Raw genomic sequence first — 57,671 nt, forward strand, 5'->3', positions numbered from 1 at the left:
AGTCGCGGCGGTGCCCGCGCTCGTCCGGGGGCCGGGGGCCTGGGGTCGGAGCGGCTCCGGCGCGAGGTGCGTGAGCGCCCGGGCGGCCAGGCGGTAGCCGAAGGCCCCGAGGCCGACCACGACACCGCTGGCCAGCGGCGCGATCACCGACTCGTGCCGGAACTGCTCCCGGGCCCACACATTGCTCAGGTGCACCTCGATCCACGGGGGCGGATAACTGGCGAGCGCGTCCCGCAGGCTCCAGCCGGCGATCATCAGGGCGCCGGGATTGACGATGGCGCCCACGGTGCTGTCGCTGTGCCGGTGCACGGCGCCGACGAGGTCGCCCTCCGAGTCGTGCTGGACGGACACCACCTTCCAGCCCCGGTCGCTCAGTTCGTCGGCGACCGCCGCCTCGATGTCGGCGAGGGTGTCCGTGCCGTAGATCTCCGGTTCCCGGCGGCCCAGGATGCCCAGGTTGGGCCCGTTCAGGAGGAGCACGGTACTCAAGGAGGCCACCTCTGTTTCCCGATCGCCCGCTGGACGCGGCCGCGAAGTCCGAATTGCCTCCATGCTGTCGCCGCCCGGCGCGGGGCACCACTCCCAGAGCTGATAGTCCCTCGGCCGCTCCCTCTCGCACCGCCGCCGGGTCGGGCCGCTCGAGGACCGCTAGTGCGCGCGTCGAGGCCCTCTGCACACCGCGTCGGCTCGCGCCGTCGCCACCGCGCCACCGCCCTAACGTGGTCCGTGCACGGATCCCCCTCGCACGGCACGGATCCCATGACTGGAGATGTGATGCTCGATTCTCCGTTCCGCCTGCGCATGCCCCCCGTCCTCTCCGTCCCGCGCGTCTGCCGGAACGCCTCCTGTGCGGCCGCGGGCCTGCCCGAGTCCTCGTTCTCCGCCTGGTCCCGGGGGGAGCTGGAGGAAGGCGTCCGGCTGGCGGAGGCGGCCGGCCGGGCGGCCGCCGGCTGCACCGGGAACTGCGCGGCCCTGGTGAAGACATGGCACGCGGCGCTGCTGGTCAGGGTGCGCCAACTGCCCTCCGCGGCGCGGGTCCTGGCCGAGGTGGAGGGGCTGACGGCCGGCCGGGAGGAGGCCGACGGGGCTCTGGTCGCCGCCTCCCTGCTCTGCGCCGCGGACCTCGCGTTCGCGCGCGGTGACGTGGGGGCCGCCGTCGACCTCGCCGCCCGGGGAGCCGACCGGGCGCAGCGGGCGGGCCTGTACCGGTTCCTGCCCGACGCGCACACCGTGGCGGCTCTGGGCGCTCTGCGGCAGGGCGACATGAGCGTGAGCGCCGACTTCGCCAATCAGCTGCGGGACTGCGCGCTGCTCGGCCAGACCGCGCACGGCCCGAGCCAGTGCGCCTGGACGGCGGCGCAGCTGCTGGAGGTGCAGGGCGGCCCGGCGAGCGCGGCGCAGCTCATCGTGGGCATCGTCACGGACGACCAACTGCTGCTGGAGCTGCTGACGTCGCAGCCCACCGCCGCCGCCTGGCTCGTCAGGGCGACCCGCAAGCTGGGCGACGAGGTGCTCGCGCGCCGGGTCGTCTCGAACTCCCGCGATCTCGCGGTGCGCAACCCCGGGCTGCGTTCCGTGGGCGCCGCCGCCTCGCACGCCGCCGGGCTGCTGGAGGGCGACGCGTCCGCGGTGCTCGCCGCGGCCGCCGCGCATCCGGATCCGTGGGCGGCCGCGTCCGCCGCGGAGGACGCGGGGAAGCTCCTCGCCGCGCGTTCCGCCGAACGGCGGCCGGCGGTCCAGGCCTTCGAGTCGGCGGCGGACGGCTACGCGAACGCCGCGGCGCCGCGCGACGCCCGCAGGGTCGTGAGCCGGCTGCGGTCACTCGGTGTGCGGCGGGGCCGCTACCCGCAGTACGCCGGCCGCAACGGCGGAACGTCGGGCGCCCTCACCAACACCGAGGCCGCGGTGGCCGAGCTGGTCAGCCAGGGGTTCACCAACTCCCAGGTCGGGGAGCGCCTGTTCATCTCCGGTCACACGGTGGCCTTCCACCTGAAGAAGATATTCCGGAAGATGAACGTGGCCTCGCGCGTGGAGCTGACGCGGGCCTGGAGCCAGGTGGCGGGCGCGGCCGCGGAGGGCGCGAGGGCCTCGTGAGGGGGCCGGTGCGCGGGGCGACGACCGGGCGCGCGGCGGGTCACAGGATCCTGCGGAGCCGGGCCGGCGGGCCCTGCCGCCTGCGCCACTCGCGGGGGTAGCCCACGGACACCTCCTCGAAGCGGACGCCGTCGCGGTGGGTGGTGCGCGGGATGTGGAGGTGGCCGTAGACCACGGCGGCCGTGCGGAACCTGCGGTGCCAGTCGTCGGTCAGCTCGGTGCCGCACCACATGGCGAACTCCGGGTACCACAGCACCTCCGTGGGGTGCCGGTGCAGCGGGTAGTGGTTGACCAGGACGGCGGGTGTGCCGGCGGGCAGTTCGGTGAGCCGCCGCTCGGTCTCGGCGACCCGGGCCCGGCACCACGCCTCGCGGCTGGGGTACGGGTCGGGGTGCAGCAGGCTCTCGTCGTTGCACAGGACGCCGGTGCCGCGCGCGTAGGCGAGGCCTTCGTCCTTGGAGGCGCATCCTTCGGGCAGGAACGAGTAGTCGTAGAGCAGGAACAGCGGCGCGACCGCCACCGGGCCGTCGGGGCCGTGCCAGAGGGGGTAGGGGTCCTCGGGCGTCGTGACGCCCAGGTCGCGGCAGAGCCCGACCAGATGTTCGTAGCGTGCGACGCCGCGCAGGGTGAGGGTGTCGCTCGGGTGGGTCCACAGCTCGTGGTTGCCGGGCACCCAGACGACCCTGCGGAAGCGGCCTGCCAAGGTCTTCAGGCACCAGTGGATGTCCGTGACGGTCTCCGCCACGTCGCCGGCCACCAGCAGCCAGTCGTCGTCCGTCTCCGGTGTCATCGACTCGACCAGGGCGCGGTTGTCGGCGTGGCCGACGTGCAGGTCGCTGATGGCCAGCAGTCGTCCACCGCGGTACGCCGTCATGTGCCGCCCCCTTCCCTCTTGTTCCCGTTTCACCTTCGGCCCGGTGACATTCCGGTTCCGTGCCGCGGATGTCCGCAGAAGGCTAGGAACGTTTTTACCGGGCCCGGTATCCCTCAGTCTGATAGGCCTGCTCCCGTACGGTGTTCCGATGGCGAATTCCTCGGGCATCATGGCCGACGCTGCCGTTTCACGTTTCAGGAGGCGATCGCTGTGAAGATAGTCGCGGACACGGACAGGTGCGTCGGCGCGGGCCAGTGCGCCCGCATCGCGCCGGAACTCTTCGACCAGGGTGAGGACGACGGCCTGGTGGTCGTGTTGAACGCCGAGCCCGACGAGTCGCTGCTGGCGGCGGCCGACGAGGCCGTCGACCTGTGTCCGGCCGGGGCACTCGACACGGAGGCCTGAGCGGCGGGCACCGCGCCCCGGCGGGGCGGTCCGGAACGCGCTCCAGCGCGACTCCGGGAGGAATCCACGGGCCCGCTGCGACAATTGCCCACACCACGCCGGAGCGGCGGGGCGCACCCTGCGGAATCCACCTGGCCACGGAATTAACTGATCCTCGCCCGGCCGATTCCGCGCGCCTGCTTTTCCGCCAGTCGAATTCAACGCGCTGGTTCCGCGCCCTGCCATGCCCTCGCGCCTTCTTTCTCCGACCTTTGCGAGTAGGGATGACGATGCCCACCATGCGTCCGCACGACCGGTACGAATCCCCGACGGACGCGGACGTGGCCGTCGTCGGCAACGGGCCGGTCGGCGCCGCCCTGTCGGTGCTGCTCGCCCAGCGGGGACTGCGGGTGACCGTCCTCGAGCGCCGTCCGCGGCCGTACACGCTGCCGCGGGCGACCAGCTTCGACGGGGAGACCGCACGGCTGCTGGCGGGGACGGGCATCGGGGACCTCATCGGCCGCATCACGGAGCCGGCCACCGGCTACCAGTGGCACACCGCGGCGGGCGAGACCCTGCTGGACATCGCCTTCTCGCCCGGCGGGCGTTACGGCTGGCCGGACGCCAACACCATGCACCAGCCCGCCCTGGAGCGGCTGCTCGCGGACCGGGCGGCGGCGCTGCCCGGCGTCACGGTGCTGCGCGGGCACCGCGTCGTGGACATCAGCGAACGGGACGAGCGTGTCACGCTGACCGTCGAGACCGACGACGGCACGGACCGCGAGGTGACCGCGCGCTGGGTCGTGGGCTGCGACGGCGCCAACAGCTTCGTGCGCGAGTACCTCGGCGTCCCCGTGACCGACCTCGGCTTCTCCTACGAGTGGCTGCTGTGCGACGTCGAGCTGCGCGAGCCGCGCGAGTTCACGCCCACCAACGTCCAGGTCTGCGACCCGGCGCGGCCCACCACGCTGGTGGGCAGCGGGCCGGGGCACCGGCGCTGGGAGTTCATGCGGCTGCCGGGCGAGAGCAGCGCGGAGCTGAACCGGGAGGAGACGGCCTGGCGGCTGCTCAAGCCGTACGGCGTCACCCCGGAGACCGCGCGGCTGCTGCGCAGCACCACCTACATCTTCCGGGCCACCTGGGCCGACGAGTGGAGGTCGGGGCGGGTGCTGCTGGCCGGGGACGCGGCCCACCTGATGCCGCCCTTCGCCGGGCAGGGCATGTGCTCCGGTCTCCGGGACGCGGCCAATCTGGCGTGGAAACTGGACCTGACACTGCGCGGCCTCGCCGACGCGTCGCTCCTGGACACCTACGCCGAGGAGCGCGGTCAGCACGTGAAGGAGTCGATCCTGTCGTCCGTGCAGCTCGGCCGGGTGATCTGCGTGACGGACCCGGCGGCCGCCGCGGACCGGGACGCCACGGTCCTCGCGGGCCGGCGCGGCCGTACGGAGCCGGGCGCGCCGGAAGCCGCGAAGCCGCTGACGGCCGGGCTGCTGCGGGGACCGGCGGGCGGGGGGCCGGCCGGTGCGGTGGTGCCCCAGGCACGGGTGAGCGGGGAGGGCGGCACGGGCCTGTTCGACGAGGTCGTGGGCCGTGGCTTCGTCCTGCTCAGCACCGAGGACCCGCGGCCCGCGCTCGGGGAGGACCGGTGTGCCTTCCTCGCGGCCCTCGACACCCGCGTGGTCCGCCTGTCTCCTCCCGGAGCGGCCCGGCCGGCCGGGGCGAGCGGGGCCGAGGGCCTGACGGACGTCGTCGACACCGACGGCGTCTACGGCGGCTGGCTGGCCGAGCACGGCGCGACCGCGCTCCTGGTCCGCCCGGACTACCACGTCTTCGGCGCCGCGAACGGCGCGGAGGAGACCGCGGCTCTCGTCGACGACCTGCGCGAGCGGCTGGCGGCGCCGGTGCCGGCCGGGGCGGCGCCCCGAGCGGCCTGAGCGGCCCTCCGCCACGCAGACGGCCGCGGGCTCCCGGCCCGGCGGCCGCTCAGGGAGCGGTCAGCCGGGCCAGTTCCACCGCGCCGTGCAGGGACGACAGCCCGCCCAGTGCGGCGGGGCGGACCGGCAGCGGCGGTTGGCCCGGGCGGGCCAGGTCGGCGATCTGCTCGGCGAGGAGGGTGTGCAGGCCCGGCAGTCCGCTCGCGAAGCCGCCGCCGAGGAGCAGCAGCCGCGGGTGGACCAGTTCCTGGACGCCGACCGCGGCCGCGGCCAGCGCGCGGCAGGTACGGCGCAGGGTGGTGACCGCCCAGGGGAGTTCGTCGTGCCAGGCCTGCCGCAGCGCGTCGTAGCCGACGTCACCGCCTCGCAGCCGGGCCGCCCGACGCAGCGTGGCCGGGCCCGAGGCCGCCGCCTGGAGGCATCCCCGGCGCCCGCACACGCACCTGGGGCCGTCCAGCTCGACGACCGTGTGCCCGATCTCGAAGGACCCGCGGCCCAGCCCCGGGCACAGCGCGCCCCGCAGGACGAGGCCGCCGCCGACGCCCGTGCCGACCCCGATGTAGAGGAGGTCGGCACAGTCGGCGGCCCGGGACTCGGCGAGCGCGCCGAGGTCGCCGTCGTCGGCCCAGGCGACGGGGGCGCCGGGCACCAGCGTGCGCAGGGCCGCGCTCAGGTCCGTGCCGGTCCACTCGGGGCGGCTGGGCCAGGCGGTGACCCGCTCGTCGGGTCCGACGGTCGCCGGCATCGCGACGCCCACCGCGCTCGGGGGCGCGTCCAGCCGTGCGCAGATCTCCCCGACGTGCCGGGCGAGTTGTGCGAGGTCGCGCCCGGCGTCGTGCCGCGGCCGCCAGGCGAAGACGGTCTCGGCCACGCACCGCGCGCCGGCCTCCACCCGCAGCGCCACCTTGGTGCCCCCGATGTCGACGCCGAGGTGCGAGGAGCCCTCAGTCACCGGGCACGGACGGGCACAGGGCGAGCAGGTCGGCGGGGCGGGCCAGGACGATGTCCGGCCGCGCGTCCAGCAGTTCGTCGGTCTCGGACAGTGCCCACAGGGCGCCGGCCGAGGTCACACCGGCGCCGTGGGCGCTGGCGATGTCGGTGGGTGCGTCACCGACCATGACGGCCTCCTCGGGCGCGAAGCCCATCAGGTGCAGCGCGTGCTCCACGATGTCCGGGGCGGGCTTGGGGCGGGCGACCTCGTCCGAGCCGATCACGTGGTCGAAGAAGGGCAGCAGCCCCAGCTGCCCGAGCAGGGAACGCGCCCGCTCCCCGCTCTTGCCGGTGGCCACGGCGAGCCTGAACCCGCGCACCCGCAGGGTGGTGAGCAGTTCGACGACACCGTCGAAGACCGGCACCTGGGAGGCGAGCCGGTAGCTCTCGCGGACGAAGGGCTCCTCCATCTCCAGCGGCAGGCCCATGATCCGCATGATGTCCGGGAAGAAGCGCCCCAGATGGCGCCGGTACTCGTCGAACGGCGCGGGGCCGTCGCCGACGACCTCCTTGTACGCGACGGCGAACGCCTCGTACATGACGGCGAAGCTGTCGACGAGGACCCCGTCCAGGTCGAAGACCACGGCGCGTCTGACCGGCGGTTGCGTGAAGGGCGTCGTCTCCGGCCGGGCGGTGCCCGGGACGACGGGCCGTTCCGCGAGCCCGGCCGGGGCTGTCGAACTCGGTGATCTCATCGGCTTCCTAGCCTTCTAGTGGTGGGCGGGCACGGCGGTCTGCTCGTGCGCTCGGCGGGCCGAGGCGTAGAAGTCCTCGATGACGCCGACGGTCGTACGGGCCTCGGCGACGGCCCTGCCGCGCCGGCCCGGGTCGGTCAGGACGCCGGCGAGGACGTCCAGCTGCCGCAGGTACTCCGTGCCGATGGGTTCCTGCGGCACCGGCAGGGTGGTCGTGGCGCCTTCCCGCGTCAGGGTCAGTTCGGCGTGCGGGTGGCGGTTGGGGCTGAAGCCGAACGTGCAGCGCAGTTCGGCGGTGGCGGCGCTGCCCGTCACCCGGATGCGGGTGACGTCCCGCGCCTGGTGCGAGGCCCAGCCGGCGCGGAGGCCGACCGAGACGCCGTCCTCGCGGACGAGGAAGCCCCAGGCGGTGTCCTCCACGTCCCCGGCGGGAAGGGCGGGAGCCTCGTCCTGCCGCCAGGCGGCGCTCCAGGCGCCGGTGCCGAGGAAGTCGTTGGAGGTGACACCGAGGACCTGGGTGAAACCGGCCGGTCCGAGCAGCGCGGCGAGCGTGTCGAGCAGGTGCCAGCCGAGGTCGAAGAGGACGCCGCCGCCGGCCTTGCTGCGCTGGGTGAACCAGCCGCCGGCCTGTGGGATGCCACGCGCCCGGACCCAGGACAGGTCGACGTGGCGGACCCGGCCCAGTTCCGGCAGGAGGCGGGCGAGGGCGCCCACGTCGGCGCGGTGCGGGGCGGCGCTGCCGGCCAGCAGGGTGGCTCCGCCGTCCCGTTCGGCGGCGGCCAGGACGTCGGCCTCGCCGGAGGTCAGGCAGACGGGTTTCTCCAGGAAGACGGAGATGCCCCTGCCGAGCAGTCCGGCCGCGACCTCGGCGTGCAGGTGGTTGGGCACGGCGACCACGGCGAGGTCGACCTCGCGGGCCGTCAGCGCGCCCGGCGTCCGGTGCACGGGGACGCCCGGTGCCGCGTCGAGCGCGGTCGGCGCCGTCGGCGCCGGGTCCACGGCGCCGACCACATCGAAGCCCGGGTGCTCGGCCAGGCGGGGCAGCCACAGTTCCCGCCCCGCCCAGCCGAGCCCGACGACGGCCGTCCTGACGCTCATACGGCGGCCACGGCAGCCGCGACGATCTCCGCCGTACGGTGCATGTCCTGCTCGCCGGCGAGCAGGACGCGGTGGTGCAGCCAGACGCAGTCCCGGCTGATGGCCTCCGTGTTGGGGCAGCGCTCGGCGACCTGCTCGGGGGTCTCGTCCGGGGCGCCGATCTCCCAGAAGGCGTCGGTGCGGTAGATGGCGCGGAACGCGGCGAACGCGGGCACGCCGGCCGCCACGAGCCGGTCGACCAGGGCGTTGCGGTCGTCCTCGGAGATGCCGGGCACCCGGAACATCGCCATGTAGTGCGAAGGGTTGTCGGTGCGGTCGTCGCCGCGCTGCGGGACGACGCCGTCGATGGCGGCGAGCAGCGGGGAGAGCACGGCCCAGCGCTTACCGCGCGTGGCGATCTGCGCCTCCAGGCGGCTGAGCTGGGCGCGCAGCACCGCCGCGGAGAACTCGTTGAGCCGCAGGTTGGTGCCGGCGACCTGGTGCAGGTAGCGGCGGTCGGTACGGGGGCGTCCGCAGCTGTGCCGCAGGAACGCCGCCTCGTACCGCTCCGTGTCGGGGAAGATCACGGCGCCGCCCTCGCCCGCCGTCATGAGCTTGCCGTTCTGGAAGCTGAACGCGGCGACGGAGCCGAGTTCACCGACGCGCTTGCCGCGCCAGCGGGCGGCGTGGGCGTGCGCGGCGTCCTGGAGCAGCGGGACGCCGGTGTCGGCGGACAGCTCCGCGAGCGCGTCCATGTCGGCGAGGAAGCCCGCCATGTGCACGGGCATGATGGCCCGGGTGCGGGACGTCACGGCGGCCCGGGCGGCGGCCACGTCGATGTTGTAGGTGTGCGGGTCGACGTCGACGGGCACCGCGACGGCGCCGAGCCGCTGCGCCGCCTGCGACGAGGATATGAAGGTGAAGGCCGGGACGACGACCTCGCTGCCCGGGCCCACTCCCATGACCTGGAGGGCCAGTTCCAGGGCGTGGGTGCCGTTGGTGACGGCCAGGGCGTGGGGTGCGCCGTGGAGTTCGGCGAACTCCCGCTCGAAGGAGTCGACTTCGCTTCCGCCCATGCGCCACCACTGGCCCTGCTCCAGTGCGCGGACGAGACCTTCGCGCTCCTTTTCGTCGTACTGCGGCCACTCGGGGTAGTCCGGCGCCTGTCGCACGTTCATGATTCTCCAAGTCGGTCAATTCAGCGGAAGTCGAAGAACTCCCGGTAGGAATTCAGTTGTCCCTCGAGCATGTGAATGCCGTGGTGGATGCGGTGTCCGCGGGCCGCGGCCTCGCGCAGCAGCCGGGTCTCGCGGGGTTTCATGACGATGTCGGCCACGACGCAGTCCGGAGCCAGTGATTCGAGCGGGAAGGGCAGCGGGTCGTGGGCGCGCAGTCCGAGCGGGGTGGCGTTGACGGCGAGGTCGGGGTCGCACGGCAGCGGTCCGTCCAGCGCGCGCACCCGACCCGGCCAGTGGGCGTCGAGCCGGGCGGTCAGCGCGGCGAGCCTCGCGGGGTCCGTGTCGTACAGGTGGAGCCGCTCGGTGCCCGCGGTGAGGAGTGCGGCGGCGATGGCGCTGCCCGCGCCGCCCGTGCCGACGAGCGCCGCCGTGCCGCCCTTCGGGTCGTGGCCGGCTCCGACGAGGCCCGTCACGAAGCCCGAGCCGTCGAAGTTCTCCGCGAGCCAGCCTCCGTCGGCCTCGCGGCGCAGCACGTTGGCGGTGCCGACGATGTCGACGGTCGTACCGCACCGGTCGGCGAGGTGGCGGACGGCCGCCTTGTGGGGGACGGTGACGAACATGCCGTCGAGGTTCTCCACGCGTTGCAGACCGCGCACGACCGTTTCCAGGTGCGCGGGCCGGACGTGCACCGGGACGACGACCGCGTCGCGGTGCAGCGCGGCGAGGAGGGGGTTGACCAGCGAGGGTGCCTGGACCTGGGCGACGGGATCGCCCAGGACGGCGTACAGGCGGGTGGTGCCCTGGATGGGCGGGGCGGGGGGCGGCTGGGTCGGCTGCGTCATGAGCGTGCCGTCTCCGGGGTGTCCGTGGCGGGGGCGGCGCTGCCCACGAGGTCGGCCAGGGGCGCGCGGGGCATCCCGTCGAGGACGTGTGCGACCACCTCGGCCGGCACGTCGTCCACGAGTTCCACACCCCGGGGTCCGTCGAGGACGAAGGTGAGGCCGCTGACCGCCTTCTTGTCGTGCCGCATCAGCCGCACCAGGGTGTCGGGCCCGGTCCCGGCGGGCAGCGCGGCGGGCAGCCCGTAGGAGCGGACGACGTCCCGGTGCTCGGTCACCCGTGCCTGGCCGATCCGGCCGAGGGCACCGGCGAGGCGGCCGGCGAAGACCGTGCCGACGGCCACCGCCTCGCCGTGCCGCAGGGCGAAGCCGGTCGCCTTCTCCAGCGCGTGGCCCAGTGTGTGGCCGTAGTTGAGGATGTGCCGCAGGCCGGTGTCCCGCTCGTCGGCCTCCACGATCCGCGCCTTGAGGGCCACGCTCGCGGCGATCTGGTCGGCGGGCGGCAGGGCGCGCAGGTTCGGGGCGCCGATGAAGTGGCAGCGGGCGATCTCGCCGTAGCCGTTGAGCATCTCCCGCGGCGGCAGGGTGGACAGGTAGTCGGTGTCGCACAGGACCGCGCTGGGCTGCCAGTAGGCGCCGACGAGGTTCTTGCCCGCGGGGAGGTTCACCGCCGTCTTCCCGCCGATGCTCGCGTCGACCTGCGCCAGCAGTGAGGTGGGCAGGTGCACGACCGCGACGCCGCGGTGGTAGAGGGCGGCGGCGAGCCCGACCGTGTCGGTGGTCGTTCCGCCGCCGCAGGAGACGACGACGTCGGACCGGGTGAGTCCGAAGCGTGTGAACTCCCCGCACAGCCTCTCCACCGTGGCGAGGTTCTTGGCCCGCTCCCCGTCGCGGGCCGGCAGCAGCAGGGTCTCCACGCCGGTGTCGGGCACCCATTCCGGTGGGCGGGCCGAGACGACGACCGCCCGTGCGGCGCCGAGCCGCCCGACGACCTCGGGGAGCGAATGACGCACCCCGGGGCCGATGCGGACGTCGTACGCGTGGTCTCTCAGGCGCAGCGGAACGGTTGCCATGACGTCCTACCGGCCCGCCGTCACCCGGCGGACGCGGGCCTCGGACCGCTCCTTGCGGTCGACTTCGTCCAGGTGCGGGTAGGACGGGCAGCCGTAGACCCGCTGGAACGGCTCGAAGGTGTCCCACTCCTTGCGGCGGCGCATCTCCTGGGCCACCGAGTTGTGCTCGCTCCAGAAGTCGCCGCCGATCAGCCTGACGAGGTACTTCTCCAGGGTTTCGCGGTCGGTGGAGCGGGCGGCGTCGGCGGCCATGGCGACCAGTTCGCCGTCGTAGTAGGCGTGGATGAGCCGGATGTAGGTGTCGTAGCCGGTCTTGAAGTAGTTGGAGTACCGCTCCATCACGCGGTCCTCGGCCGACGGGTCGGCCAGCACCTCGCCGAGCGTCTCGGCGGCGCGCACGGCGGTGGCGGTGGCGACCAGGACGCCGCCGGAGAACATGGGGTCGCCGAAGCAGCCGGCGTCGCCCACCATCAGCCAGCCGGGGCCGGTGACGGTGTCGGTGTGGTAGCAGTAGTCGGTCTCGACCTTGAGGTCCATGGAGGGGCGGGTGCCGGTCAGGCGGGACACGATCCTCGGCACCCGGGCGAGGTGCTCCTCGAACCGCTCGTTCGCCGTCGAGCCGCGCAGCACGTCACGCGGCATGACCGTGCCGACGCTGATGGTGTCCTTGGTCAGCGGGATCGCCCAGACCCAGCCGTCGTCGTGGGCGCCGACCTGGATGTCGCCCTCGACACCGAGGTTGTGGCTCTCGTCGAGGCCGCTGTAGTGGCGGAAGACGGCCACCATGCGCAGCTTCTCCAGGGTCTTGCGCAGCCCGAAGCGGTTGGCGATGCGTCCGGAGCGGCCGCTGGCGTCGACGACGTATGCGGCGTGCACCTCGTGCGTCTCGCCGTCGCGCTGGTAGCGGGCGCCGACCATCCGGTCGCCCTCCATGAGCAGCTCGTCGACGTTGGCGCCGAACAGGACGCGGGCGCCGGCGGCCTCGGCCTGCTCGGCGAGCATCCGGTCGAACCTGGCGCGCTCGACCTGGAAGGCGTTGTCGTGCCGGCCGGCGCCCTGCTTGGTGAAGTCGGCCCGGAAGACGCCCTCGAAGAACTTCTTCTCGGTCGGGTCGATGAACTCGCCGCCGAACTTGGGCACGTAGCCCTGCGACGCGACCGTCTCCCGCAGTCCGATCCGCTCGAACAGGCCCATCATGTACGGCAGCAGTGACTCACCGATGTGGAACCGGGAGCTCAGCTCCTTCTCCAGGAGCACCACGGAGTGCCCCTGTTTGGCGAGCATGTAGGCACAGACCGAGCCGGCCGGCCCTCCGCCGATCACGACCACATCGGCTGTTTCCTTCGCCATCTTCTTCCCTTTCTGGTGCCAGTTCGTTTGACGGACGCGTTGGGTGACAGGAATGGGTCAGTGGAATTCGTCGGACAGCAGGTGCGAGACCAGCCGTTCGTGCTCGCCGTCCTCCGTGATCGTGCGCGCCTCTTCACGGCCGTCGCGGACCGTCAGGTAGCGGCGTCCCTTCAGGACGGCCTGACCGTTCCCGAAAGTCCGGCCGCACAGGATCTTCATGCCGTCCTGCGGTCCGGTGTCCGCGGCGATCTCCCGGGCGAGGAACTCCTCCATCTCCGTCCAGTCGCTCCACTGCCGGGCCTGTGGCGTGAAGGTGTAGACGACGCTCCACCGCGTGATCCTTCCCCGCCGCTGTAGAGCGGTCCTGGATCCCCGGTCGATCAGGCGGTACTGGCAGCCGTACTGGCTCTGCACCTGGTCGGAGACGCGCAGCGGCTCCACGTAGGAGGGACCGGGGTAGCCGACGTCCACGAGCCACTCGGCGCCGTCCAGGGCAACGCGGTTGAACATGTGCTCCACGTCGAGCCCGGACGCCTCCCACCCCTCCGCGGTGCTGGCTGCCAGCAGCGTGACGTCGTAGCCCAGTTCGGTCAGCAGCCGGCGGAACAGGCGGTTGAGCTGGAAGCAGGTGCCGCCGCGCCCCTGGACGACGCACGTCTCGAACGTGGCGTCCTCGTCGACGTCGACGAGCCGCACCCCGTCCCGGAAGTCCTGGGTGGCGCCGTTGTACGGGATCGCCATGAGGTGGTGCCTGTGCAGCTTCCGCAGCGTCGCGATGTCCACACCGGTGTCGCCGGCGCAGCCGATCCGCGCCAGGTACCTCTCCACGTCGAACACTCTCGTCACCTTTCTCATGGGAGATCGCCGCGTCACACGGAGACCGCTGCGGGCTGAGCCGCCTGTTCGCCGCACATCAGCCCGTGCAGGTGGGCGGCGAGCAGGCCCGCCGTCGGGCAGTCGAAGACCAGGTTGGGCGGCAGCCTGCGCTCGGTCAGGTCGCGCAGCCGGTTGCGCAGCTCGATGGAGGTGAGGGAGTCGAAACCGACCTCGAACAGCCCCTGGTCGGCGTCGATCCGGTACGTGGCGCCGTGGCCGAGCACCGCGGCCACCTGGTCCCGGACCAGGTCGAGCAGCATCCGCGCCTGCTCGGCGGAGGTGAGGCCGGCCAGCCGCTCGGACAGTGCCTTGCCCTGGACCGAGGCGCTCGCGGTGTGGGCCGCCTGGCGGCCGGGGCGGACCAGGCCGCGCAGCATGTGCGGGACTCCGCCGTCCCCGGTGCGGGCGCGCAGCGACGTCAGGTCCAGCTTCGCGGGCACGAGCTGTGCCTGCCCGGAGCCCAGCGCCGCGTCGAACAGTTCCATGCCCTCGGCCGGGGTGATCGCCCGCAGTCCGCCGCGCCGGTTCATCCGCGCCTTGGTGAGGTCGTCGGTGCCGGCCGCCATGCCGCCGCCGGTCTGCTCCCACAGGCCCCAGGCCAGCGAGAGCCCCGGCAGGCCGGCCGCGTGACGGTTGGCCATCAGTCCGTCCAGGTAGGCGTTGGCCGCCGCGTAACTGCCGCTGCCCGCACCCATGAAGACCGCCGAGACGGACGAGTAGACGACGAAGGCGTCGAGCGCCAGGCCACGGGTCAGCTCGTCCAGGTGCCGTACGGCGTCCACCTTCGGCGCGAACACCCGCGCCAGCCGCTCCGGCGTCAGCGCCCCGATCACACCGTCGTCGGTCACGCCCGCGGTGTGGACGATTCCGCGCAGCGGATACTCCTGCGGCACACCGGCGAGCAGCTCCTCGACCTGCGCCCGGTCGGACACATCACAGGCCACGACCTCCACGGCCGCACCCCGCCCCGCCAGCTCCGCCACCAGCTCCGCCGCACCCTCGGCCTCCGGACCACGACGACTGGCCAGCACCAGACGCCGCACCCCGTGCCGCGCGACCAGATGCCGGGCCACCACACCACCCAGCGAACCCGCACCCGAAACCAGAACCGTCCCCTCGTCCCCGAACACCGCGTCCGCATCCACGACACGCTCCGCGGCGCGGACGAGGCGCGGCACCGAAAGGGTGCCGCCACGTACGGCGACCTGCGGTTCTCCGGCGGCCAGCGCCAGACCCAGCGCGGGCAGCGCGGCCTCGACGGACTCCGTGTCGTCCGGATCGGCGTCGACGAGGACGATGCGGTCCGGGTTCTCGGCCTGCGCGGCCCGCACCAGACCCCACACCGCCGACGCGGCCGGGTCGGACACCGTCCCGGAGCCACCGGCGGGTACCGCGCCCCGGGTCACCACGGCCAGCCGCGTCTCGTCCAGTGCCGGCCCGTCCAGCCAGCACTGCACGGCCTCCAGCACCCGGGTGGCCAGATCCAGGGCCGCGGACTCGTCCTGGCCGCCGACGGCTTCCAGTACCGCGAGGGCCGGTGCGGCGGCGCCCGACTCGATGTCGTCGGCGAGCGTCGCCACCTCCTCGGCGGTGGCCACCGGCGACCAGGTCGGCGCGGTCTCCGTGCCCTGGAGCGGCAGCAGTTCGGTCCACTCCACTCGGAACAGGGAGTCGGCACGCGTGGTGTCCGCCGCCGTGTCGAGCTGTTCGGCGGAGACCACCCGGGACACCAGGGAGTCCATCGTCACGACCAGGGCACCGGCCTCGTCCGCCGCCGCCAGCGACAGCGCGTCCTGCTCGGTCAGCGCCAGGCGCACCCGCAGGACGGAGGCCCCGGCGGCGTGCAGCACCAGGCCGTTCCACGCGAACGGCAGCCGCAGCTCCGCTTCACCGGGCCCGCCGTCAGCGCCCTCGGCCGGTGCCGGCCCCGCGATCTGGAGCAGCGGCGAGTGCAGGGCGGCGTCGAGCAGCGCGGGGTGGATGCCGAACCGTCCGGCTCCCTCGCGGTGTCCCTCGGGCAGGGCGACCTCGGCGAAGATCTCGTCGTCACGGCGCCACAGGGCACGTACGCCCTGGAACGCCGGGCCGTAGCCGTATCCCACCTCGGTGAGGAGGTCGTAGCCGCCGTCGACGGCCACCGGCTGCGCGCCGGGAGGCGGCCAGGCGGCGAAGTCGAACCCACCTGCTACGGCGCCGGGTTGGGGAGCGAGGGCCAGCATGCCGGTGGCGTGCCGGGTCCACGCGTCCGCGCCGGTGCGCAGGGTGGCGTCGTCGCGCCGCGAGTACACGTCGACGGTGCGCGACCCGTTCTCGCCGGCCGCGCCGACGGCCACCTGGACCCGCACCCCGCCCTGCTCCGGCACCACCAACGGCGCCTCGATCACCAGCTCTTCGAGCACCCCGCAGCCGGCCTCGTCACCGGCACGCACGGCCAGTTCGACCAGCCCCGTGCCGGGCACCAGCACCACACCGCCGACCCGGTGGTCGGCGAGCCAGGGCTGCGCCTTCAGCGACAGGCGGGAGGTGAACACCAGCCCGTCGGAGTGCGGAAGCTCCACCATCGCGCCGAGCAGCGGGTGATCGGTACCGGCCAGCCCGAGCGAGGTGGCGTCGGTGGGGGCGTCGGTGGCCTGGAGCCAGTAGTGCTGGTGGTCGAAGGCGTACGTGGGCAGTTCCACGCGGGCCGATGTGGCCCCGTCGGGAAGGATGCCGTTCCAGTCGACGGGGACGCCGCGCACGAACAACTCGGCCATCGACGTGAGCAGACGACGCAGGCCGCCGTCCTCGCGACGCAGGGAACCGGTGACCGTGGTGCCGGTGTCGTCGAGGATCTCGGTGATCGGCTGGACGAGTACCGGGTGGGCGCTGACTTCCACGAAGATGCCGTGGCCCTGCTTCAGGAGGGCGGCCACCGCGGGGCCGAAGCCGACCTGACTGCGGAGGTTGCGGTACCAGTAGCCGCCGTCCAGGACGCCTTCGTTCTCGATCCATTCGCCCGTCACGGTCGAGTAGAACGGGATCGACGGGCCCTGGGCTGTGACTCCGGCGAGGGTCTCGGCGAGGGTGTCGCGGATGTCCTCCACGTGCCGGGTGTGGGAGGCGTAGTCCACCGCGACCCTGCGCACCCGGATTCCGTCGGCGGCCAGCGCCTCCAGTGCTTCGTCCAGCGCTTCGGCGTCACCGGCGATCACCACGGAGGACGGCCCGTTGACGGCGGCGACCTCCACGCGGTCCGCCCAGCGCTCCAAGCGCCCGGCCGCCTCGCTCTCGCTCAGCGCGACCGAGGCCATACCGCCCCGCCCGGCGAGCTGTCCGGCAATGGCCTGACTGCGCAGCGCCACCACCCGCGCCGCATCCTCCAACGACAAAGCACCACTGACCGCAGCCGCCGCGATCTCACCCTGCGAATGCCCCAGCACCACATCGGGCTCGACACCCACCGACTGCCAGACGGCCGCCAGACCCACCATCACCGCGAAACTCGCCGGCTGAAGGACATCGACCCGCTCCATCAGACCCGGGTCGGCATCCCCACGCAGTACGTCGATCAACGACCAGTCGATGAACGGCTCCAGGGCCGCCGCACACGCGGTGATCCGCTCGGCGAACACCGGCGACGCGTCGAGGAGTTCCCGGCCCATGCCCGCCCACTGCGAGCCCTGACCCGGGAACACCCACACCACCTTGCCCGGCGTGCCCGAACCGCTCACCTTCCCGGTGATCAGACCGGCCGGGTTCTCACCGCGTTCCAGGGAGCGCAGGCCCTCCAGGGCCTCCCCCTCGGAGTCGGCCACCACGACGGCGCGCTCGGTCAGCAGCGCCCTCCTGGTGATCAGTGACCTGGCGACGCCGGTCAGAGAGCCCTCGCCGGACTGTTCGACGAAGTTCGCGAGCCGCCCGGCCTGCCCGGCCAGCGACGCCGTGCTGCGCGCCGACAGGACCAGCGGCACCACACCACCGGAGGACGGAGCCGGGACCGTGTCCTCCTTGTCGGCAGGGGCCTCCTCGAGGATCAGGTGCGCGTTCGTGCCGCTGATGCCGAACGAGGACACTCCCGCGCGACGGGGACGGCCCTCACGCGGCCACTCCCGCGCCTCGGTCAGCAGCTCCACCGCACCCGCCGACCAGTCCACCTGCGTCGTGGGCGCGTCCACGTGGAGGGTGGGCGGCATGACGCCGTGCCGCAGCGCCTGCACCATCTTGATCACACTGCCCACACCGGCGGCCGCCTGCGTGTGACCGATGTTCGACTTCAGCGAACCGAGCCACAGCGGGCGGTCGGCGTCACGGCCCTTGCCGTAGGTCGCCAGCAGGGCCTGCGCCTCGATCGGGTCGCCCAGCGCCGTGCCCGTTCCGTGGCCCTCCACAACGTCGACGTCGGTGGCGGAGAGGCCGGCGCCGGCGAGCGCCTTGCGGATCACGCGCTGCTGCGAGGGACCGTTGGGAGCCGTAAGACCGTTGGACGCGCCGTCCTGGTTCACCGCACTGCCCCGCAGCACGGCCAGGACCTCGTGCCCGCGCTCCCGTGCCACCGACAGGCGTTCCAGGACGACCAGGCCGACGCCCTCGGCCCAGCCGGTGCCGTCCGCGCCGTCGGCGTAGGCCTTGCAGCGGCCGTCTCCGGCCAGGCCCCGCTGGCGGGAGAACTCCACGAAGCTGACCGGAGTCGCCATCACCGTCACGCCGCCGGCGAGCGCCATCGAGCACTCGCCCTGGCGCAGGGCCTGCGCGGCCAGGTGCATCGCCACCAGCGACGAGGAGCACGCCGTGTCGACGGTGACCGCCGGGCCCTCGAAGCCGAAGACGTACGACACCCGGCCCGACGCGACACTCGACGCCGTGCCCGTGCTCGCGAAGCCTTCCAGTTCCGGTGCGCTCACACCGGCCCCGTAGCCCTGGCTGGACACACCGGAGAACATGCCGACATCCGTGCCCTTCAGCGAGAGCGGGTCGATCCCGGCGCTCTCGAACGCCTCCCACGAGGTCTCCAGGAGCAGTCGCTGCTGCGGGTCCATGGCGAGCGCCTCACGGGGCGAGATCCCGAAGAAGCCCGCGTCGAACAGGCCCGCTTCGCGTACGAAGCCGCCCTGGGTGGTGTAGGAGGTGCCCGCGCTCTCCGGATCGGGGTCGAAGAGGCCCTCCAGGTCCCAGCCGCGGTCGTCGGGGAAGGCGGACATGCCCTCGCGGCCTTCGGAGACGAGCCGCCACAGGTCGTCGGGGCCGTTCACGCCGCCGGGCAGGCGGCAGGACATGCCCACGATCGCGATCGGCTCGTCGGGGTCCGCGGCGCGTACGGGGGAAGCGGCCGGGGTGCCGGGCGTCGCCGTGTCCCCGAACTCCTCGCGCAGGTAGCCGGCGAGGGCCTGCGGTGTCGGGTAGTCGAAGATCAGCGTGGCGGGCAGCTTGAGGCCGGTCGCCTCACGCAGCCGGTTGCGCAGCTCCACCGAGGTGAGCGAGTCGAATCCGGCCTCGTTGAAAGCGGTGTCGGCGCGGACGCTGTCCGGTCCGTCGTGGCCGAGGACGACCGCGGCCTGGGAGCGTACGAGGTCGAGGAGCAGGGCGTCCCGTTCCGCCTCGGTGAGCCCGGACAGGCGCCGGGGCAGGTCGTTCTCCTGGCCGGCCGCCGCCCGTGCCTGGCGGCGTCCCGTCGGTACGAGGCCGCGCAGCAGGTGCGGGACCGGCGCCCCGGCCACGGCTCCGGCCCGAGCACCGCCCAGGTCCATCCTGATCGGTACGAGCAGCGCCCGCTCGGACACGAGGGCGGCGTCGAGCAGTTCCATGCCCTGCGCGGCGGTGATCGCCAGGACGCCCCCGCGGTCGGCGCGTGCCTGGTCGGCGTCGCCGAGGTGGGCGGTCATTCCGGCGTCCTGCTCCCACAGGCCCCAGGCGAGCGAGAGGCCGGGCAGGCCGGCGGCCCGGCGGTCGGCCATCAGACCGTCCAGGAAGGCGTTGGCCGCCGCGTAGTTGCCCTGGCCGGCCGATCCGAACACGCCGGAGGCGGAGGAGAACACGACGAACGTGTCGAGGTCGGTGCCGCGGGTCAGCGCGTCGAGGTGGCGTACCGCGTCGACCTTGGGTGCGAACACCTTCGCCAGGCGCTGGGCATCGAGCGCCCCGATGACTCCGTCGTCGAGGACGCCCGCGGTGTGGACCACGCCGCGCAGGGGGTGTTCGTCGGGTATGCGGGCGAGGAGGGCCGCGGTCTGCTCCCGGTCGGACACGTCGCAGGCCGCGACCGTCACGGCCGCGCCCCGCTCGGTGAGTTCGGCGGCCAGTTCCCGTGCGCCCTCGGCGTCCGGGCCGCGCCGGCTGACCAGGAGGAGGTGCCGTACGCCGTGTCGCGCGACCAGGTGCCGGGCGACCAGGCCGCCCAGTGATCCGGTGCCGCCGGTGATGAGTACCGTCCCCTGCGGGGTGAGGGCACCGGCGGATTCCGGGGCGGGTCCGCCGGCGCGGGCGAGCCGGGGCACCTTCAGTGCCGTACCGCGCACGGCGACCTGGGGTTCTCCGGCGGCCCGCACGGCGCCCAGCACGGGCACGACCCCGCCGGCGGCGGCCGGATCGGCGTCGATCAGGATGATCCGGTCGGGGTTCTCGGCCTGGGCGGAGCGCACCAGCCCCCACACGGCCGCACCGGCGGGATCGGTCACCACGCCGTCCCCGGCGGGCACCGCGCCCCGGGTCGCCACCACGAGCCGGGACTCGTCGAGGCCGTCGGCGGCCAGCCAGGCCTGCACCACGCCCAGCACGTGTGCGGTGAGCGCCAGTACGGCGTCCGGGTGCTGGAGGGCGTCGGCGTCGACGGCGTCCAGCACCGCGAACTCCGGTGTCCCGGCGTTCCGGGCCAGTTCCGCCACGTCGTCCGCGGTGGCCACCGGCGCCCAGGTGGGGGTGTCGAGGGCCGGTTGGGCGGCGGGTGCCTCGGTCCAGTCCACCTGGAACAGCGAGTCGGCGACCGCCGAGTCCGTCGCCGACTCCAACTGGTCGGCGGAGACCGGCCGCGACACCAGGGAGTCGAGGCTCACGACCGGGCCGCCGGTCTCGTCGGCCGCTTCGAGTGTCACGGCGCCGGGTCCGGCGGTGCCGAGGCGGATACGCAGTGCGGAGGCGCCCGCGGCGTGCAGCTCCAGGCCGTTCCAGGCGAACGGCAGGACCGGCCGACCGGGTTCCTGGGCCGTCGTGTCCGACTCGGTGCCGAACATTCCGGCGTGCAGGGCGGCGTCGAGGAGCGCCGGGTGGATGCCGAACCGGTCCGCGCCGGCACGCTGCTCCTCGGGCAGGGCGGCCTCGGCGAAGACCTCGTCACCGCGCCGCCACACGGCGCGCAGGCCCTGGAACGCGGGGCCGTAGCCGTAGCCGAGCGCGGTCAGGTCGCCGTAGAAGTCGCCGGTGTCGACGGGCTCGGCGCCGGGCGGCGGCCAGGCGGTGAAGTCGAATCCCTTCCGCGGGGCCGTGGGTGCGGTGGTCAGCGTGGCGGCGGCGTGCCGTGTCCACGCGGCCCCGTCGCCGGGGGCGTCCTCACGCTGGGAGAACACCTCGACGGTGCGCGACCCGTTCGCGTCCGGGCCGCCCACCGCGACCTGGAGCCGCACCCCGCCCCGCTCCGGCACCACCAACGGCGCCTCGATCACCAGCTCTTCCAGCGAACCGCAGCCGGCCTCGTCACCGGCGCGCACGGCCAGCTCCACCAGGCCGGTGCCGGGCACCAGCACCACTCCACCGACCCGGTGATCACCGAGCCACGGCTGCGCCTTCAACGACAGACGGGAGGTGAACACCAGCCCGTCGGTCTGCGGCAACCGCACCACCGCGCCGAGCAGCGGATGGTCAGCAGCCGCCTGCCCGAGCGACGCCGCGTCCGTCACGGACCCCGCCGTCTCCAGCCAGTAGTGCTGACGGTCGAAGGCGTATGTCGGCAGTTCCACTCGTCCCGACGCGGCGCCCTCCGGCAGCACGCCGGACCAGTCCACCGGCACGCCGCGCACGAACAGCTCCGCCATCGAGGCCAGCAGGGTCCGCTCCTCCGGGCGGCCGTCGCGCAGCGCCGGTACGCAGGCCGGGGCGGCGCCCGCGGCGGTCGCCGTCTCCTCGACCAGACCGGTCAGGGCCGCGCCCGGGCCCAGTTCGACGAAGAGCCCGGCGCCGTACTCGACGGCGGCGGCGATGCCGTCGGCGAACCTGACCGGCCGCCGCACGTGGCCGGCCCAGTACTCCGGTCCGGTGAGTTCGTCGGGCGCGGCGAGACGCCCGGTCACGTTCGAGATCACGGGGATGGCCGGCGCCCGCCACTCCACCTCGGTCAGTTCCGCCGCGAAGTCGGCCAGCATCGGCTCCATGCGCAGGGAGTGGAACGCGTGGGAGACGGCGAGCCGCTTGGTCTTGCGGCCCTGCTCCCGCAGCCGCCCGGCCGCGGCGAGTACGGCGTCCTCGTCGCCGGAGAGCACCACGGAGGCGGGGCCGTTGACCGCGGCGACCTCCACCCCGTCGCCGAGCAGTCCGGCGACCTCCGTCTCGTCGGCGGCCACCGCGACCATCGCCCCGCCCGGGGGCAGGGCCTGCATGAGCCGGCCCCGTGCGGCGACCAGGCGTGCCGCGTCCCGCAGCGACAGCACTCCGGCCGCGTGCGCGGCGGCGACCTCGCCGATCGAGTGTCCGACGACCGCGTCCGGTCGTACGCCCCAGGATTCCAGGAGCCGGAACAGGGCGGTTTCGACGGCGAACAGGGCGGCCTGGGTGAACACCGTCTGGTTCAGCAGTTCGGTGCTGCCCGGTGCCGTGCCGAGGATCACGTCGCGTACCGGGTGGTCGATCCACCCGGCGAGGAACGCCTCCAGTTGCTCGCACGCCTCGTCCAGGGCGCGGGCGAACACCGGGTAGCGCTCGTACAGTTCACGTCCGGCGCCCGCGCGCTGCGAGCCCTGGCCCGGGAAGACCCACACGACCTTGCCCGGTCCGCCGGTGCCGGCCGCCCTGCCGGTGATCACACCGGCCGCGTGGTCGCCCCGGTCCAGGGCACCGAGGCCGTCCAGGGCCTCCTGCTGCGAGCCGGCCAGGACGACGGCGCGCTCGCGCAGCAGCGCCCGTTCGGACAGCAGCGCCTTCGCGACACGGGGAAGCCGCAGGGCCTCCGGGGTGTCCGACGGGTCCTGCGGTCCGGCGTCCAGGTATGCGGCGAGCCGTCCGGCCTGGCCCGCCAGGGAGCCCTCGTTGTACGCCGACACCACCAGGGGCGTGAGCCCACCCGGCGCGGGCAGCGGTGCCGTCTTCTCCTCGACCGGCGCCTCGTCGGCGGGCGCATCCTCTGCCGGCGCCTCCTCCGGCGCCTCTTCCAGGATCAGGTGCGCGTTCGTCCCGCTGATGCCGAACGAGGAGACTCCGGCACGCCGCGGGTGGCCGTTGCGGGGCCAGTCCCGGGCCTCGCTGAGCAGCTCGATCGCGCCCGCCGTCCAGTCGACCTCGGTCGTCGGCTCCTGGGCGTGCAGCGTCGGGGGCATGACACCGTGCCGCAGCGCCTCGACCATCTTGATGACGCTGGACACGCCCGCGGCGGCCTGCGTGTGTCCGATGTTCGACTTCAAGGACCCCAGCCACAGGGGATGTTCGGGATCACGGCCCTGCCCGTACGTGGCCAGCAGGGCCTGCGCCTCGATCGGGTCGCCCAGCGCCGTGCCCGTGCCGTGCCCCTCGACCACGTCCACGTCGGCGGAGACAAGGCCGGCCCCCGCCAGCGCCTTGCGGATCACGCGCTGCTGCGAGGGCCCGTTGGGCGCCGTGAGACCGTTGGACGCGCCGTCCTGGTTCACCGCGCTGCCCCGGATGACCGCGAGGACCCGGTGCCCGCGCTCCCGGGCCTCCGACAGCCGCTCCAGGACGACCACACCCGCGCCCTCGGCCAGGCCCATCCCGTCGGCGCCGTCCGCGTACGCCTTGCACCGGCCGTCGGCGGCCATGCCCTGCTGGCGGGAGAAGACCACGAAGGTGCCCGGTGTCGCCATCACCATCGCGCCACCGGCCAGGGCGAGTGAGCACTCACCCTGGCGCAGTGCCTGCGCGGCCAGGTGGATGGCGACGAGCGACGACGAACAGGCCGTGTCCACGGACACGGCGGGGCCCTCGAAGCCGAAGACGTACGACACCCGGCCGGACGCCACGCTCGACGCCACGCCGGTCCCGGTGAAGCTCTCCAGCTCGGGGGCGACGCCGCCCGCGCCGGACCCGTAACCCTGACTGGAGACACCGGAGAAGACGCCGACGTCCGTGCCCTTCAGGGCGACCGGGTCGATGCCCGCACGCTCCAGGGCCTCCCAGGAGGTCTCCAGGAGCAGCCGCTGCTGCGGGTCCATCGCCAGCGCCTCACGCGGCGAGATCCCGAAGAACCCGGCGTCGAACTCGCCCGCGCCCTGGAGGAAGCCGCCCTGGTCCGTGTAGGAGGTGCCGGGATTGTCGGGGTCCGGGTCGAACAGGCCGTCCAGCTCCCAGCCCCGGTCCTGGGGGAATCCCGAGACGCCGTCCCGCCCCTCGTGCACCAGACGCCACAGATCCTCGGGACCCGTCACGCCTCCCGGCAGCCGGCACGCCATGCCCACGATCGCTATCGGCTCACCCGCGTGCGAGGAGCCCTGCTTGCGCAGGGTGTGCAGTTCCGTCGTGACGCGCTTGAGGTACTTGAGGAGTTTTTCGTCCGTGGCCATGCGTCAGTCCTCACGAGTGATTTGGCGGTACCGGCTGCCCTGAACCGGCGTCACACGAGCCCGAGTTCTCCGTCGATGAAGTCGAGGACTTCGTCGGCCGATGCGGATTCCAGCTTCTCCGCCACCGTGGAACCGTCCGTCTGCTCGACGACCCCATTGCACCTGGCCACCAGGCCCTGGAGCCGCAGCGCGATACCGGTTCTCATGGATTCGTCGAGGCTCACTGAACCGAGGAGCGACTCGACGTCCGCGATTTTCGTGTTCACCCTCGAGAGCACGTCGTCGCCGATGCCCAGCTCCTCGCGCAGGAAGCGGGCGAGCACGAGCGGGGTCGGGTGGTCGAAGACCAGCGTGGCGGGCAGTTTCCGGCCCGTCACCTCGCGCATCCGGTTGCGCAGCTCCACCGACGTGAGGGAGTCGAACCCGACGTCCTTGAACGCGGTCTCCGCCTTGACGCTCTCCGGTCCGCTGTGGCCGAGCACGACCGCGGCCTGAGTGCGTACCAGGTCCAGCAGCACGGCCTCCTGCTCCGTTCCGGGGAGTCCGGACAGGCGCTCCAGGAGGTCGCCGCCGGCCGCGGTGGACGCCGTGGCGCGCACCTGCTGCCGGCCGGCGGGTACGAGGCCGCGCAGCAGGTGCGGCACCGCGCCGCCGGCCGCCGCACCGGCCCGCACGCCTCGCAGGTCCAGTTTGACCGGTACGAGCAGTGCGTCCGCGGTGCCGATCGCGGCGTCGAACAGCTCCATGCCCTCGGCGGGCTGGAGCGCGACGACCCCGTCACGGTTGGCGCGCCGGCTCATCCGGACCTGGTCGTCGGCGCTGAGGTGGGTGGTCATGTTGGTGGCGTGCGCCCAGGTGCCCCAGGACAGGGAGAGCCCGGGCAGGCCGGCCGCGCGGCGCTGGGCCATCAGCCCGTCCAGGAAGGCGTTGGCGGCCGCGTAGCCGCTGCTGCCGGCGCCCATGAAGACGGAGGAGGCGGAGGAGTAGACGACGAAGGCGTCCAGGGCCAGCGGCCGGGTCAGCTCGTCCAGATTCCGTACGGCGTCCACCTTGGGCGCGAAGACCTTCGCCAGCCGCTCCGGAGTCAGCGTCTCCACGAGTCCGGCCTCGAAGACACCGGCCGTGTGCACCACACCCCGCAGGGGGTGCTCCTCGGGTACCTGCGCGAGCAGGGCCTCGACCTGCGCCCGGTCGGACATGTCGCAGGCCACGACGGAGACCGCCGCCCCGTGTCCGGTCAGCTCGGCCGCGAGTTCCCGCACACCGTCGGCGTCCGGGCCCCGGCGGCTGGCCAGGACCAGGTGCCGTACGCCGTGCTCGACGACGAGGTGCCGGGTGACGAGTTCGCCCAGGGACCCGCCGCCCGACACGAGGACGGTTCCGTGCGGACCGAAGACCGGCTGCGCGTCGGACGCACCGGCGCGGGCGAGACGGGGCACCCTCAGTGCCGTTCCCCGCACGGCGACCTGGGGCTCGCCGCCGGCCAGCACCGCCGCGAGGACCGAGTCCGGCACCGGCTCCAGGCCGCCTTCGGCGTCGGGGTCGGTGTCCAGGAGTACGACGCGATCCGGGTTCTCGGACTGCACGGCCCGCACCAGGCCCCACACCGCCGACCCCGCCGGGTCGGTCACCTCCCCCGTCTCGCCGGCGGCGACCGCGCCCCGGGTGACGACCACGAGCCGTGACTCGTCCAGCCCTTCCGCGGCCAGCCAGGTCTGCACCGCCGTGAGGACGCGCGAGGTCAGCGCGAGCACGGCATCGTCGGTGGTACCGCCCACCGCCTCCAGGACGGCCACGTCCGGGACGACGGCGGCTTCGGCCAGCATGCCGATCTCGTCCGCGCCGCGCACCGCCGCCCGCGAGGGCAGGGCCCCGACCGCCGGGGCCGGGGGCAGCTCGCTCCACTCCACCCGGAACAAGGAGTCGGCGACCACGGTGCCCGCGGCCGAGTCCAACTGCTCCGCGGACACCGCCCGGGAGACCAGCGAGTCCATCGTCACGACCGGTGCGCCGGTCTCGTCCGCCGCCTCGACCGACAGGGCGTCCGGTCCGCTCGGGGCGACGCGCACCCGCAGCGCCGAGGCGCCCGCGGCGTGCAGCACCAGGCCGTTCCACGCGAAGGCCAGGACGGGCCGGCCGGTCTCGTCCTCCGGGGTGTCCGCCGTCGTCGCGCCCCGGAACGTGCCGGTCTGGAGGACCGCGTCCAGCAGGGCGGGATGGATGCCGAACCCGGCCGCCTCGTCGCGGTACTCCTCGGGCAGGGCGACTTCGGCGAAGACCTCGTCGCCGCGCCGCCACGCCGTCCGCACCCCCTGGAACGCCGGTCCGTAGTCCACGCCGCGCTCGCGCAGCTCCGCGTAGAAGTCGGCGGCGTCGACCTCGACCCGCTGGGCGCCGGGAGGCGGCCAGGCGGCGAAGTCGAAGCCGGTCGTGCGGGCCGCGGCCGACACCGCGAGGATTCCGGTGGCGTGCCGCGTCCACGCGTCCCCTTCACCGGGAACGTCGTCGCGCCGCGAATGCACCTCGACGGTGCGCGACCCGTTCTCGCCGGCCGCGCCGACGGCCACCTGGACCCGCACCCCGCCCTGCTCCGGCACCACCAACGGCGCCTCGATCACCAGCTCTTCGAGCACCCCGGACCCGGCCTCGTCACCGGCCCGCACGGCCAGCTCCACCAGTCCCGTGCCGGGAAGCAGCGCCAGTCCGCCGATCGCGTGGTCGGCGAGCCAGGGGTGGGTCTTGAGCGACAGGCGGGAGGTGAACACCAGTCCGTCGGAGTGCGGAAGCTCCACCATCGCGCCGAGCAGCGGGTGATCGGTACCGGCCAGCCCGAGAGAGGTGGCGTCGGTGGGGGCGTCGGTGGCCTGGAGCCAGTAGTGCTGGTGGTCGAAGGCGTACGTGGGCAGTTCGACGCGGGCCGAGGTGGCCCCGTCGGGAAGGATGCCGGACCAGTCGACCGGCACGCCGCGCACGAAGACTTCGGCCATCGACGTGAGCAGACGGCGCAGGCCGCCGTCCTCGCGACGCAGCGAACCGGTAACCGTGGTGCCGGTGACCGTCGTGTCGGTGTCGTCGAGGATCTCGGTGATCGGCTGGACCAGCACCGGGTGGGCGCTGACCTCGACGAAGACACCGTGGCCCTGACGGACCAGCTCACCCACCGCCGGGCCGAAGCCGACCTGGCCTCGGAGGTTGCGGTACCAGTAACCGCCGTCCAGGACGCCTTCGTTCTCGATCCACTCCCCGGTGACGGTCGAGTAGAACGGGATGGACGGGGCCTGGGCTGTGACTCCGGCGAGCGTCTCGGCGAGCGTGTCGCGGATGTCCTCCACGTGCCGGGTGTGGGAGGCGTAGTCCACCGCGACCCTGCGCACCCGGATTCCGTCGGCGGCCAGCGCCTCCAAGGCCTCGTCCAGCGCCTCGGCGTCACCCGCGATCACCACGGACGAGGGCCCGTTGACAGCGGCCACCTCCACGCGGCCCGCCCAACGCTTCAAGCGCCCGGCCGCCTCGCCCTCGCTCAGCGCGACCGAGGCCATACCGCCACGCCCGGCGAGCTGCCCGGCAATGGCCTGACTGCGCAGCGCCACCACCCGCGCCGCATCCTCCAACGACAGCGCACCCGACACACACGCAGCCGCGATCTCACCCTGCGAATGACCGAGCACCGCATCGGGCTCGACGCCAACCGAAGACCAGACGGCCGCCAGCCCCACCATCACCGCGAAGCTCGCCGGCTGGAGAACGTCGACCCGCTCCATCAGACCCGGGTCGGCATCCCCACGCAGTACGTCGATCAACGACCAGTCGATGAACGGCTCCAGGGCCGCCGCGCACGCGGAGATCCGCTCCGCGAACACCGGCGAGGCGTCGAGGAGTTCCCGGCCCATGCCCGCCCACTGCGAGCCCTGACCCGGGAACACCCACACCACCCGGCCGGGCGTCCCCGAGCTGCCGGACACCACACCAGGCGCACTCTCACCCGCGGCAAGCGCCCGCAGACCGGCCACAGCCTCCTCACCCGAGTCGGCCACCACCACCGCACGCTCACTCAGCACCGCACGCCCACCGGCCAACGCACCGGCGACGTCCGTCAGGTCGACCCCGTCGTTCTGCTCGACGAAGGACGCGAGCCGCCCCGCCTGCCCCGACAGCGACCCCGCACTCCGCGCCGACACCACCAGCGGCACCACACCGCCAGAGGTCGGAGCCGGGACCGCGTCCTCGTCCTCGGCAGGCGCCTCCTCCAGAATCAGGTGCGCGTTCGTCCCGCTCACGCCGAAGGACGAGACACCCGCGCGACGGGGGCGCCCCTCGCGCGGCCACTCCCGTCCCTCGGTCAGCAGCTCCACCGCGCCCGCCGACCAGTCCACCTCGCTCGTGGGCGCGTCGACGTGCAGGGTGGGCGGCATGACGCCGTGCCGCAGCGCCTGCACCATCTTGATCACACTGCCCACACCGGCGGCCGCCTGCGTGTGACCCACGTTCGACTTCAACGAACCGAGCCACAGCGGCCGTTCCGGATCGCGACCCTGCCCGTAGGTGGCCAGCAGCGCCTGCGCCTCGATCGGATCGCCCAGTGCCGTGCCCGTCCCGTGCGCCTCGACGACGTCCACGTCGGGCGCCGAGAGCCCTGCACTTGCCAGCGCCCGCCGGATCACCCGCTGCTGCGAGGGACCGTTGGGAGCCGTAAGACCGTTGGACGCACCGTCCTGGTTCACCGCACTGCCCTGCAGGACGGCGAGAACCTTGTGCCCGCGCTTCCGGGCGACGGACAGGCGCTCCAGGAGCACCACCCCGACGCCCTCGGCGAGGCCCATGCCGTCCGCGCCCTCCGCGAACGCCTTGCAGCGCCCGTCGGAGGCCAGGCCCCGCTGACGCGAGAACGCGACGAAGTTGCCGGGCGTGGCCATCACCATCGCGCCGCCCGCCAGCGCCATCGAGCACTCGCCCTGCCGCAGGGCCTGGGCCGCGAGGTGGATGGCCACCAACGAGGAGGAGCAGGCGGTGTCGAGGGACACCGCGGGGCCCTCGAAGCCGAAGACGTACGACACCCGGCCCGACGCCACGCTCGACGACGCCCCGGTGCCCGCGAAGCCCTCGGACTCCGGGGTCACCACCCCGGCGCTCGCGCCGTAGCCCTGTCCGGAGAGGCCGGAGAAGACTCCGACGTCGGCGCCCTTGAGCGAGAGGGGGTCAATGCCCGCGCGCTCGACCGCCTCCCACGAGGTCTCCAGGAGCAGGCGCTGGTGCGGGTCCATCGCGAGGGCCTCACGCGGCGAGATCCCGAAGAACCCCGCGTCGAACAGGCCCGCGCCCTCCAGGAAGCCGCCCTGGGTGACGTACGACGTACCCGCGTGGTCGGGGTCGGCGTCGAAGAGGCCCTCCAGGTCCCAGCCCCGGTCCTGGGGGAAGTCGGTGACCGCGTCCGTGCCTTCGGAGACCAGCGTCCACAGTGCCTCGGGCGAGGAGACACCACCGGGGTACCGGCAGGCCATGGAGACGATGGCGATCGGTTCGCGCGCCTCCTCCTGGACCTCGCGCAGCCGCTTGCGGGCAGTGCGGGCGTCGGCGATGGCCCGCTTGAGATAGTCGCGGAGTTCTGCCTCGTCAGCCACTGGATTCAACCCCCAGGAAAGGAATGTGTGCGGTGGCCTCGGACGGCCATGGATGCCTGTCTCGCATGTCTTGTGTGTCCCGTGCGTCGCGGTTCGCGTCAGTCGAGCTGGTCGACGAGCGCGAACAGCTCCTCGTCGCTGGCGGTGTCGAGGTCCTCGTCGGACGCGTCCGCGCCGCCCGCGCCGTCGCCGGGGCCGCCGGCCGTCTCGGCCGTCCGCAGCAGCTCCAGCAGGCGCACGGTGATCCGCTCTCGGGCGGCTTCGTCGCCTCCCGCGGACTCGATGGCCGCCTCCAGACCGGCGAGGCCGGCGAGGACCGCGTCGGCGGGGGACGCCTCGTCGACGGCGAGTTCGGTCCGCAGGTAGCGGGCGAGCGCCAGCGGGGTCGGGTGGTCGAAGACCAGCGTGGCGGGCAGCTTGAGGCCGGTCGCCTCACGCAGCCGGTTGCGCAGCTCCACCGATGTGAGCGAGTCGAACCCGGCTTCGTTGAACGCCATTTCCACGCGGACGTTCTCCGGTCCGCTGTGCCCGAGCACGACCGCGGCCTGCGCGCAGACCACCCCGAGCAGCAGAGACTCCTGCTTCGCGGCGGACAGTCCCACCAGCCGGTCGGCCAGCCGCCCGCGGTCGCCGCCGGCGGAGGCCGCCGCCCGCGCCGACTGCCGGCCCGTGCGGACCAGCCCGCGGAGCAGGTGCGGCACTCCGCCGCCCCCCGCCGCGTCGGCACGTACGGCCCGCAGGTCGATGCCGGCCGGTACGAGCAGTGCCTGCTCCGACCGGAGCGCGGCGTCGAACAGCTCCATGCCCTCGGCGGAGCGGAGCGCCATGACTCCGCCGCGCCCTTCGCGCCGGCTCATCCGGGTCCTGGTGAGGTCGTCGATGTTGCCGGCCATGCCGGTGACCTGCTCCCAGGGTCCCCAGGCGAGGGAGAGCCCGGGCAGGCCCGCCGCGCGGCGGTGGGACATCAGCCCGTCCAGGAAGGCGTTGGCCGCCGCGTATCCGCCGCTGCCGGCGCCCATGAAGACGGAGGAGGCGGAGGAGTAGGCGACGAAGGCGTCCAGGGCCAGCGGCCGGGTCAGCTCGTCCAGGTGCCGTACGGCGTCCACCTTGGGCGCGAACACCTTGGCCAGCCGTTCCGAGGTGAGTGCTCCGATGACCCCGGGATCGAAGACACCGGCCGTGTGCACCACACCCCGCAGGGGGTGCTCCTCGGGTACCTGCGCGAGCAGGGCCTCGACCTGTGCCCGGTCGGACATGTCGCAGGCCACGACGGAGACCGCCGCCCCGTGCTCGGCGAGTTCGGCCACCAGTTCCCCGGCGCCCTCGGCGTCCGGGCCCCGGCGGCTCGCCAGGACCAGGTGCCGCACGCCGTGCCGGGTGACCAGGTGCCGGGCCGCCAGCGCGCCCAGCGATCCGCCGCCCGAGACCAGGACGGTCCCCTGCGGCCGGAACACCACGGACCCGTCCGCGTCCGGAACGCCGGCGCGGGCGAGGCGCGGCACGGACAGGGCGGTACCGCGCACGGCGACCTGCGGTTCACCGCCGGCCGTGACCGCCGCGAGGACCGAGTCCAGCACCGGCTCCAGGCCGCCTTCGGCGTCGGGGTCGGTGTCGAGCAGGACGACGCGGTCCGGGTTCTCGGACTGGGCGGCACGCACCAGGCCCCACACGGCCGCTCCGGCCGGGTCGGTCACCGCGCCCGCCTCACCGGCGGCCACCGCGCCCCGGGTCGCCACCACGAGGCGCGACTCCTCGGCGCCGGACGCGCTCAGCCACGCCTGCACCACCTCCAGGACGCGGGAGGTCAGCGTCAGTACGGCATCGTCACCGTCGCCACCGACGGCTTCCAGGACCGCGAGCGCCGGGGTCCCGCCACCGGTGGTCAGGGCGGCGATGTCGTCGGCGGTCGCCACCGGCAGCCACGGCGGCGCGGGCTGCGTCTCCTGGGCCGGGGGCAGTTCGGTCCACCGCACCTCGAAGAGCGACTCGCGGCTCTCCTCCGTCGCCGTGGCGCCCAGCTGCTCGATGGCCACCGCCCGCATGACCAGCGAGTCCATCGTCAGCACCGGGCCACCCGCGTCGTCGGCGGCCTGCACGGACAGCGCGTCCGGCCCGTTCGGGGCGACCCGCACCCGCAGTGCCGAGGCACCCGCGGCGTGCAGCACGAGTCCGTTCCACGCGAACGGCATCACCGGTTGCCCGGCCTCCTCCTGCTCCGTGTCCGCCGCGACGGCGAAGGTCCCGGCCTGGAGGGCGGCGTCGAGCAGCGCGGGGTGGATGCCGAAGTCGCCCGACCTGTCACGCTCGTCGTCGGGCAGCGCCACCTCGGCGAAGAGTTCCTCGCCGCGCCGCCACACGGCACGCACCCCCTGGAAGACCGGGCCGTACGCGTAGCCGCGCTCCAGCAGGCCTTCGTACAGTTCACCGGTGTCCACCGCCACCTGCCGGGCGTCGGCCGGCGGCCACACCGCGAAGTCGAACCCGGGGGCACCGTCGCCCGGCTGGGGCCCGGCGGCCAGCATGCCGGTGGCGTGCCGTGTCCACGTGTCGCCTTCCCCGAGCGCGTCCTCGCTCTGGGAGAACACCTCGACGGTGCGGGACCCGTTCTCGTTCGGACCTCCCACGGCGACCTGCACGCGCACTCCGCCGTGCTTCGGCACCACCAACGGCGCCTCGGTCACCAGCTCTTCGAGCACCCCGCAGCCGGCCTCGTCACCGGCCCGGACCGCCAGTTCGACCAGTCCCGTGCCGGGCAGGAGCACCAGGCCGCCGACCACGTGATCGCCGAGCCAGGGGTGGGTCTTGAGCGACAGGCGGGAGGTGAACACCAGCCCGTCGGTCTGCGGCAACCGCACCACCGCACCGAGCAGCGGATGGTCAGCAGCCGCCTGCCCCAACGACGCCGCATCGGTCACCGGCTGCGACGTGTCGAGCCAGTAGTACTCGTGGTCGAAGGCGTACGTGGGCAGCTGGACGCGGGCCGACGTGGCCCCCTCGGGCAGGATGCCGGACCAGTCGACCGGCACGCCGCGCACGAAGAGTTCGGCCATCGAGGCCAGCAGACGGCGCAGGCCGCCGTCCTCGCGGCGCAGGGAACCGGTGACCGTGGTGCCGGTGCCCGTCGTGTCGGTGTCGTCGAGGATCTCGGTGATCGGCTGGACCAGCACCGGGTGCGCGCTGACCTCGACGAAGACACCGTGGCCCTGACGGACCAGCTCACCCACCGCGGGGCCGAAGCCGACCTGACCGCGGAGGTTGCGGTACCAGTAACCGCCGTCCAAGACACCCTCGGCCTCGACCCACTCCCCCGTCACGGTCGAGAAGAACGGAACCATCGGGGCCTTGGCCGTAACGCCGGCGAGCGTCTCTGCCAGCGTCTCGCGGATGTCCTCGACATGCCGGGTGTGGGAGGCGTAGTCCACCGCCACCCGCCGTACCCGGATCCCGTCGGCAGCCAGCACCTCCAGGGCCTCGTCCAGCGCCTCGGCGTCACCCGCGATCACCACGGAAGACGGCCCGTTGACGGCAGCCACCTCAACCCGGTCCGGCCAGCGCTTCAACCGCCCGGCCGCCTCGCTCTCACTCAGCGCGACCGAGGCCATGCCACCACGCCCGGCGAGCTGCCCGGCAATGGCCTGACTGCGCAGCGCCACGACCCGCGCCGCATCTTCCAACGACAGAGCACCCGACACACACGCCGCCGCGATCTCACCCTGCGAATGACCGAGCACCGCGTCCGGCAGCACACCCACCGACGACCAGACCGCCGCCAGCCCCACCATCACGGCGAAACTCGCCGGCTGAAGAACGTCGACCCGCTCCATCAGACCCGGGTCGGCATCACCACGCAGTACGTCGACAAGCGACCAGTCGATGAACGGCTCCAGGGCCGCCGCGCACTCGGTGATCCGCTCGGCGAACACCGGTGAGGCGTCGAGGAGTTCCCGGCCCATGCCCGCCCACTGCGAGCCCTGACCCGGGAACACCCACACCACCCGGCCCGGCGCTCCCGAGCTGCCGGACACCACACCAGGGGCACTCTCACCCGCGGCAAGCGCCCGCAGACCGGCCACTGCCTCCTCACCCGAGTCGGCCACGACCACCGCGCGCTCACCCAAGAGAGCCCGCCGCGTCACCAGTGACCCGGCCACGGACTCCAGCGGCACACCATCGGAACCGACCACGGCCGCAAGCCGCTCCGCCTGCTCCGACAGCGACCCCGCACTCCGCGCCGACAGAACCAGCGGCACCACACCACCGGAAGAGGGAGCCGAGGCCGCGCCCTCCTCCTCGGCAGGCGCCTCCTCCAGAATCAGGTGCGCGTTCGTACCGCTCACCCCGAAGGACGAGACACCCGCCCGACGCGGACGCTCCCCACGCGGCCACTCCCGCGCCTCCGTCAGCAACTCCACCGCACCCGCCGACCAGTCCACCTGGTCCGACGGCCGCTGGGCGTGCAGGGTGGGCGGCATGACGCCGTGCCGCAGCGACTGCACCATCTTGATGACGCTGGCGACACCGGCGGCCGCCTGTGCGTGGCCGATGTTCGACTTCAGCGAACCGAGCCACAGCGGGCGGTCGGCGTCGCGGTCCTTGCCGTAGGTCGCCAGCAGCGCCTGTGCCTCGATCGGGTCGCCGAGCGCCGTACCGGTGCCGTGCCCCTCCACCACGTCCACGTCGGCGGTGGAAAGCCCCGCGCCGGCCAGGGCCCGCCGGATCACCCGCTGCTGCGAGGGACCGTTCGGCGCCGTAAGACCGTTGGACGCGCCGTCCTGGTTCACCGCGCTGGCCCGCAGGACCGCGAGGACCTCGTGCCCGCGCTCGCGGGCCACCGACAGGCGCTCCAGGAGGACGACCCCGACGCCTTCCGACAGGCCCATGCCGTCGGCACCCTCGGCGAACGCCTTGCAGCGTCCGTCGTCGGCCAGGCCGCGCTGGCGGGAGAAGGCCATGAAGGTGGCGGGTGTCGCCATCACCATGGCGCCGCCGGCCAGCGCCATCGAGCACTCGCCCTGGCGCAGCGCCTGCGCGGCCAGGTGCATCGCCACCAGCGACGACGAGCACGCCGTGTCCACCGACACCGCGGGGCCCTCGAAGCCGAAGACGTACGACACCCGGCCCGACGCCACACTCGACGCGAGGCCGGTTCCGGCGAAGCCCTCCACCTCGGGTGCGAGCACACCGGTTCCGTAGCCCTGGCCGGAGACGCCGGAGAAGACGCCGACGTCCGTGCCCTTCAGCGAGGTCGGGTCGATGCCCGCTCCTTCCAGCGCCTCCCAGGAGGTTTCCAGGAGCAGCCGCTGCTGCGGGTCCATGGCCAGCGCCTCACGCGGCGAGATGCCGAAGAAGCCCGCGTCGAACAGGCCCGCCCCGGTCAGGAAGCCACCCTGGCTGGTGTAGCTCGTACCGGCGTGGTCCGGGTCCGGGTCGAACAGGCCCTCCAGGTCCCAGCCCCGGTCCTCGGGGAAATCGGAGATGGCGTCGACGCCGTCCGCCACCAGCCTCCAGAGCTGCTCCGGCGAGGACACCCCGCCGGGCAGCCGGCAGGCCATGCCGACGATGGCGACGGGATCGTTCGTGTCGGCCGCGACGACCGCGTGGATCTCCGGTTCCGGGGCCGCGACCTCGCCGAACTCCTCACTCAGGTAGCGGGCGAGGGCCTGCGGGGACGGGTAGTCGAAGACGAGGGTCGGGGGCAGCTTGAGACCGGTCGCCTCGCGCAGCCGGTTGCGCAGCTCGACCGATGTGAGCGAGTCGAATCCGGCGTCCTTGAACGCCGTGTCCGCCCGGACGCCGCCGGGCTCGGTGTGGCCGAGCACGACCGCGGCCTGGGCCCGTACGAGGTCGAGCAGCAGCGCTTCCTGCTCGGCGGCGGCGAGGCCGGCCAGCCGGTCGGACAGCCGGCCGCTCTCGGTGGCGGTGGCCGCCGCACGTGCCTGCTGCCGGCCCGCCCGTACGAGTCCGCGCAGCAGGTGCGGAACGGCCGCGCCCGCCGACGCGTCGGCACGTACGGTGCGAAGGTCCAGCTTGACCGGTACGAGAAGCGACCGCTCCGACACGAGGGCCGCGTCGAAGAGTTCCATGCCCTCGGCCGCCGATATCTCCAGTACACCGCTGCGGCTGGCGCGCGCCTGGTCCACGGCGCTGAGGTGGCCGGCCATGCCGAGGGACTGCTCCCACAGGCCCCAGGCCAGCGAGATACCGGGCAGGCCCGCTGCCCTGCGGCCACTCATGAGGCCGTCGAGGAAGGCGTTGGCCGCGGAGTAGTTGCCCTGCCCGGCACCGCCGGACAGGCCCGCAACGGACGAGAAGACGACGAACGCGTCGAGCGCCAGGCCGCGGGTCAGCTCGTCGAGGTGGCGTACGGCGTCCACCTTGGGCGCGAAGACACCCGCGAGGCGCTCCGGGGTGAGTGCCCCGATCAGTCCGTCGTCGAAGACACCGGCCGTGTGGACGACCCCGCGCAGCGGATACTCCGGCGGCAGACCGGCGAGCAGCGCCTCGACCTGACCGCGGTCGGACACATCACAGGCCACGACCTCCACGGCCGCCCCCTGCCCCGCCAGCTCCGCCACCAGCTCCGCCGCACCCTCGGCCTCCGGACCACGACGACTGGCCAGCACCAGACGCCGCACCCCGTGCCGCGCGACCAGATGCCGGGCCACCACACCACCCAGCGAACCCGCACCCGAAACCAGAACCGTCCCCTCGTCCGCGAACACCGCGGCCGCGTCCACGACGCGGTCCGCGGCGCGGGCGAGGCGCGGAACGGCCAGGACCGTGCCACGCGCCGCGACCTGCGGTTCACCGCAGGCCGTCACCGGGCCCAGCAGGGAGTCCAGGACCGAGTCCACACCGCCTTCGGCGTCGGGGTCGGTGTCGAGCAGGACGACCCGGTCGGGCGCCTCGGACTGCGCGGCACGCACCAGACCCCATACGGCCGCTCCGGCCGGATCGGTCACCACGCCCGCCTCACCGGCGGCCACCGCGCCCCGGGTCGCCACGACGAGCTGCGACTCGTCCAGGCCTTCCGCGGTCAGCCACGCCTGTAGCACCGCGAGGACGCGGGAGGTCAGCGTCAGTACCGCATCGTCTCCGCCGTCACCGACGGCCTCCAGGACGGCGACCGCCGGTACTCCGGCACTCGCGGACAGGGCCGCCACGTCGTCGGAAGTGGTCACCGGCACCCAGGACGGGGGGAACTCCGAGCCCGGGGGCACGGGGACCTCGCTCCATTCCAGGCGGAACAGCGCGTTGGCCACGGTCGTGTCGGCGGGTGTCTCCAGCTGTCCTGCCGACACCGCCCGGGACACCAGCGAGTCCAGTGTCACCACCGGTCCACCGGCTTCGTCGGCGGCCCGCACGGACAGCGCGTCCGGCCCGTTCGGCGCGATCCGCACGCGCAGCGCCGAGGCGCCCGCGGCGTGCAGCACCAGGCCGTTCCACGCGAAGGCCAGCACCGGCTCCCCGGGCTCCTCGGCGTCTCCCGCCGACCCGATGGTGCCGGCCTGGAGGGCGGCGTCCAGCAGCGCGGGATGGATGCCGAACCGGCCGGCCTCCGCGCGGTGTTCCTCGGGCAGGGCGACCTCGGCGAAGACCTCGTCGCCGCGGCGCCACACGGCCCGCACTCCCTGGAACGCGGGGCCGTAGCCGTAGCCGCGCTCGCTCAGGTCGCCGTAGAAGTCACCGATCTCGACGGGCTCGGCGCCGGCCGGCGGCCAGGCGGTGAGGTCGGCCTCCGTCTCCCCCGCCGACGTCGGCGCGACGGAGAGCGTGCCGGTGGCATGCCGTGTCCAAGCGTCCTCGTCGCCGGGACCGTCCTCGCGCTGCGAGTAGATCTCCACCGCGCGGGACCCGTTCGCATCCGGGGCGCCGACGGCCACCTGAACCCGCACCCCGCCCTGGTCCGGCACCACCAACGGCGCCTCGATCACCAGCTCTTCCAGCGCTCCGCACCCGGCCTCGTCACCGGCCCGCACGGCCAGCTCCACCAGCCCCGTGCCGGGGAGGATGACGACACCGCCCACGGCGTGATCGGCGAGCCAGGGCTGGGCCTTGAGCGACAGGCGGGAGGTGAACACCAGCCCGTCGGTCTGCGGCAACCGCACCACCGCGCCGAGCAGCGGATGGTCCGCCGCCGCCTGCCCGAGCGACGCCGCGTCCGTCGCCGACTCGACCTCGTGAAGCCAGTAGTGCTGGTGGTCGAAGGCGTACGTCGGGAGGTCGGGCCGCGCCGAGGCGGCGCCGGCCGGCAGGATGCCGGTCCAGTCGACCGGGACGCCGCGCACGAAGAGTTCGGCCACCGACGTGAGCAGACGACGCAGGCCGCCGTCCTCGCGACGCAGCGAGCCGGTGACCGTCGTGTCGGTGTCGTCGAGGATCTCGGTGATCGGCTGGACGAGTACCGGATGGGCGCTGACCTCGACGAAAACGCCGTGGCCCTGACGGACCAGCTCACCCACCGCCGGGCCGAAGCCGACCTGGCCTCGGAGGTTGCGGTACCAGTAACCGCCGTCCAGGACACCTTCGTTCTCGATCCACTCCCCGGTGACGGTCGAGTAGAACGGGATCGACGGAGCCTGGGCTGTGACTCCGGCGAGAGTGTCGGCCAGCGTCTCGCGGATGTCCTCCACGTGCCGGGTGTGGGAGGCGTAGTCCACCGCGACCCTGCGCACCCTGACGCCATCGGCGGCCAGTGCCTCCAGTGCTTCGTCCAGCGCTTCGGCGTCACCGGCGATCACCACAGACGAGGGCCCGTTGACGGCAGCCACCTCCACGCGGCCCGCCCAACGCTCCAGCCGCCCGACCGCCTCGCTCTCGCTCAGCGCGACGGAAGCCATGCCACCACGCCCGGCGAGCTGCCCGGCGATCGCCTGACTGCGCAGCGCCACCACCCGCGCCGCATCCTCCAACGACAAAGCACCACTGACCGCAGCCGCAGCGATCTCACCCTGAGAGTGACCGAGCACCGCGTCAGGCTCGACGCCCACCGACCGCCACACCGCGGCCAGCCCCACCATCACGGCGAAACTGGCCGGCTGGAGAACGTCGACCCGCTCCATCAGACCCGGGTCGGCATCCCCACGCAGCACATCAACGAGCGACCAGTCGATGAACGGCTCCAGGGCCGCCGCACACGCGGCGATCCTCTCCGCGAACACCGGCGAGGCATCCATCAACTCCCGGCCCATGCCCGCCCACTGCGAGCCCTGACCCGGGAACACCCACACCACCTTGCCCGGTGTCCCAGAACTGCCGGACACCACACCAGGGGCACTCTCACGCGCAGCAAGCGCCCGCAGACCGGCCAGCGCCTCCGCGTCGGACCCGGCCACGACCACGGCACGCTCGCTCAGCACCGCACGCCCACCGGCCAACGCACCGGCGACGTCCGCCAAGCCGACCTCGTCGTTCTGCTCGACGAAGGACGCGAGCCGCCCCGCCTGCCCCGCCAGTGACACCGCACTCCGCGCCGACACCACCAGCGGCACCACACCACCGGAGGACGGAGCCGGGACCGTGTCCTCCTTTTCGGCAGGCGCCTCCTCAAGGATCAGGTGGGCGTTCGTGCCACTGACACCGAACGCCGAGACGCCGGCCCGACGCGGGCGGTCCCCACGCGGCCACTCCCGTGCCTCGGTCAGCAGCTGCACCGCACCCGCCGACCAGTCCACCCGCGTCGTCGGCGCGTCCACGTGCAACGTCGCCGGCAGCACACCGTGCCGCAGCGCCTGGACCATCTTGATCACACCGGCGACACCCGCGGCCGCCTGCGTGTGACCCACGTTCGACTTCAACGAACCCAGCCACAGCGGCCGTTCGGCGTCACGGTTCTTGCCGTAGGTCGCCAGCAGGGCCTGCGCCTCGATCGGGTCACCGAGGACCGTGCCCGTGCCGTGGCCCTCCACCACGTCGACGTCCGCCGGACCGATCCCGGCGTTCGCCAGTGCTCCGCGGATCACCCGCTGCTGGGCGGGGCCGTTGGGCGCGGTCAGGCCGTTGGACGCGCCGTCCTGGTTGACGGCGCTGCCCCGCAGCACGGCCAGCACCTTGTGCCCGCGCTCACGGGCCACCGACAGACGTTCCAGGACGACGACACCGACGCCCTCGGCCCAGCCGGTGCCGTCCGCGCCGTCGGCGTACGCCTTGCAGCGCCCGTCGTCGGCCAGGCCCCGCTGGCGGGAGAACTCCACGAACGCCCCGGGGTTGGCCATGACGGTGGCGCCGCCGGCGAGGGCCATGGAGCACTCGCCCTGGCGCAGGGCCTGCGCGGCCAGGTGCATCGCCACCAGCGAGGACGAGCACGCCGAGTCGATGGTGACCGCCGGGCCCTCGAAGCCGAAGACGTAGGACACCCGGCCCGACGCCACGCTCGTGGAACCGCCCGTGCCCGCGAAGCCCTCCAGCTCCGGTGTGACCACGCTGGCGCCGGGAGCGACGTAGCCCTGGCCGAACACCCCGGAGAAGACCCCGACGTCGGCGCCCTTCAGCGAGAGCGGGTCGATCCCGGCGCTCTCGAACGCCTCCCAGGACGCCTCCAGCAGCAGCCGCTGCTGCGGGTCCATGGCGAGGGCCTCACGCGGCGAGATCCCGAAGAAGCCCGCGTCGAACAGGCCCGCTTCGTGGAGGAAGCCGCCCTGGTTCGTGTAAGAGGTTCCCGCACGGTCCGGGTCCGGGTCGAACAGCCCCTCCAGGTCCCAGCCCCGGTCCTCGGGAAAACCCGTCACGGCGTCGCGGCCGTCGCGCACGAGTCGCCACAGGTCGTCGGGGCCCGCCACACCGCCGGGCAGCCGGCACGCCATGCCCACCACGGCCACCGGCTCACGGGAGGCGTCGACGAGCAGGCGGTTCCGCTTCTTCAGCGAGCCGACCTCTTCGACCGACTTCCGTAGCGCCTCGACGACCTTCTCATACGACGCACTCACTTGATTTTCCCCAATCCTTCAACGAATTCGCAGGTCAGTTGTCGCCGAGTGCCAGTTGCACGAGGTCGTCGACGTCCAGCTCGGCGACCGCCCTCTCCTCGTCGGCGTCGTCGAGCACGCCGACCGCCGCTGCGCCGTCGTCGAGGGCGGCCAGCTTGACCAGGGCATCCATCAGTCCGGCGGCCCGGAACCGGTCCAGCGGGAGCGACGCGAGTGCGCGCCGCAGCCGGTCTTCGTCCACGTCCTGGGCGGCCGTGCCGCCGTCCGGGAACAGTTCGGTGTGCAGGTGACGGGCGAGGGCCTGCGGGTTCGGGTAGTCGAAGACCAAGGTGGCGGGAAGCTGAAGTCCCGTCGCCGCCCGCAGCCGGTTGCGCAGTTCCACGGATGTGAGCGAGTCGAACCCGGTCTCCCTGAACGCGGTGTCCGCCCGCACCCCGTCCGGCCCGTCGTGTCCGAGCACCGACGCGGCCTGGGCGCGTACCAGGTCGATCAGCGCCTTCTCCCGGTCGGCGGCCGAGAGTCCGGCCAGGCGGCGCAGCAGCTCGCCGTCCTGGGTGGAGGCGGTGCGGGCCGTCTGGCGGCCGGGGCGGACGAGGCCGCGCAGCATGTGCGGGATCTCCCCGCCGGCCGCGGCGTCGGCGCGAACTCCCCGCAGGTCCAGCTTGGCGGGCACCAGCAGCGACTGCGTGGCCCTCAGCGCCGAGTGGAACAGTTCCATGCCCTCGGTCAGCGGCATCGCCTGGAGGCCGCCGCGCCGGTTCATCCGGGAGCGGGTGAGGTCGTCAGTGTTGGCCGCCATGCCGTCGGTCTGCTCCCACAGGCCCCAGGCCAGCGAGAGCCCCGGCAGTCCCGCCGTGCGACGGTTGGCCATCAGGCCGTCCAGGTAGGCGTTGGCCGCCGCGTAACTGCCGCTGCCCGCACCCATGAAGACCGCCGAGACGGACGAGTAGACGACGAAGACGTCCAGAGCCAGCGACCGGGTCAGCTCGTCCAGGTGGCGTACGGCGTCCACCTTCGGCGCGAACACCCGCGCCAGCCGCTCCGGCGTCACCGTCCCGATCACACCGGCGTCCAGGACACCGGCCGTGTGGACGACTCCGCGCAGCGGGTGCTCCTCGGACACCTTGGCGAGCAGGGCCTCGGCCTGGCCGCGGTCGGACACGTCACAGGCCACGATCTCCACGGCCGCACCGAGCTGGGTCAGTTCGGCGGCCAGTTCCTCGGCGCCCTCGGCGTCCGGACCACGGCGGCTGGCCAGGATCAGGTGCCGTACGCCGTACCGCGTGACCAGGTGCCGGGCCGCGAGCGCGCCGAGGGAGCCGGTGCCTCCGGTGACCAGTACGGTCCCGTGAGCGCCGATCTCCGACGGGGTGTCCGGGAGCAGGTCGCCGGTGGCGCGGGCGAGGCGGGGCACGAACAGCGCGGTGCCGCGTACGGCGATCTGCGGTTCGTCCACCCGGGCCAGGGCCCCCACGACGGCAGTCGCCGCGTCGGCGGACGCGGGGTCGGCGTCGACGAGGACGATGCGGTCGGGGTTCTCGGCCTGCGCGGCGCGCACCAGCCCCCACACGGCCGATCCGGCCGGATCGGTCACCACGCCGTCCCCGGCGGGCACCGCGCCCCGGGTCGCCACCACGAGGCGCGACTCCTCCAGGCCGTCCGTGATCAGCCAGGTCTGCACCACGCCGAGGACCCGGGAGGCCAGCGCGAGCGCGGCGTCGTCACCGTCACCGCCGACGGCTTCCAGGACCGCGACCGGCGGCACGGCCTCCGTCCCGGCCAGGGCGGTCACGTCCTCGGCGGTGCCGACCGTCACCCACGTGGGCTCGGGCGCGCCGCCCTGCGCCTCGGGCGTCTCCGTCCAGTCCAGTACGTACAGCGACTGGGCGGCCGACGTGTCGGCGGACCGCGCCAACTGCTCGGCGGTCAGGGCGCGCATGGTCAGCGACCGCGCCGACAGCACCGGGCCACCGGTCTCGTCGGCCGCATCCAGCGCCACGGTGTCGGGGCCGGCGGACAGCAGCCGCACCCGCAGCGCCGAGGCGCCCACGGCGTTCAGGACCACACCGTTCCAGTCGAGCGGCTGGCGCACACCCTCGCTCTCCGCCGCCGCGGCACCGACCGACGGGACGCCGAGGACGGCTTCGAGCAGCGCGGGGTGGATCCCGAACCGGCCGGCCTCCTCGCGGTGCTCCTCGGGCAGGGCGACCTCGGCGAAGACCTCGTCGCCGCGCCGCCACACGGCCCGCACTGCCTGGAAGGCCGGGCCGTACTCGTAGCCCCGTTCCGCCAGTTCCGCCTGGAGGCCGGCCGGCTCGACCACGGCCGCGCCGGGCGGTGGCCAGGCGGTGAAGTCGAAGCCCTGCTGCGGGGCGGTTGATGCGGTGGTCAGGGTGGCGGTGGCGTGCCGCGTCCACGTGGCCCCGTCGCCCGGGGCGTCCTCACGCTGGGAGTAGATCTCCACGGTGCGCGACCCGGTGTCGTCCGGGCCGCCCACGGCGACCTGCACGCGCACCCCGCCGTGCTCGGGCACCACCAACGGCGCCTCGATCACCAGCTCTTCGAGCACCCCGCACCCGGCCTCGTCACCGGCCCGCACCGCCAGCTCCACCAGCCCCGTGCCGGGCACCAGCACGACACCGCCGACCCGGTGATCACCGAGCCAGGGCTGCGTCTTCAACGACAGACGGGAGGTGAACACCAGCCCGTCGGTCTGCGGCAACCGCACCACCGCGCCGAGCAGCGGGTGGCCCGCCGCCGCCTGTCCGAGCGACGCCGCGTCCGTCACCGACCCCGCCGTCTCCAGCCAGTAGTGCTGGTGGTCGAAGGCGTACGTGGGCAGTTCCACGCGGGCCGAGGTGGCTCCCTCGGGAAGCACACCGGACCAGTCGACGGGGACGCCGCGCACGAAGAGTTCGGCCATCGACGTGAGCAGACGACGCAGGCCGCCATCCTCACGACGCAGGGAACCGCTCACCACCGCATCGGCCGCCGACGTGTCGGTACCGTCGAGGATCTCGGTGATCGGCTGCACCAGCACCGGGTGGGCGCTGACCTCGACGAAGACGCCGTGGCCCTGACGGACCAGCTCCCCCACCGCGGGGCCGAAGCCGACCTGGCCGCGGAGGTTGCGGTACCAGTAACCGCCGTCCAGGACACCCTCGGCCTCGACCCACTCCCCCGTCACGGTCGAGTAGAACGGGACCATCGGGGCCTTGGCCGTGACTCCGGCGAGGGTCTCGGCGAGGGTGTCGCGGATGTCCTCGACGTGCCGGGTGTGGGAGGCGTAGTCCACCGCGACCCGCCGCACCCTGACACCGTCGGCGGCCAGTGCCTCCAGTGCTTCGTCCAGTGCTTCGGCGTCACCGGCGATCACCACGGACGAGGGCCCGTTGACGGCGGCCACCTCCACGCGGTCCGCCCAGCGCTCCAGCCGCCCGGCCGCCTCGCCCTCGCTCAGCGCGACCGAGGCCATGCCACCACGCCCGGCGAGCTGCCCGGCGATGGCCTGGCTGCGCAGCGCCACCACCCGAGCCGCATCCTCCAACGACAGGGCACCCGACACACACGCCGCCGCGATCTCACCCTGCGAGTGACCAAGCACCGCGTCCGGCAGTACACCCACCGACGACCAGACGGCCGCCAGACCCACCATCACCGCGAAGCTCGCCGGCTGGAGGACGTCGACCCGCTCCATCAGAGCCGGGTCGGCGTCACCGCGCAGCACATCGACGAGTGACCAGTCGATGAACGGTTCCAGGGCTGCCGCACATTCGGCGATCCGCTCGGCGAACACGGGCGAGGCGTCCATCAACTCCCGGCCCATGCCCGCCCACTGCGAGCCCTGACCCGGGAACACCCACACCACCCGGCCCGGCGCCCCGGAACCGGCCCTCCCAGCCACCGCGCCAGACGCGCTCTCACTCCGCGCAAGCGCCCGCAGACCGGCCACAGCCTCCGCGTCGGATCCGGCCACGACCACCGCGCGCTCACCCAAGAGAGCCCGCCGCGTCACCAGTGAACCGGCCACGGACTCCAACAGCACACCCTCGGAACCGACCACGGCAGCAAGCCGCTCCGCCTGCCCCGACAGCGACCCCGCACTCCGCGCCGACAGAACCAGCGGCACCACACCACCGGACGACGGAGCCCGGACCGGGCCCTCGTCCTCGGCAGGCGCCTCCTCAAGGATCAGGTGCGCGTTCGTCCCGCTGATGCCGAACGACGACACACCCGCCCGACGGGGCCGGCCGTCCCGCGGCCACTCCCGTGCCTCGGTCAGCAGCTCGATCGCACCGTCCGACCAGTCCACCCGGCTGCTGGGCTGTCCGGCGTGCAGGGTGGGCGGCATGACGCCGTGCCGCAGCGCCTGCACCATCTTGATCACACCGGCGACACCCGCGGCCGCCTGCGTGTGACCCACGTTCGACTTCAACGAACCAAGCCACAGCGGCCGTTCGGCGTCGCGGTTCTTGCCGTAGGTCGCCAGCAGGGCCTGCGCCTCGATCGGGTCACCGAGTACGGTGCCCGTGCCGTGGCCCTCCACCACGTCGACGTCGGTGGCGGAGAGCCCGGCGCCGGCGAGCGCCTTGCGGATCACCCGCTGCTGCGAGGGACCGTTGGGTGCGGTGAGCCCGTTGGACGCGCCGTCCTGGTTGACCGCGCTGCCGCGGATCACCGCGAGGACCTTGTGGCCGCGCTCCCGTGCCACCGACAGGCGTTCCAGGACGACCAGGCCGACGCCCTCGGACAGGACGGTGCCGTCGGCGTCGTCGGCGTAGGCCTTGCAGCGGCCGTCGGCGGCCAGGCCGCGCTGGCGTGACATGCCGAGGACGCCGATCGGCGAGCCCATCACGGCGACGCCGCCGGCGAGCGCCATGGAGCACTCGCCCTGGCGCAGGGCCTGCGCGGCCAGGTGCATCGCCACCAGGGACGACGAGCACGCCGTGTCGACGGTGACCGCCGGGCCCTCGAAGCCGAAGACGTACGACACCCGGCCCGAGGCCACGCTTCCCGCGGTGGCGGTCGTGACGAAGCCTTCGAGTTCGGCGGGCATGTTGCTCAGGGACTCGAGATAGTCGTGGATGGAGACCCCGGAGAAGACTCCGATGTTCTCTCCGCGCGCCGTGCTCGGGTCGATGCCCACCCGCTCCAGGGCCTCCCAGGAGGCTTCGAGGAGCAGTCGCTGCTGCGGGTCCATCGCGAGCGCCTCACGCGGTGAGATCCCGAAGAAGCCCGCGTCGAAGAGTCCCGCGCCCTCCAGGAAGCCGCCCTTGGTGGAGTAGGAGGTGCCGGCGTGGTCGGGGTCGGCGTCGAAGAGGCTGCCCAGGTCCCAGCCCCGGTCGTCGGGGAAGGCGGACATGCCCTCGCGGCCTTCGGAGACCAGGTGCCACAGGTCGTCGGGGCCCTTCACCCCGCCCGGCAGGCGGCAGGCCATGCCGACGATGGCGATCGGCTCGCCGGGGTCGGCGGCCGGGACCGGCGCGGTGACGGCGGGGCCGCCGGCCACCGCGGCGTCCGTCTCGCCGAGTTCCTCGCGCAGGTGGCGGGCCAGGGCGACCGGGGTCGGGTAGTCGAAGATCAGGGTGGCGGGGAGTTTCACGCCGGTGGCGGCGCTGAGCCGGTTGCGCAGTTCCACGGCGGTCAGGGAGTCGAAGCCGATCTCGCTGAATCCGCGGGTGCCCTGGGTCAGGTCCTGGCTGGTGAAGCCCAGTACGGCACCCGCCTCGGCCTGGACGACGGAGAGCAGGACGCTCTCCTGCTCCTCCTGGGCCAGACCGGCGAGGCGCTGGACCAGCGCGCTGCTGTCGCCGGCGGCGGCTCGGGCGGTGCGTCGGCCGGCGCGGACCAGACCGCGCAGCAGGTGGGGTACTCCCCCGCCGTCCGCGGCCTGGCCGCGCAGCGTCCGCAGGTCGAGCTTGATCGGTACGAGGAGTGCCTGGCCCATGTGCAGGCCGACGTCGAGGATGTGCAGCCCCTCGGCCGGTGTCAGGGCGAGGACGCCGCCGCGGCTCATGCGGGCCTGGTCGACGGCGCCGAGGTGGGCGGTCAGTCCGGTGTTCTGCTCCCACAGGCCCCAGGCCAGGGACAGGCCGGGCAGTCCCGCCTCGCGGCGCCTGGCCATCAGGCCGTCGAGGAAGGCGTTGGCGGCGGCGTAGTTGCCCTGGCCCGCCGAGCCCATCAGGGCCGCGGCCGAGGAGAAGACGACGAACGCGTCGAGGTTCAGGTCCCGCGTCAGTTCGTCGAGGTGGCGTACGGCGTCGACCTTGGGGGCGAAGACGGCGGCGAGGCGTTCCGGGTTGAGCGCACCGATCACTCCGTCGTCCAGGACACCGGCGAGGTGCACCACACCGTTGAGGGGGTGTTCGTCCGGCACGGACGCCAGGAGGGCCTCGACGTCGTCGCGGCGGGAGACGTCGGCGGCCACCACGGAGACGGCGGCGCCCTGTTCGGTCAGTTCGGCGACGAGCTGCGGTACGCCCTCGGTGTCCGGGCCGCGCCGGCCGGCCAGCACCAGGTGCCGTACGCCGTACCGGGTGACGAGGTGGCGGGCCACCAGGGCGCCCAGGGAGCCGGTGCCGCCGGTGACAAGGACCGTGCCCTGCGGGCCGAAGACCTCGGGCTCGTCGGGGACCTGGCCGGTGACCCGGGCGAGCCGGGGCACGGAGAGGGCGGTGCCGCGCACGGCGAGTTGCGGTTCGTCGCCGGACGCGGCGGCGAGGAATGCGGCCGCCGGTCCGCCGGCGGTGAGGAAGGCGGCCGGTCCGTCGGTGGCGGCCGGGTCGGTGTCGACGAGGGTGATCCGGTCGGGGTGCTCGGCCTGTGCGGCCCGGACCAGTCCCCACACGGCCGATCCGGCGGGGTCGGTCACGACGCCGTCTCCGGCGGGCACCGCTCCCCGGGTGGCCACCACGAGCCGGGAGTCGGCCGGCCCGTCGGCGGCCAGCCATGCCTGCACCACGCCGAGGACGTGCGAGGTCAGGGCCAGTACGGCACCCTCGCCGTCGTCCTCGGCGACGGCTTCCAGAACGGCGATCGCCGGGGCGTCGGTGCGCCGGGCCAGGTCCGCCACATCGTCGGCCGTGCCGACCCGCGTCCACGCGGGGACGGTCGTGGAGTCCTGCGCGGCGGGCAGTTCGGTCCACTCCACTCCGAACAGCGCGTCGCGGGTGTCGTGGGCCGCCGCGGCGTCGAGCTGGTCGGTGGAGACGGGCAGGGACACCAGCGAGTCCATGGTCAGCACCAGGCCGCCGGTCTCGTCGGCGGCCTTGAAGGACAGCGCGTCCGGGCCGCACGGCGCGACCCGCACCCTCAGGGCCGAGGCGCCCGTGGCGTGCAGCACCAGGCCGTTCCAGGCGAACGGCAGCACCTTGCGTCCGTCGTCGGGGGCGGCGAGGGCGTTCGTGTGCAGCGCGGCGTCGAGGAGCGCCGGGTGGATGCCGAACCTGCCCGCGTCCTCGCGCTGTTCCTCGGGCAGGGACGCCTCGGCGAAGACCTCGTCACCGCGCCGCCAGACGGCGCGCAGCCCCTGGAAGGCCGGCCCGTAGGCGTAGCCGCGTTCGGTGAGGTCGCCGTAGAAGTTCTCGACGTCGACCGGCTCGGCGCCGGGCGGCGGCCAGGCGGCGAAGTCGAAGTCGTCGTCCCGGGTGGTGGGAGCGGCGGAGAGGAGTCCGGTGGCGTGCCGTGTCCACCCGTCCGTGCCGCCGTCGCCGCCGTCCTCGCGCAGCGAGTACACGTCCACGGTGCGCAGGCCGCCCGCGTTCGGGCCGCTCACCGCGACCTGGACGCGTACTCCGCCGCGCTCGGGCAGCACCAGGGGCGCCTCGATCACGAGTTCTTCCAGGACGCCGTGGCCGAACTCGTCGCCTGCGCGCACCGCGAGGTCGACGTAGACCGTGCCGGGGACGATGACGACGCCGCCGATCGCGTGGCCGGCGAGCCAGGGGTGGGTCTGGAGCGACAGGCGCGAGGTGAAGACCAGGCCGTCGGACTGGGGCAGTTCCACGACCGCGCCGAGCAGCGGGTGGTCGGCTCCGGCGAGCCCGAGCGACGCCTGGTCCGTTGCCGAGCCGCCCATCCGCAGCCAGTAGTGCTGCTGGTCGAAGGCGTACGTCGGCAGGTCCACGCGGGCCGAGATGGCGCCGGCGGGCAGTACCGGCGTCCAGTCGACGGGCACGCCGCGCACGAACAGTTCGGCCATGGAGGCGTGGAGCCTGCGCAGTCCGCCCTCCCGCCGCCGCAGCGAACCGGTCACGACGACGTCCGCGCCGGTGGCGGTCTCGGTGTCGTAGACGGTCTCGGTGATCGGCTGGACGAGTACGGGGTGGGCGCTGACCTCGACGAAGACGCCGTGACCCTGTTCCAACAGGGCGGCGACCGCGGGGCCGAAGCCGACCTGGCCGCGGAGGTTGCGGTACCAGTAGCCGCCGTCCAGGACACCTTCGTTCTCGATCCACTCCCCCGTCACGGTCGAGTAGAACGGGATCGACGGCGCCTGCGCGCCGATGCCGGCCAGTGCGTCGGCGAGGGTGTCGCGGATGCGCTCGACGTGCCGGGTGTGCGAGGCGTAGTCGACGGCGATCCGCCGCACCCGCACGCCCTGGTCTTCCAGGGTGTCCAGCGCCTCGTCCAGCGCTTCGGCGTCACCCGCGATCACCACGGAGGACGGCCCGTTGACGGCAGCCACCTCGACCCGGTCCGCCCAGCGCTCCAGCCGCCCGGCCGCCTCGTCCTCGCTCAGCGCGACCGAGGCCATGCCGCCCCGCCCGGCGAGCTGCCCGGCGATGGCCTGGCTGCGCAGTGCCACCACCCGCGCCGCGTCCTCCAACGACAGCGCACCCGACACACACGCGGCCGCGATCTCACCCTGCGAGTGACCGACCACCGCGTCCGGCTCGACACCCACGGACGACCAGACGGCGGCCAGACCCACCATCACCGCGAAGCTCGCCGGCTGGAGGACGTCGACCCTCTCCATCAGAGCCGGGTCGGCGTCACCGCGCAGCACATCGACGAGCGACCAGTCCACCCAGCGCTCCAGGGCCGCCGCGCATTCGGCGATCCGCTCGGCGAACACGGGCGAGGCGTCCATCAACTCCCGGCCCATTCCCGCCCACTGCGAGCCCTGCCCCGGGAAGACCCACACCACCTTGCCCGGTGTCCCCGTACCGGTGAGGACCCCGGCCGCGCTCTCGCCCCGGGCGAGGGAACGCAGTCCGGCGAGCGCCTCGTCGTCCGAGCCGGCCACGACCACCGCGCGCTCGCCCAGCACCGCACGCCCGGTCGCCAGCGCCCCGGCCACATCGGTGAGCGAGGCGCCGCCGGCACCGTTCTCCAGGAACGACGCCAGCCGTTCCGCCTGCGCGGCCAGGGAGGCGGGGGTGCCGGCCGAGACCACGAGGGGTACGGAGTCGGGGGACGCGTCGACCCGCGCGTCCTCGTGGCCGGTCTCCGTCTCCTCCCCCGGTGCTTCCTCCAGGATGAGATGGGCGTTGGTCCCGCTGGCTCCGAACGAGGAGACTCCGGCGCGTCGCGGACGGCCCTCGTCCGGCCACTGGCGCGCTTCGGTCAGCAGCTTCACGGCGCCCGTCGACCAGTCCACCTGAGGCGTCGGCGCGTCCAGGTGCAGCGTCGCCGGCATCTCTCGGTGCCGCAGCGCCTGGACCGTCTTGATGACGCCGGCCACGCCGGAGGCCGCCTGCGTGTGCCCGATGACGGACTTGACCGAGCCGAGCCACAGCGGCTTCTCCGGGTCGCGGCCCTGTCCGTACGTGGCGAGCAGTGCCTGCGCCTCGATGGGGTCGCCGAGTACGGTGCCCGTGCCGTGGCCCTCCACCGTGTCCACGTCGGCCGGGGCGAGCCCGGCGCCGGCCAGGGCCTTGCGGATGACCCGCTGCTGCGCGGGACCGTTGGGCGCGGTCAGGCCGTTGGACGCGCCGTCCTGGTTGACGGCGCTGCCCCGCAACACGGCGAGGACTTGGTGGCCGCGTTCCCTGGCGACGGACAGCCGCTCCAGGAGCAGGACGCCCACTCCCTCGGCCCAGCCCGAGCCGTCGGCACCGGCCGCGTAGGACTTGCAGCGGCCGTCGAAGGCGAGGGCCCGCTGCCGGGCGAAGCCGACGAAGCCGCCGGGCGTGGCCATCACGGTGGAGCCGCCGACGAGGGCCATCGAGCACTCCCCGCGGCGCAGTGCCTGGGCGGCGAGGTGGGTCGCCACCAGCGAGGAGGAGCACATGGTGTCGACGGTGACGGCGGGCCCTTCGAGCCCGAGCGTGTAGGCGACGCGGCCGGACGCGACGCCGCCCGCGGTGCCGAGGGCGCGTTCCAGACTGAGGAAGTCCTCGTGGCCGCTCAGGTCGGGGGCGTAGTCCTGGTGCACCATGCCGGCGTAGACGCCGATGTCGCTGCCCCGCACCGAGTGGGGGTCGATGCCGGCCCGCTCCAGGGCCTCCCAGGAGACTTCGAGCAGTTGCCGCTGCTGCGGGTCCATCGCGAGCGCCTCGCGGGGCGATATGCCGAAGAACGCGGCGTCGAACCGGCCCGCCTCGTGGAGGAAGGCTCCCTCACGCACGTAGGTCGTTCCGGGGTTGTCCGGATCGGGGTGGTAGAGCCCTTCCAGGTCCCAGCCCCGGTCGTCGGGGAAGGGTGTGTAGACGTCGGCGCCCTCGGACACCACCCGCCACAGGTCCTCGGGGCTGCGGATACCACCGGCGTACCGGCAGGCCATCGAGACGATCGCGATGGGCTCCGTGGCCGCGGCCGCGAGGTCGCTGTTCTCCTGCTGGAGCCGGGCGTTCTCCTTCAGTGTGGCTCGCAGTGCCTCGACAACCTGCTCGTCCGGCGCGGACATAACCATCCTCCACGGTTCCTTGACCATCGATGGGTCAGCTCGTCTTGCCCAAGGCCCGTTGCACCAGACCGGCAACGTCCATTGCGTCGATCAGTTCCTCGGTGCCGGCCTGTGGCTCCCCGGCAGCCGACCCGTCAGCGCTCTCGTCCTGCTCATCGCCATCGGCGTTGTCGGCGAGTGACAGGAGTGCGTCGAGGACACCGGCCTCCTTGAAGCGGGCGAACGGTACGGAGGCCAGCACCTGCCTGAGGTCGTCCTCCCGCTCGTCCACCGCGTCCTCGGCGTCCTGGAGCAGTTCGGCCCGCAGGTAGCCGACCAGTGCCTCCGGCGTGGGGTAGTCGAAGACCAGCGTCGCGGGCAGCCGCAGGCCGGTGGCCGCGCCGAGGCTGTTGCGCAGGTTCACGGCGGCCAGCGAGTCGAAGCCGACCTCCTGGAACGCCTGCCGCGGTCCGATGCCTTCGGCGCCGCCGTGGCCGAGGACTACGGAGGCGTGGCTGCGCACCAGGCGGAGCAGGATGCGGTTCTGCTCCGTGTCCGTGACGGCCCGCAGCGAGTCGGCGAGCGACGCGGCGGCGTCCGTGTTCTCACTGTCGCGCTGCGCCGCCTGGAGCACCGCCTTCGCCTCGGGCAGGTCGGCGAAGAGCGGGCTGGGACGGACCGAGGTGAACGCCGGGACGAAGGCACCCCAGTCCATGTCGGCCACGGTCACGAACTTCTCGCCCGCCCGCACCGCCTGCACCATCGCGGTCACCGCCAGCTTCGGGTCGACGGGAAGGACACCCCGCCGCCGCAACTGGGCGAGGGCGGCCTCGTCCATGCCCACGCCGATCTCGTCGAGCGCACCGCAGGCGATCGCCGTCGCCCTCAGTCCGCGGGCGCGACGCCACTCGACCAGGGCGTCGAGGACGGCGTTGGCCGCACCGGACGGGCCCTGCCCGCCACCGCCCCACACGCCGGCGATGGAGGAGAACACCACGAACGCGTCGAGCGGGGTGTCCTCGAACTGCTCGTCCAGCCATACGGCGGTGTCCACCTTGGCCGCGAACACCTCGGCGAGTTCCGCGGCGCCGGTGTCGTCGATGGAGCTGGCCCGGGTGATGTCGGCGGCGTGCACGACGGCGGTGAGGGGCTGTTCGGTCCCGGCCAGCAGGCGGGTGATCGCCTCCCGGTCCGTGTCCGCGCAGGACGCCACCACCGTGGCGAGACCGAGCCCGGCCAGTTCGGCGGTCAGGTCCGGTACGGCCGTCGCGGGCGCCTGCGCGGTGGTGGTGACGACGATCCGGTCGGCGCCCTCTTGCGCCAGCCGCACGGAGACGTGCCGGCCGAGGCCCTCGGCGCCGCCGGTCACCAGGACGGTGCCCCTCGGCTGCCAGCGACCGTCACTGGCCGTCGCGTCCGGCGCGGGCTTGCGCACCAGGCGGCGGCTGTACACGCCCGAGCGCCGGACCGCCAGTTGGTCCTCGCCGCCGACGCCGTTCAGCACACCGAGCAGATACTGCGCGGTACGCGCGTCCGTCCTGGCGGGCAGGTCGACCAGACCGCCCCACCGGTCGAGGCGTTCCAGTGCGGCGGCACGTCCCAGACCCCACAGGGCCGCCTGGGCCGGCGAGGTGAGCGTGTCGTTGATGCCCATGTTGACCGCGCCCCTGGTCAGGCACCACAGGGGCGGGGTGACGAGGCTGTCGGCCAGGGCCTGGACCAGCGCGAGCGTCGAGGCCGTGACGGCGAGCGGGTCCTGCGGGCCCCCGGCGGTCCGCTCGTCCAGGGCGAGCAGGGAGAGCACTCCGGACACGTCACGTCCGGCCAGCACGCCGGTCAGCCGCTCGACGAGACGTTCCCGTGTCCGGTCCGCGTCGTCGACCTCCAGCAGGACCATGCCGAGTCCTTGGCCGGACAGCTCCTCCAGGAGCGCGTCGATGGCGGTGTCGTCCGGTCGCTCGGCCGGGACGACCACCAGCCACTGCCCGCCCGGCACACCGCCGGCGTCGCGTTCCAGCGGCTGCCAGGTGACGTGGTAGCGCAGCCTCTCGGCGCTGGACCGCTCCCGCCGCTTCCCACGCCACGACGCGAGGACGGGCACGACGCTGCCCAGCGCGTCGCGTTCCTCGGCCGTCGCAGTCTCCAGCAGTTCGGTGAGGGCGTTCAGGTCGGCCTGCTCCACCGCCTGCCAGAAGTCGGAGTCCACCCCTTCCGCGATGCCGGCGGCCTCGTCGGCCACCTCCGCTTCCTGGAGCCAGTAGTGCTGGTGGTCGAAGGCGTACGTGGGCAGTTCCACGCGGGCCGATGCGGCTCCCTCGGGAAGGATGCCGGTCCAGTCGACGGGGACGCCGCGCACGAAGAGTTCGGCCATCGAGGCCAGGAGACGACGCAGGCCGCCGTCCGCGCGGCGCAGGGAGCCGGTGACCGTGGCATCGGTGTCGCCGTCGGCGGCGTAGACGGTCTCGGTGATCGGCTGGACGAGTACGGGGTGGGCGCTGACCTCCACGAAGACGCCGTGGCCCTGCTTCAGGAGGGCGGCCACCGCGGGGCCGAAGCCGACCTGACTGCGGAGGTTGCGGTACCAGTAGCCGCCGTCCAGGACGCCAGCGGTCTCGATCCACTCCCCCGTCACGGTCGAGTAGAACGGGATGGACGGCGCCTGGGCTGTGACTCCGGCGAGGGTCTCGGCGAGCGTCTCGCGGATGTCCTCGACGTGCCGGGTGTGGGAGGCGTAGTCCACCGCCACCCGCCGCACCCTGACACCGTCGGCAGCCAGCGCCTCCAAGGCCTCGTCCAGCGCTTCGGCATCACCGGCGATCACCACGGAGGACGGCCCGTTGACAGCGGCGACCTCGACCCGGTCCGCCCAGCGCTCCAGCCGCCCGACCGCCTCGCTCTCACTCAGCGCGACGGAAGCCATGCCCCCGCGCCCAGCGAGCTGACCCGCGATGGCCTGGCTGCGCAGCGCCACCACCTGCGCCGCATCCTCCAACGACAGGGCACCCGACACACACGCCGCCGCTATCTCACCCTGCGAATGCCCCAGCACCGCATCGGGCTCGACACCCACCGACTGCCAGACGGCCGCCAGCCCCACCATCACCGCGAAGCTCGCCGGCTGAAGGACATCGACCCGCTCCATCAGACCCGGGTCGGCATCACCACGCAGCACATCAACGAGCGACCAGTCGATGAACGGCTCCAGGGCCGCCGCACACGCAGCGATCCGCTCGGCGAACACCGGCGAGGCATCGAGGAGTTCCCGCCCCATGCCCGCCCACTGCGAGCCCTGGCCCGGGAACACCCACACCACCCGGCCCAGCGCACCAGGGCTACCCGACACCACACCAGGCGCGGTCTCACCCCGCACCAGCGCCCGCAGACCGCTGAGCGCCCCGGCATCGGTACCGGCCACGACCACCGCACGCTCACCCAGCACCGCACGCCCGCCGACCAGCGCACCGGCGACGTCGACCAGGTCGACCCCGTCGTTCTGCTCGACGAAGGACGCGAGCCGCCCGGCCTGCCCCGACAGCGACCCCGCACTCCGCGCCGAAAGGACCAGCGGCACCACACCACCGGACGACGGAGCCCGAACCGGGCCCTCGTCCTCGGCAGGCGCCTCCTCCAGAATCACGTGGGCGTTCGTGCCACTGGCTCCGAACGAGGACACGCCCGCACGACGCGGACGCCCCTCACGCGGCCACTCCCGCGCCTCGGTCAGCAGCTGCACCGCACCCGCCGACCAGTCCACCTGCGTCGTGGGCGCATCCGCATGCAACGTCGCCGGCAGCACACCGTGCCGCAGCGCCTGCACCATCTTGATCACACCAGCCACACCGGCGGCCGCCTGAGCGTGACCGATGTTCGACTTCAACGAACCGAGCCACAGCGGCCGTTCGGCGTCACGCTCCTTGCCGTAGGTCGCCAGCAACGCCTGCGCCTCGATCGGATCGCCCAGCGCCGTGCCCGTCCCGTGCGCCTCGACGGCATCCACGTCGGACGCCGAAAGCCCGGCACTGGCCAGCGCCCGCCGGATCACCCGCTGCTGCGAGGGACCGTTCGGCGCCGTCAGACCGTTGGACGCACCGTCCTGGTTCACCGCGCTGCCCTTGAGGACCGCGAGAACCTTGTGCCCGCGCTCCCGGGCGACCGACAGGCGCTCCAGGACCACGACCCCGACACCCTCGGCCCAGCCCGTACCGTCCGCGCCCTCCGCGAACGCCTTGCAACGCCCGTCGGCGGACAGGCCCCGCTGCCGGGAGAACTCCATGAAGGCGTCCGGACTGGCCATGACGGTGGCACCCCCGGCGAGGGCCATCGAGCACTCGCCCTGGCGCAGCGCCTGCGCGGCCAGGTGCATCGCCACCAGCGACGACGAGCACGCCGTGTCCACGGTCACCGCCGGGCCCTCGAAGCCGAAGACGTACGACACCCGGCCCGACGCCACACTCGACGCCGTACCGGTCATGAGATAGCCCTGCACGTCCGCGGGCACCTCGCGGAGCCGGGTGACGTAGTCGTGGTGGACGATGCCGGTGAAGACTCCGATGTCGCTGCCCCGGGTGGAGAGCGGGTCGATGCCCGCGCGTTCCAGCGCCTCCCACGACGTCTCCAGGAGCAGCCGCTGCTGCGGATCCATGGCGAGCGCCTCCCGCGGCGAGATCCCGAAGAGCCCGGCGTCGAACTGCGCGGCCTCGTGGAGGAATCCGCCGGAGCGGGTGTAGCTCGTGCCGGGGTGGTCGGGGTCGGGGTGGTACAGGCCGTCGAGGTCCCAGTCGCGGTCGACGGGGAAGCCGGTGATGGCGTCCTGGCGTTCCGACACGAGTTCCCACAGGGCCTCGGGGCTGTCCACGCCGCCCGGCAGCCGAGTGCTCATGGCGACGATCGCGATCGGCTCGTCCATGGCCGGCGTCAGGCCGGCGGCAGCGGCCGTGTCGGGCGACTGCGCCTGCTCGCCGAGCAGTTCGGCCCGCAGGTGGTCGACCAGCGCCTCGGGGGTGGGGTAGTCGAAGACGAGCGTGGCGGGCAGTTCGACCCCGGTGAAGTCGCGGAGCCGGTTGCGGAGCTTGACCCCGCCGAGGGAGTCGAAGCCGAGGCTCCTGAAGGACTGCTGGGCGTTCCAGTCGAACGCGTCCGGGTCACCGTGGCCGAGGACGACGGCGACGCTCTCCTTCACCAGGTCCGTCACCGTGCGGTGCTGTTCCTGCGCGGAGAGGCCGGCCAGCCGTCCGGCGAACGCCCCGCCCACGCCCGCGTCCGGAGCCGCGGCACGCTGATCACTCTCGACGCGCGGGTCGGCGATGCCGGCACCGCCGGTGGCGTTGGCGGTGGCGGCGCCGTTGACCGTGTCGACCCAGTAACGGCGGTGCTGGAACGCGTAGGTGGGCAGCTCGACGCCGGTCTCGGTGGCAGGGGTCGTACGTCCGAGGACGGCCGCCCAGTCCAGGGGTACGCCGCGCACGTGCAGGTGGGCGAGGGCGGTCAGGACGTCGGCGGGTTCGGCGCCGTCCTTGCGCAGGGTGGCGAGGCACCCTTGCTCCGGGATGCCGGGCGCGGCGAGGGCCAGTGCGGTGAGAACGCCGCCGGGGCCCAGTTCGAGGAAGGTCGTGGCGCCCTGTTCGCCGAGCGTGGTGAGGGCGTCGCCGAACCGCACCGCGGCGCGCGCCTGGCCGACCCAGTAGCCGGGGTCGGTGAGCTGTTCGTCCGTGGCGAGTTCACCGGTGACGGTGGAGACGACGCGCAGGGTCCCCCGGCGGAAGGGCAGGCGCTCCGCGACCGTGCGGAACTCGTCGAGCATGGGCTCCATCAACGCGGAGTGGAAGGCGTGGCTGACGGTCAGCCGGTGCGTCTTGTGGCCGCGCCGCGCGAGTTCACCGGCGACGGCGAGCACGGCGTCCTCGGCACCGGAGAGCACCAGCGCGTCGGGGCCGTTCACCGCCGCGACGCAGACCTCGCCCGGGGCCTGGTCGAGCAGGGGTGCGAGGTCGGCCTCCGTGGCCTTGACGGCGACCATCGCGCCGCCTTCGGGCAGGGCCTGCATCAGCCGGCCACGTGCGGCCACGAGTTCGGCGGCGTCCTGAAGACCGAGGACGCCGGAGACATGGGCGGCGGTGATCTCGCCGACGGAGTGTCCGGCGACGAGGTCCGGGCGTACTCCCCAGGACTCGAAGAGCCGGTACAGCGCGGTCTCCAGGGCGAACAGGGCGCCCTGGGTGTACATGGTGCGGTCGAGCAGTTCG

At 73.5% G+C, this 57,671-nt stretch carries 19 protein-coding genes (3 of these 19 running past the window's edge); 4 read left to right on the top strand and 15 right to left on the bottom strand.

Going from position 1 to position 57,671, the window contains the following annotated elements; all coding sequences use genetic code 11:
* A protein-coding gene (locus ACZ67M_RS34255; protein WP_385797658.1) for a DNA primase family protein crosses the window boundary here: on the top strand, position 1 shows a 1-nt sliver of it. It extends 1,433 nt beyond the left edge of the window; a 1-nt sliver of its 1,434-nt coding sequence is all that appears in the window; its start codon lies beyond the left edge, outside the window; its stop codon straddles the left edge of the window (only 1 of its three bases is visible, at position 1).
* Here the strand turns inward: ACZ67M_RS34255 and ACZ67M_RS34260 are convergent.
* Positions 1 to 489, bottom strand: the 5' portion of a protein-coding gene (locus tag ACZ67M_RS34260) for a type II 3-dehydroquinate dehydratase (protein ID WP_361363105.1). Its footprint begins 42 nt before the window's first position; only the first 489 of its 531 coding nucleotides appear in the window; the start codon lies at positions 487 to 489; its stop codon lies off the left edge, out of view. The two genes, ACZ67M_RS34255 and ACZ67M_RS34260, sit on opposite strands and share 43 nt — an antisense overlap.
* Positions 490 to 774: 285 nt before the next feature.
* Between ACZ67M_RS34260 and ACZ67M_RS34265 the strand changes: the two genes are divergently transcribed.
* Positions 775 to 2,094, top strand: coding sequence for a helix-turn-helix transcriptional regulator (locus ACZ67M_RS34265; RefSeq protein WP_361363108.1), 1,320 nt, complete (start codon positions 775 to 777; stop codon positions 2,092 to 2,094).
* Positions 2,095 to 2,134: 40 nt separating this feature from the next.
* Here ACZ67M_RS34265 and ACZ67M_RS34270 read toward each other — a convergent pair whose 3' ends face one another.
* Positions 2,135 to 2,968, bottom strand: coding sequence for a metallophosphoesterase family protein (locus tag ACZ67M_RS34270; protein WP_469853946.1), 834 nt, complete (start codon positions 2,966 to 2,968; stop codon positions 2,135 to 2,137).
* Positions 2,969 to 3,178: 210 nt separating this feature from the next.
* Between ACZ67M_RS34270 and ACZ67M_RS34275 the strand changes: the two genes are divergently transcribed.
* Both ACZ67M_RS34275 and mhpA read left to right on the top strand, forming a co-directional pair.
* The gene (locus ACZ67M_RS34275; protein ID WP_361363114.1) at positions 3,179 to 3,373 is read left to right on the top strand and encodes a ferredoxin; all 195 of its coding nucleotides are present in this window, start codon (positions 3,179 to 3,181) and stop codon (positions 3,371 to 3,373) included.
* Positions 3,374 to 3,651: 278 nt separating this feature from the next.
* Positions 3,652 to 5,289, top strand: a complete 1,638-nt coding sequence (gene mhpA, locus ACZ67M_RS34280; protein ID WP_469853947.1) for a bifunctional 3-(3-hydroxy-phenyl)propionate/3-hydroxycinnamic acid hydroxylase MhpA — start codon at positions 3,652 to 3,654, stop codon at positions 5,287 to 5,289.
* 49 nt (positions 5,290 to 5,338) lie between these two features.
* Here the strand turns inward: mhpA and ACZ67M_RS34285 are convergent, their stop codons facing one another.
* The 13 genes in view from ACZ67M_RS34285 to ACZ67M_RS34345 are tightly spaced (at most 57 nt apart) and all read right to left on the bottom strand, a layout consistent with a single transcriptional unit that may run on beyond the window.
* The gene (locus tag ACZ67M_RS34285) at positions 5,339 to 6,241 is read right to left on the bottom strand and encodes an ROK family protein (protein WP_469853948.1); all 903 of its coding nucleotides are present in this window, start codon (positions 6,239 to 6,241) and stop codon (positions 5,339 to 5,341) included.
* Positions 6,234 to 6,974: an HAD-IA family hydrolase gene (locus tag ACZ67M_RS34290; RefSeq protein WP_361363123.1), complete on the bottom strand. Its 741-nt coding sequence runs from the start codon at positions 6,972 to 6,974 to the stop codon at positions 6,234 to 6,236. The genes ACZ67M_RS34285 and ACZ67M_RS34290 overlap by 8 nt, the downstream gene beginning before the upstream one ends.
* Positions 6,975 to 6,989: 15 nt before the next feature.
* Positions 6,990 to 8,072, bottom strand: a complete 1,083-nt coding sequence (locus ACZ67M_RS34295; protein ID WP_469853949.1) for a Gfo/Idh/MocA family protein — start codon at positions 8,070 to 8,072, stop codon at positions 6,990 to 6,992.
* Positions 8,069 to 9,229 carry a DegT/DnrJ/EryC1/StrS family aminotransferase gene (locus ACZ67M_RS34300; protein ID WP_378808528.1) on the bottom strand — a complete coding sequence of 387 codons (1,161 nt, stop codon included), beginning with the start codon at positions 9,227 to 9,229 and terminating at the stop codon, positions 8,069 to 8,071. Before ACZ67M_RS34300 ends, ACZ67M_RS34295 begins: the two co-directional genes overlap by 4 nt.
* A 20-nt stretch (positions 9,230 to 9,249) precedes the next feature.
* The gene (locus tag ACZ67M_RS34305; RefSeq protein ID WP_469853950.1) at positions 9,250 to 10,071 is read right to left on the bottom strand and encodes a shikimate dehydrogenase family protein; all 822 of its coding nucleotides are present in this window, start codon (positions 10,069 to 10,071) and stop codon (positions 9,250 to 9,252) included.
* Positions 10,068 to 11,141 (bottom strand): 3-dehydroquinate synthase family protein, encoded by a 1,074-nt coding sequence (locus ACZ67M_RS34310; RefSeq protein WP_392016315.1) that lies wholly within the window; start codon positions 11,139 to 11,141, stop codon positions 10,068 to 10,070. The genes ACZ67M_RS34305 and ACZ67M_RS34310 overlap by 4 nt, the downstream gene beginning before the upstream one ends.
* Positions 11,142 to 11,147: 6 nt before the next feature.
* Positions 11,148 to 12,491 (bottom strand): NAD(P)/FAD-dependent oxidoreductase, encoded by a 1,344-nt coding sequence (locus ACZ67M_RS34315; protein WP_361363138.1) that lies wholly within the window; start codon positions 12,489 to 12,491, stop codon positions 11,148 to 11,150.
* Between the two features lie 57 nt (positions 12,492 to 12,548).
* The gene (locus ACZ67M_RS34320; protein ID WP_361363141.1) at positions 12,549 to 13,337 is read right to left on the bottom strand and encodes an arylamine N-acetyltransferase; all 789 of its coding nucleotides are present in this window, start codon (positions 13,335 to 13,337) and stop codon (positions 12,549 to 12,551) included.
* A gap of 23 nt (positions 13,338 to 13,360) precedes the next feature.
* Positions 13,361 to 24,058: a type I polyketide synthase gene (locus ACZ67M_RS34325; RefSeq protein WP_469853951.1), complete on the bottom strand. Its 10,698-nt coding sequence runs from the start codon at positions 24,056 to 24,058 to the stop codon at positions 13,361 to 13,363.
* Positions 24,059 to 24,108: 50 nt separating this feature from the next.
* Positions 24,109 to 29,730 (bottom strand): type I polyketide synthase, encoded by a 5,622-nt coding sequence (locus tag ACZ67M_RS34330; protein ID WP_469854102.1) that lies wholly within the window; start codon positions 29,728 to 29,730, stop codon positions 24,109 to 24,111.
* Positions 29,731 to 29,774: 44 nt separating this feature from the next.
* Complete coding sequence (locus ACZ67M_RS34335) at positions 29,775 to 40,616, bottom strand: type I polyketide synthase (protein ID WP_469854103.1); 10,842 nt, start codon at positions 40,614 to 40,616, stop codon at positions 29,775 to 29,777.
* Between the two features lie 19 nt (positions 40,617 to 40,635).
* Positions 40,636 to 51,450 carry a type I polyketide synthase gene (locus tag ACZ67M_RS34340; protein ID WP_469853952.1) on the bottom strand — a complete coding sequence of 3,605 codons (10,815 nt, stop codon included), beginning with the start codon at positions 51,448 to 51,450 and terminating at the stop codon, positions 40,636 to 40,638.
* A gap of 34 nt (positions 51,451 to 51,484) precedes the next feature.
* Positions 51,485 to 57,671, bottom strand: the end of a protein-coding gene (locus ACZ67M_RS34345) for a type I polyketide synthase (RefSeq protein WP_469853953.1). It continues 10,157 nt past the right edge of the window; only the last 6,187 of its 16,344 coding nucleotides appear in the window; its start codon lies beyond the right edge, outside the window; it ends in the stop codon at positions 51,485 to 51,487.

Source organism: Streptomyces sp. NPDC107500 (genome assembly GCF_055582785.1).

Bases quoted from the DNA above. Each gene is read 5' to 3' on its own strand.
- ACZ67M_RS34265 (WP_361363108.1), top strand. From the start codon at position 775: ATGCTCGATTCTCCGTTCCGCCTGCGCATGCCCCCCGTCCTCTCCGTC.
- ACZ67M_RS34270 (WP_469853946.1), bottom strand. From the start codon at position 2,968: ATGACGGCGTACCGCGGTGGACGACTGCTGGCCATCAGCGACCTGCAC.
- mhpA (WP_469853947.1), top strand. From the start codon at position 3,652: ATGCGTCCGCACGACCGGTACGAATCCCCGACGGACGCGGACGTGGCC.
- ACZ67M_RS34290 (WP_361363123.1), bottom strand. From the start codon at position 6,974: ATGAGATCACCGAGTTCGACAGCCCCGGCCGGGCTCGCGGAACGGCCC.
- ACZ67M_RS34295 (WP_469853949.1), bottom strand. From the start codon at position 8,072: ATGAGCGTCAGGACGGCCGTCGTCGGGCTCGGCTGGGCGGGGCGGGAA.
- ACZ67M_RS34300 (WP_378808528.1), bottom strand. From the start codon at position 9,229: ATGAACGTGCGACAGGCGCCGGACTACCCCGAGTGGCCGCAGTACGAC.
- ACZ67M_RS34305 (WP_469853950.1), bottom strand. From the start codon at position 10,071: ATGACGCAGCCGACCCAGCCGCCCCCCGCCCCGCCCATCCAGGGCACC.
- ACZ67M_RS34310 (WP_392016315.1), bottom strand. From the start codon at position 11,141: ATGGCAACCGTTCCGCTGCGCCTGAGAGACCACGCGTACGACGTCCGC.
- ACZ67M_RS34315 (WP_361363138.1), bottom strand. From the start codon at position 12,491: ATGGCGAAGGAAACAGCCGATGTGGTCGTGATCGGCGGAGGGCCGGCC.
- ACZ67M_RS34325 (WP_469853951.1), bottom strand. From the start codon at position 24,058: ATGGCCACGGACGAAAAACTCCTCAAGTACCTCAAGCGCGTCACGACG.
- ACZ67M_RS34340 (WP_469853952.1), bottom strand. From the start codon at position 51,450: ATGTCCGCGCCGGACGAGCAGGTTGTCGAGGCACTGCGAGCCACACTG.